We start from the raw sequence: 57,671 nt of genomic DNA on the forward strand, positions 1-57,671 counted from the left end.
GCATCGTTGAAATGCCCGGCACTGTCAATAACCCTTCTGTTTCAAACATAAATAAAAACGGCAACAACATCATGGCGCTCGCTGAGAAAATGACCGCCACAGATGGTATGGCCGCTACTTTTTCCACTACTTGTTTGTTAAACAATGAATAGCATGCGAATAGTAAACCCGCACAAAGCGATAACGTCACGCCGACTGGATGGACGGCCATTCCTTCTTTATTTGAAAAGAGTAAAATGCAACCCACTACCGCCATTGCTGTAGCGGTCAACCATATCCGCGTAGGACGTCTTTTGTGAATGAACCATTCAATAAGTCCTGAAAACATCGGCGCACTACCAATTGCGACAACCGTTCCAATCGCAACGCCCGTTAACCGAATGGACGTAAAAAAGCAGTATTGGAAAATCGCCATCGCCAATGCAGCTGAAAGTGTCGCTTTCCATGGCCAATTGTGAAATTGAATCTTGCGCAAGATTAGCATGACAATCAGTAGCGTAAACCCACCTACAGCGAGTCTCGACGCACCGACCGCTAAAGGGTGAACCGTTTGTGGCATGAATGTCTGAGCGGTGCCAGTCGTCCCCCATAGCATCGCGCCAAGCAGGACTGTTATGTAAGCAATGCGTTGCGACAAAGAAATCCCCTCCCCTGTTAAATTGAATATAGCATGTTTTCAGGGGAAATGAACCTGTTTTCCATATTATTCATGTCGTTCTTTACGTATTGTAGCTGAGACGATCAAGCAGTCGCTGTTATCCATTGAATACGGCGAGTTATCGATCGAATTCACAATTTATTCGATTGGATAAGGGAAGTTATCGATCAAGTTCACAAAGTTATCGCCATTTCATGACCTTTTTACTAGGACACTCCTGCCCATAAACCTCAATAATGGCAAAGGCATTTTGTGCGCATCATTCAAACGCTCCGCAACTCATCTACTCCCGCGAAAACGACACCATTAAACACTATTTTCTTGTCGCGCTACATGCACTTGACCAACTAAAGGTTTTTCCGCGCAGCGGATGCTTCTAGTCATTTGAGTTCACAATTTATTCGATTGAATACGAGAAGTTATCGATCAAGTTCACAAAGTTATCGCCAAAAAGGGACCTTTCACCTAGCGAAAGAAGGTCTAGCAACTATAAATCCTTTCAACATCCCCCATTACATTCAACGGTTATTGATAACTTAACTGCCAAGCTATGATTCGATGGAAATTTCACGCGTATGTCTAGGGCCACTTACATCATCTATACATGTTCACATACAATGTATCTGCATTTAATTCCCCCCATTGAACTCCCCAAAGTCCTTCACCTGTTCAACCCCATAAATCGTTCATGAATTGTTTACATTGTTGCTGAATCATCCCCTGCTTCCTTATGGTAAGCTGTATGAAAGGAGTTGCAGCACAATGGAACAAACTTCAACAGCTCGTACATTACTAATAGAAGCAACGCAGTTTATTACACAATGTTATGCTGAACTGGGGCAATCGGATGAAGACCGACTCGATCGTTTAGCGGAAATTAAACATGAAATCGATGTAACGGGGACCTATACGCACAAACCGTTTGAATTGGAACACGGTGCGAAAATGGCTTGGCGCAATAGTAATCGCTGCATCGGACGGTTGCTTTGGCACACATTACATATTGTTGATGCGCGTGATGTGGTTTCAGCAGAAGATGCATTTGAAAAACTAGTCGACCACATTGCATATGCAACAAATGATGGGCAAATCCGCTCCACTATTACCATTTTCCCTCCACGCAAAAACGGGACAGATCCACTTCGGATTTGGAACCATCAACTGCTTCGGTACGCCGGTTACAAAGATGGAGAGCAACTTATTGGCGATTCCGCTTCTCTTGACCTGACAGAGGTATGTGAAAATCTCGGGTGGCGCGGGGAGAAAACACCATTCGATTTACTTCCTCTTGTCATTCAAGCAGACGGAGAAAAAGCGCAATGGTTTTCCATCCCTGAGGAAATTGTAAAAGAAGTACCGATTATCCATCCTGAAATCGAAGGGTTTGCGGCGCTAAATTTGAAATGGTATGCGGTTCCGATCATCTCAAACATGCGGTTAGAAATTGGGGGCATTGATTACCCAATGGCACCGTTTAACGGTTGGTATATGGGGACAGAGATCGGGGCAAGAAACTTGGCGGATACCGACCGCTACAATATGTTGCCACGTATCGCCGACTTAATGGGACTAGATACGAAGCTGAACCGTTCACTGTGGATCGACAAAGCATTGGTGGAGTTAAATATAGCCGTATTGCACTCTTATCAACAAGCTGGTGTAACGATCATCGACCACCATACAGCTGCAAAGCAATTCAAGCGCTTTGAAGAAAACGAACGAAAAAGTGGACGGGCCGTTACCGGAAACTGGGCATGGCTCATTCCCCCTTTGTCACCGGCCGCCACCCATATTTACCATCAACCTTATTCTAATGAAAAGCAATCACCTAATTATTTTTATCAGCCGGATCCTAAGCCTTTCAGTTAGCAATCTGCCACAGGTGTACTCGTTTACTTCACGAGAAATAAAGAATTCATCCATCTATCCCCTGTTGTTTGGACGGGTATAATATGCTACACTGGCATGTAGGCTTTATGCCTCGTGGTTCGTAACCATCCCACGATAAAAAACTAAGGAGAAATGAATATGAACGTAAAAACTCTTGCGACGAGCGGCATTATTGCTGCGTTGTATGTGGCTGTGACGTTTTTGATTGCCCCTTTTGGCTTCACGAACATCCAGTTCCGTTTGTCAGAGATGTTCAACCATCTCGTCGTTTTCAATAAAAAATACATCATTGGGATTGTACTCGGTGTGTTTGTCGCGAACTTATTGTTTTCTGAACTTGGACCGATTGATTTGGTATTCGGGGTCGGACAATCTGTTATCGCGCTATCGATTACAATCTTTTCAGCGAAGTTCATCAGTGGACTTTATAAAAGGATGTTATTTAACACCTTGGTGTTCACAGTAACGATGTTTCTCATCGCCTGGGAATTAAACATTGTGTTAGAACTTCCATTTTTACTTACATGGCTTTTCGTTGCAGTTGGGGAATTTGTCGTCATGATGGTCGGCATTCCAGTAATGATTGCGTTAAATAAACGAATCAATCTCGAAAAGTTGATTTGAAGAAGAGGCGGATTTCCGTCTCTTTTTTTATGAAAGAAAGGAGCAATCTCCATGTATATGACAATTGAAGAAACGGCAGATTACTTAGGCATGCCCGTCAGCCAAGTGCAGAAGTATGTTTTGGAAGGGCGTATCAAGGGTATTCACAATGGCAATGAATTTTTAGTGAACCAAGCGCAATTTGAATTGTATTTTAAACAGCTAGAAACAGTCAAACGCCAAATCGCGGAGTATTTAAGTGAACAAATCCCTCCAGACCGAGATATTAAAGACGAAGATTAACGCGAAAAAACCTAGTACCATCGACTCAATTTTTTCATCATTTCCTTCACCTACCCTTCTTGAATAATTACTACCAATTCCGTGTATAACTATTGATGCCATGTTGTTTCATTCGCATGATAAAAAAATAAAATAAAACAATTCCATATCCATTCATACACGGAACGCTTTTGCTTTCCTTCAATAGGATTGGTATAGTTTATAGTCGTTTATAAAAACGCAATTGCATAGGGGGAAACATGAGAAAAATCTCAAATGTATTTTACATCACAATCGGTCTTATTATTTTGGCCGTCGGTTACGGGGTGCTTGCATCAGAAAGCTTTGAAACCGTTACTTCAACAATTAAGAACTTTGTAGCAGCTTCATTCGGCTGGTATTACATGATGATTATGTCTGTATTATTGGCACTTAGTCTCTTTTTGATTTTTAGTCCGTTCGGAAAAATCCGTTTGGGCAAAAACACAGATCGTCCTGAATTTTCAACCGTGACGTGGATTGCAATGCTATTTTCTGCCGGGATGGGGATTGGCCTCGTATTTTACGGAGCTGCAGAACCTTTATCACACTATGCAATCAATCCAGCGACGAAGGAACCGAACACAGATGCAGCATTCAAGGAAGCATTGCGTGAATCGTTCTTTCACTGGGGCTTACACGTATGGGCCATGTACGGTATTGTCGCATTGGCACTTGCCTATTTCCAATTTCGAAAAGGCGAACCGGGGTTAGTTTCAGCAACATTGAAGCCGATATTCGGTAAAAAGATGGAAGGCTCTTGGGGTACACTTGTGGATGTACTTGCCGTTTTTGCAACTGCTTTTGGCGTTGCGACAACGCTCGGCTTCGGTGCTGTTCAAATTAACGCAGGACTGAACTATTTGTTTGGATTCGAAATGGGGATCACTTCGCAATTCATCATTATTGCAGTCGTCACTGTATTATTCATCATGTCGGCTTGGACTGGAATTAGTAAAGGAATTAAATACTTGTCCAACACAAATCTTGTTCTAGCAATTGCATTGCTTGTATTTGTGGTCGTTTTAGGACCGACACTACTCATTTTCAACATGTTTACGGATTCCGTCGGTGGTTACTTGACCGATCTCGTGCAAATGAGTTTTCGAACCGCTCCTTTGAATGAAGGCAATCGTGAATGGCTGGATATGTGGACAATTTTCTATTGGGCATGGTGGATTTCGTGGGCTCCATTCGTCAGTATGTTCATCGCCCGGGTATCAAAAGGACGTACAATCCGTGAATTCATGATTGGTGTATTATTGGCTCCGACTTTATTATGTATGATTTGGTTCTCTTCTTTTGGTACGACAGCCATTACTGCACAAAAAGAAGGGATAGCAGACTTATCAAAGTCGTCCATTGAACTTGTTGTATTTGATATGTTTGGTACGATGCCATGGTCCTTCTTCATTTCGTTAATTGCCATCTTGCTCATTGCTTCCTTTTTCGTTACGTCCGCTGACTCAGCGACATTCGTATTAGGTATGCAATCGACATATGGCTCTTTGACACCACCGAATAGTGTAAAAATCATTTGGGGCGTCATCCAATCTTCCATTGCATTGATTTTGCTCTCTGTCAATGGATTGACCGCGTTGCAAAACACAATCATTATTGCAGCGTTGCCATTCTCTTTCATTATCTTGCTAATGGTTGTATCGCTCATTAAAGAGTTGAATGCAGAATTGAAGCTATCTAAAACAAAGAAATAATAACAAAACCGCGTGAAGCCAAGGCCTAAGCCTCTTGCTTTCACGCGGTTTTTTCACTTTATCGTTAGCTTAGAACAGGAACTGGCTTTAGCTGACGTATTATATGCACAAGATCTGCGACCATGGCGCTGCCGGTAGGATACATCCCTGCTCCTGGACCAATTAACGTCAACTTCCCTAAATAATCCGTTTCGACGATAATCGCATTATCGACGCCATCAATTGCATAAAAAGGATGTTCAGCGTCTAATAGGACTGGACCTACTTTACCTGACAACTTCCCCTCATCGTCAATTCGGATGTCCGCTACGTGACGATAGCGAAGTTCAGCTTTTGAAGCTTCTAACACGTCATCGGTTTGGATATGATCAATCCCAACGACTGACACTTCTTCCCATTCAGGCTGTTCATCAAACGCTAATGAGCTGACAACCATTAATTTATAAAACGCATCAAATCCACTTATATCATCTGACGGATCTGCTTCAGCAAACCCCTTTTTTTGAGCATGATGAAGGGCTTCTTCAAAAGTAACTCCTTCATCTCGCATCGCAGTCAAGATAAAATTAGAGGTCCCATTTAAAATGCCCTGCACCCGATGGACACGATCCCCCGCCAACAGATTTTCGATTGTCCGGATAATCGGAATACCACCAGCCGTTGTCGCTTCGAAACCGACTTGTACGTCTCTGAATTCTGCGTGTTTCAATAAAGCTGGGCCATGTTTAGCAAACATCTTTTTATTAGCCGTAATGATATGGATTCCCTTTTCAATCGCCTGCGACAAATACGTGTACGCCGGCTCTTCATCCACAATCGCCTCAAAAATGATATCAATTTCTGGATCGTTCAAGATGTCGTCAATCGAATCTGTTACAAGGACACTCGGAGCGACCGCCCTTTTCTTATTAACGTCTCTTACTAAAATAGAAGCAATTTCAATCGAATAGCCTGTATGTTGTTTCAATTGCTGCCTTTTTTCGTTTACGATCTTATAAACGCCTTCTCCGACAGTTCCGAAGCCGATTATAGCGGCTTTTATTGACGGCATGCCGCCACCTCCCTATAATCTTTCGCTGCTGTAGCCTCTTTTCCTTGTCATGTACTAAAGAAAAGGAGACCTCCCCCTTATCGCTGCGTCACAGGTACCGCTTTTGCAATTGCCTGTTCAAGATCAGCAATAATGTCTTCAGGTGATTCAAGACCAACCGATAGGCGAATCAACTCTTCAGGCACACCTGAATTTTTCAAGTCCTCTGCAGAGAGTTGCTGATGCGTCGTAGAAGCCGGATGGATAATGAGAGATTTTGCATCACCCACATTCGCCACATGAGACCAAAGGGTAATGTTGTCAATCACTTTACGACCTGCTTCACGCCCGCCTTTGATGCCGAAAACAATAATTGAGCCGAAGAATCCATTCTTCAAGTATTTCTTCGCATTCTCATGTGTCGGATGGTTTTCAAGGCCTGCATATGTCACCCATTCAACAGACGGATGAGCCTGTAAGAACGCGGCAACTTTTTGCGCATTTTCGTTATGACGCGGAATTCTTAAGTGCAAAGTTTCTAGACCTTGCAGGAAGTTGAATGCACTATCCGCATCTAAGCAAGGTCCGAAATCACGTAACAATTGCACACGAAGCTTTGTCGCAAACGCTGCAGCTGCTGCATCAATACCATAACGTAGACCATTGTAAGTACCATCCGGTTCTGTGAAACCTGGGAACTTGCCTCGTGTCCAGTCGAATTTACCTGCATCTACGACGACACCACCAATTGTTGTACCATGTCCGCCAATCCATTTTGTCGCGGAATGAATGACTACGTCTGCACCAAATTCGATTGGATTTGATCCGTATGGGGATGCAAATGTGTTATCGATGAGGAACGGAATTTCGTTTTCATGGGCAATGTTTGCGACCGCTTCAATGTCGAGCACCTGTAGGCTCGGATTTCCAATTGTTTCAGCAAAAATGGCTTTCGTTTTATCCGAGATGGCCGCGCGGAAGTTCTCAGGATCCGCAGCATCAACAAATTTCACAGTAATTCCGTAACGAGGGAGTGTCACGGCGAATAAATTATACGTACCACCATATAAATTGCTTGCTGCAACAATTTCATCTCCTGCGCCTGCAATATTTAAAATGGAAAATGCAATAGCTGCCATTCCTGAAGAGAGCGCAACTGCAGCAGTGCCTCCTTCAAGTAAAGCGACGCGTTCTTCAAAAACAGAGACCGTCGGATTTGTAATGCGCGTGTAAATATTGCCTGCTTCTTGCAAGCCAAAAAGGTTTTGGGCGTGTTCAGTATCGCGGAAAACAAAAGCGGTTGTACGGTGAATCGGCACTGCGCGTGAACCTGTGTGAGGATCCGGCTTTTGGCCACCGTGTAAAAGAAGAGTTTCAGGTTGAAGTGAGTTGTTCGTCATTGTCATTACCTCCAAAAGTTTTTTTAAGATGAATGAGTTCGATGCGGAGGCGATGGGGTTTTAGGAATAAAAAAATAACCCCTTTCGCTAAGAAGAGGGTTACGCTTACGCTTATTCCTCCCCTTATCTTTCAGTCCGTTCGCACGAATCTGTAGGAAGTAGCACCTTTGCAAGTTCATCACTTGCCGGTTGCCGGGCATCGCAGGGCCTAGTCCCTCCGCCGCTCTTGATAAGAGTATGGGTATTCAGTTTTTCATCTTGTGCTACAGTATAGGCTTCTTTTTTTTCAATGTCAAGTAGTTTTATAGAATTTTTCTGAACCTTGTATTTACACTGAGTGTTATGATAGGGGTATGTTATTTTACTAACAACGACTTACCTTTCTAGTGTGTACGTCTATTTTTTATTTGGAGGAATTCCTATGACAATATGGATTATCGGCATCATAGTATTTGGATATTTGATCGGTTGCCTACATGGCTCAACGGTAGCGCAATGGTTTTCTGGGGTTAATCTAAAAGAATCCGGTGTGAAAAATGCAGGTGCCTCGAATGCTACAATCGTATTAGGCAAACGGTTTGGCGCACTTGTCGCAATTATTGATATCGGCAAAGGAATTTTGGCAATCCTTGCCGTGCGCTTTATTGCCGAGCGTGTAGGTTTTTCAGTCGAGTCATTAACTGCCCTATTATTTTTGGTAGGTGTGGCAGTCGTTTTCGGCCACAATTTTCCGTTTCATATGAAGTTTAATGGCGGGAAAGGGACCGCTACCATTATCGGAGTGTTATTTGCTCTTGACTGGCGATTCGGGCTTGCAGGACTTGTTTTATTCATAATCGTCGCATTGCTCACAGATATTCTTGTGTATGGCGTCCTCATGCTATACGGAACATTTCTCGCAGCTGCCATCTGGATGGTCGGCGTCTGGCCAATTGTTATCGCCGTCCTCCTCTTTGTAATGGCTATTTGGAAACACAGTGAAAACATTCAACGGATTCGCAATGGTACCGAGCCAAGGATACGAGCCGTTTTTAAAAAGAAGTGAACAATCCATCTATAAAACCCGTATGAAGCCAAGTAACCTGAACTTGTTTTCATACGGGTTTATATTATTTTTTAATCAAATCAAACGAGAAATTCCAGTGAGCTCATCGTTTAGTATTGCACCCGTGGCTATGGGTATGAAGATCTCGAAAGCTTTGTCATGCCAATAAATTGAATACAATATACCCACCATGCAAAAGCAATCGTAAAACGCATATGATATCCCTTTTTCATATACGGATCTTTACATCGATTCCGCTATTGCAATGAGCTCAGCTTCTTCCAAATTCCCTTCGATACTGTAATAACGGCTTGGCGTCGTCCAAATTAATTGGCGGACGCCATTTTTAAACGTAATCAAATTTGCTTGCCGTTCATTAATAACTAATTCCTTTACTTTTGTATCCATACTATCGGCAGACAAACCAAACCCAAACTCCCCATCGAGCAATTTCTGATGTATGGACAATTGTTTACCCATGCCTACAAAATTTAACGTAATATCTGTACTAAGCTGATTTTCAGGACGAACGACCGTTACACTTGTCAATTCAAAAGAAGCGGGTACAATCGGCGACTTGATGTTAAAAGCTGTGAGCGATTGTGCTTCTTCCAAACTCAGCTGTTCGGTCACATATTCAATATCCATCACTTGGTAACCCATATCTTCCATCTCGGTCGAAGGTGGCGGCGCACCCTCATCAGCTATGCGCTCTGTATTGCCACCGAAAATTTGAACAACCGATCCTTGAATCTTTTGATAGAATACTAACCAATTGTTGAATGCTGCTCCTTGTTGAGGTGTGCCAACGGCGAAAAAGAGAAGACAAGCTGCCGCCATAATGAGTAAGGTGCTGCCATATATCTTTTTCCGTCCAGGCTTACGTTCTTTTTTCGAATTTTTTCTTCTCGCTTCGAATTGATTCCATGCTTCTTCAACAGGAATGTTCGGACCTGGATTTTGATCCATCTGCTTTTGCAATACTTCACGGATGATGTGATCCAATTCACGCTTTTCAGCTTTTGACATTTAACACCACCTCCATCAGTTCCGTTTGCTGTTCCAATGTCTCTTTCAACTTCAACTTCGCTCGGTGTACACGTGTTTTGACAGTTGCCAACTTCACGCCCAACATCTCCGAAATCTCTTCATACGTCAAATCTTCATAGTAATAAAGATACAAAACCTCTTTGTGAGCAGGCGTCAATCGTTCAATCTCTCTCCACACAACCTCCTTCACCAACTTCTTTTCAGCTGCTATCTCCACAATGGATGACTCATTGACTTCTGCACTAGACAGCTCCTTACTAAGTAAGACGTCATCTGCAGCGAAATCATTCCATCTTTTCATTTTTCTTAAATGATCAATTGCAGTTCTCGTCGTAATCGTCGCCAGCCAAGCGCCAATCTTCTCAATTTCGTGCACCCTATCCATATGCCTGAACGCCTTTAAAAAACTTTCCTGTACAATATCTTGCGCCAAATCCGGATCTTTTACAATGAAATAAGCTGTATGATAAACACGTTTATAATATTTCTCAAAAATAATTTTCTCCACTTCGGGTGTCGTCGGTCGTTCTCTCTGAAACATCTTTTTCAACAAATGATTCACCCCTCTATCTCTACCCAAAATTCCTCATTTTCCACTATACCGCAAAAAAGTGATGAGGAATAGCAGAAATATTGAATGGTCATTCATTTAATTCCAGACATTTCACACTTATTTTTCATACTAAAATGATCTACTCCAACTCGTCTTTTTCCGTTATCACCGCTCAATAGACATTTATCGCCGCTTAACCTCAAGTTATCACCACTCACCCAGTTAATGGAAATAAGTGCATGGTTTACGCCACGTTTCCATGTCCGTTTCCTGCTTTAGCGACTATTCGTCTTCGCGGATACATCAAAGTAGATAGCCTTACATGTCGCGCAGAATGCCTTTGACAAATTAACGGTTTGATTTGAGGTGTGCAACAAGTTCTGCAGTGTTATCACCGATTCGAATGGGCTTATCACCGATTCTGAGGGCGTTATCACCGATTCGGGACACTTTATCACCGATTCGGAGGGTGTTATCACCGATTCTAACCATTTTATCACCGATTCTCCATTTTCCACATGATTTTCATCATAAAACGCCCTACTCTAACTTGCCATTTTCCGTTATCAACGCTTAAACAGTGTTTATCACCGCTTATCGCATGTTATCACCGCTTAACCTCAAGTTATGACCACTCGTCCAGTTATTGGAAATAAAAATCCACTAACACCTCATTCCCTTTCTCCAACACAAAAAATCCAAGCAACCGTCACTACGAACGGCACTTGGATTTTTCAACAAAAGCTCACACCCACCTACACACTTCCTACCGGCGCCTTTTTCAATCTCATCGTGGAAATGAAAGCAAGCATGTACACAACTGACATGATCACCGAAAAAACACCATAATCAGCATTCATGATGACATTCAATCCAAATAACGGTGTAATGAAAAGCACATACAAAGGGTATTGAACGGATAGCATAATGTCCAGCACAGCATTGTTCACCCCGCTGCTTTCAAGTATGTGAATTCCATAAACAGCTAGACCTGATAGAACGCCCACTGCGAACAACACTTTCATCCTCTTCATTGACGTACCCGAGTGATTAGCTAATTTTACGAGAACGAACAGCAAAGCCCCTAGAAACAAAACAGTGGCCGCTACATGTAATACACCAATCGTTCCATCCGGATACTTTATGGATGGCATAAAGTTTACGAATAGCGCAAGTACATAGGTTACGAATAGCAATAAAAATCCTTTTTTCAATCCTCTTCCCTACCTTCTTAAAGCTCCCTTACAAGCCTAATATTCTTAAAATCATTCTGCTTTCACTACAAAATTCGTCAACGGTTCCCCATCAATTTCCACTTCAATATTCCAAAGTCCCGCTTCATCTAACGCAAATTTGGCACCACTCTGTTTGTTTACAATGTCCCATTCATACAATTTAACAGTCTCGCCGCTCTCTTTATGCGTGGCGACCATCTTGTATTTTTCTCCATCATAAGATTTGTCACTATCTAAAAAGTGTACCTCGTAGAACCTACCCTTACCTGCTGGGAATGCAGATTCATCCACCTCACCATTTGCCTTAATCATCCCAAACTTTCCTTCCGTCCCGTAAAAAGTTTTATCATCAACCGTAAATGTTGGGCTGACTTCCCACTTGGCAGCATCGTCATTCGTACAACCTACAAGCACCAACCAAGTAACGATGAACAAACCGACAAGCTTTTTCAACAACTCTCCTCCTCAAAAAGATTTTTTCATTTTACTAATAAATCACTGTGTCTTACCAAATTGTTTTCGGCACAAATAAGCCACCGCGATCACTTCATTCAGACACCCTAGCAACGTCTGTTCTTCAGAAACCACATCCTTGCACTACTCTATTCAAATTACATATTGATATTGTATGAGTTGGCTGTCCTTCCCCATATAATGTTCTAATCCGTATCTACTCGCTTCTACAAACCCGAGTTTTTGAAGCATGTTTCTAGCCCGCGCATTTTCCTCGTTCGTTTCCGCTTTAAACACGGTGATTCCTAACGTTTCACGGGCATACTTCATCAGACAACGAACGGCTTCGCCGCCAATTCCTTGCCCCCATAAAGTACGTTCACCTATCGCAATGCCGATTTCAGCACAATCATTGTGAATACCAGCCAAGTCTACGTAACCAACTAACCGTTCCCCGAGATCAATTCCCAAGCGGATAAAATCTACAGCATTATTGTTTACACAATGGAACCACCAGTTATATAATTCCTCTTCACTTCTATTTTGCACCCACCCATTAGCTGCACAAAATGTGGCATCCTTGCTCCAATTCAAAACGTGCACAAAATCATCCATGCACAATTTACGTATCGACATCGTTTCTTGCTTAATGATAGGCTCCTCCCGTAATTAAAGTAGTTTACTCGCAAACGTTCCGTCCTGCATGCACCTCGGAAGGTTTTTTCCAGAAGAATTTGTTAGATATGTCCCTTCTTCATTGTGTGACAAGGCGGCAATTAGGCTGCAGCTAATCAATTCCTTTACATTTCCCATAACAAGTTCAACGAGTGTTGCAAGGCTACCAGAAACTCTTCAACTTCTACAATCAATCATACCCCCAACGAATCTCCCAATTATTGAACCATACTTCCTTTTAATACATCTGAATATTTCTATTATAATAGCAACTCTAAAGTAAAGCGACTAATTATCATTTATTCCCAAGAAATAATTGGATACACTGTTTTACCCACACAAAAAAACCCCAGCACTCTCACTACAGAGCACCGGGACAGCAATCATTTATTCTCATTAAACACTTTCTTCAAAACAGCGACGATAAACTCAAAATCCTCATTCGTACACGATAACGGCGGGCTCAACGCCATGATGTTGTTATAGCCTGCTACCGTGTCACCATTCTTGCCAACGATCAGGCCATTTGCTTTGCAATCACCCATGATTTTAGCCATGCGGGCATTCGTTGCGGGCTCTTTCGTTTCTTTATTCTCAACAATTTCAATGCCGAGTAGGAATCCTAAACCTCGGATATCCCCAACGTGCGGATGGTCACTCAACTCCGCCAGTTCTTTGAGTAGTCTTTCCCCTAACTCTGCTGAACGGTCAACGAGGTGCTCACGCTCGATAATTTCAATGTTCTTCAGCGCAAGCGCACAGGCAGCAGGGTTTCCACCAAATGTATTGACGTGGCGGAAATGGCTGTTGTCTTCCCCTGTATCGAACTTTTCATAAATGTCTTTGCGAATGGCAGTAATCGAAAGCGGCAAATAAGCGCTCGTTAATCCCTTCGCCATTGTTACAATATCCGGTTTGCAGTTAAAATGCTGATGCCCGAACATTTTCCCTGTGCGTCCGAATCCACAAATGACTTCGTCGATAATGAGTAGCACACCATGTCGGTTGCAAATCTCCTGGACTTTCTCAACATAGACCGGATGGGGAATTAAGATCCCGCCACCTGTAATAAGTGGCTCCATAATAATCCCGGCAATCGTCTCTTTTTGCTCCCAAATGATTTTCTCTTCAAATTCTTGTGCACGTTGGATATTGTATTCCTCTACCGACTGGCCCGCTGGACGGCGATAGTTATCGGGCGGAGCGATATGCAGGAACCCTGGTGCCAATGGTTCGTACTTATATTTTCGCAACGCTTGACCTGTCGCAGCTAACGCACCCATCGAACCTCCATGATACGCACGGTAGCGAGAGATGAATTTATAGCGAGAAGCTTCTCCATTTTGTTGATGGTATTGGCGAGCCAATTTAAATGCCACTTCATTCGCATCAGACCCTGAGTTGGAATAAAAGATTTTATAATCCCCGCCAAGTAATTCATTTACCTTTTCAGCTAGCTCAATGGCAGGCCCATGGCTTTGCGTCATCGGAACATATGCGAGCTTTTTCATCTGTTCATAGGCTGCTTGCGCCATTTCTTCACGGCCATAGCCGACATTTACTGCCCAAAGGCCCGCCATTCCATCTAAATAACGATCCCCTTTATGATCCGTAATCCAAGCACCTTCACCCTTTTCTACAACCATCGGAGGATTCTTTTCATTATAAGCTGAAATATGATGCCATACATTCTCCCGATCCTTTTCCACTAACGACTTCGTTTGCTCGTGTACTGTTGTCATATGCTCCACAAACCCTTCCCTTAATATGAATGACGTGCTGTCAACATTTTCTTGCGTGTATAAAATTCGACACCATCGCGTCCATTCGCATGCAAATCCCCATAAAACGATTTTTTATAGCCCGAGAATGGGAAGAACGCCATTGGAGCTGGTACACCTAAATTAACACCTAGCATGCCTGCATCAATTTCTTCACGGAATTGACGAATCGCTTTTGCGCTATCTGTGAATAAACACGCACCATTTGCGAACTCAGACTCATTTGCGTAGGCAATCGCATCCTCTAAAGAATCCACACGGACAATGGAGAGGACAGGCGCGAAAATTTCATCTTTCCAGATTTTCATTTCCTTCGTGACATTGTCGAAAATTGTCGGGCCGACGAAATAACCGCCTTCTGAAGTAGATTGATCCTTTCTACCATCACGTAACAACTTCGCACCTTCCTCTACACCACATTCGATATAAGAAAGTGTCCGGTCTTTATGGGAATCCCGGATAACCGGTCCAAGGAAGACGCCCTCTTCCATCCCGTTCCCGATTGTCAGTTTGTCAGCTTCCTCAACAAGTCGTTCTACGAGTGTGTCTGCAACGTCACCTACCGCAACGACGACTGAACAAGCCATGCAACGTTCACCAGCCGAACCGAATGCTGCGTTAATGATATCTTTTACAGCTAAGTCCATATTTGCATCTGGCATGACGATAGAATGATTTTTTGCGCCAGCTAGTGCTTGCACACGTTTACCATTTGCTGTTCCTGTTTTGTAAACATACTCGGCAACTGGTTGGGAGCCAACAAATGAAATTGCGGGAATGTCCGGGTGACTTAAGATTCCGTTGACGATGTCATGTGCCCCATGCACAATATTGAACACGCCGTCTGGTAAACCTGCTTCGGTTAACAGCTCTGCAAGGCGGTTTGCGAGCAACGGCGTACGTTCTGACGGCTTCAAGATGAACGTATTTCCTGTCGCAATTGCCATTGGGAACATCCAGCAAGGTACCATCATCGGGAAGTTAAACGGCGTTATGCCACCGATTACTCCGATTGGATAGCGATAAGCGCCCGATTCAATATTGGAAGCGATATCCGGGAGTTGATACCCCATCATGAGTGTTGGCGCGCCAGCAGCAAACTCCACACATTCAATCCCGCGTTGTACTTCACCATATGCTTCGTTGTAGTTCTTACCATTTTCTAGAGTTATTAATTTCGCCAACTCATCCCAATGCTTCACAAGCAATTGTTGGTAGTTAAATAAAATACGAGCACGTTGTGGTACAGGCGTCTTCTTCCATTTTCCAAATGCCTCTTTTGCCACTGCAACGGCTTCTTCTAAATCCTCTGCTGTTGAAATTGGCACTTCAGCGAGAATTTCACCTGTCGCTGGATTTGGTACTTCCTCATATCGGTCCGTCCGTGATTTTACCCATTGTCCATTCACAAAATTTGAAAGCGTTTTCTTTTCAACTGATACTGTTTGCATACAATCTCCTCCTTTTATTCTCTACTTGCGGTTTCAAAAGGTTTTCTGTTACACTTCTCCATATACTTTACAAACAATTCATTCTCTTTTCACTTTACACTATGTCAAATGATTGCGAGTCTTTTTTTACGTTTTGGAGGGATATTCATTGGAAAAACACCAAATTACGGTCGGGACTATCCTCAAACGACCATTGTTCAAGGATGCCAAAGTTGTCGCCGGCAAGAATGGTCTACATCGCCAAGTGAAATGGGCGCACGTATTGGAAGTACGAGATTTTGAGTCTCTCATCAATGGCGGCGAATTAATTTTAACGACAGGGGTTGGGTTGCAACTCGATTTACCAACACAATTGCAATATGTCAAAAGACTGCTAGAAAAAAATGTAGCTTGCATTTGTATCGAGCTCGGAGCATACTTCAATGAAATTCCTCAAGATATCATTGAATTTGCAGACACGCATGATTTCCCGATCCTCGTATTCGAAAAAACAGTGAAATTTGTTGATATTACTCAAGACTTGCATACGATGATCATTAATCAGCACCACCAAGCGCTTTCTCAATTAGATACTCTATCAAGAACATTTATTGACTTATCCCTTTCACCAAATGGCATTTTAAAGATTTTACAAGAACTCCACAAAGTGTTTCGCCAAGGAGTTCTTTTTATTGGTGAACAACAAAAAACAATCCATTACCCTTCTGAAATGAAGGAAGTCGGAAAAGTACTGCAACAGGAATTAGAGTTGGTCAATACACCTTCTTCAAATGAGCTGACGGTTGTAGCAGAGGGACAAACTTTTGCTTGTGTACCAGTGCGTGGACTCGGGCAGCGATTAGGGTTCATTTGCCTTGAAGCATCGCAGCCACCGATGAGCGATATGACATTTTTATTATTGGACAGGGCTGCTCTTGCAATTGCTCAAGTGGCGCTTCGCAGTCGGACAATTGCAGAACGCAAGCAGAAGAGTGAAGGAGAATTTGTTCGGAATCTGCTTAATGGTCGTTCAGTCGACCGAGACGATCTCAACACGTTCCTTCCGACACCTAGCCGAAACATGTATTATCGTGTTGTCACGATCGAATTAGATGACCTTTATGTAGAGTTGGACGATGATGACTGGGAGGAAATCCGCATTCAACGTTCGATGATGATTCGATCCCTTTGTCACAAAAACGGGTTTTTCCCTGCCGTCTCAAGTACTAAAAACGAAATTGTGCTCATCGCTTCATTCTTGTCGGCTGCAGAATCCAAACGAAGTGTCGATCGTTTCCTTCAATTATTTTCACACATCGCCCAATTGGACCAAGCAGATTCTTTAGTCGGTGCGACGTGCCGATTCGGCTGCAGTGCCGTTTATCAAGACGTGAAAGATTTGAAGAAAAGCTACGAAGAATCTCGAAAAGTACTTGCTTTACAAAAAGCTTCCCTGGCAACGTCATCCTTTTATGAGAAACTCGGCATCTACCGCCTTTTGGCAGAATTAATCGCAACTGACCACTTATCCGCTTACGTCAAAGATCATTTAGAGCCTGTCATCGCCTATGATCAAGAGATGGCTAGTGAGTTACTCGAAACCTTGCGTGTATTTTTGGAATGCGGCGGTGCAAAAAAAGAAACAGCCGACCGTTTATTCATCGTGCGCCAAACACTGTATCACCGATTAGAGAAGTTGGAAGCCATTTTAGGCGAAGACTTTATGGAACCTGCAAATCGTTTAGCCCTTGAAGTAGCTATCCATGCCCAGCGCTACATTGCATCACAATCTGCGAAAAAGGATGTAGATCGAATTCATTCATAATCCGCTCCTAGTAACCTTACAGAACAATGTAAACCGAACGAGGGAACAAGTTGGATACTAGCGATTTTAACAGTTTGTTTAGTCAACCTCGTAATCACCTTACAGTTTGTCCAATTCACAACAGAGCCATTTCCTGTAGACTTAACATATTAATCAGAAAGTTTCATTTAATTAATTTGTAATCGCTTACAGGTGCAGGTCATTTTAAAAGGAGATGAGCATATGTCTGATGAACAGCAGAAGCAACAATTGAATCCTGATTTAAAGATCCGACACATTAGCATGATTTCAATTGCAGGCGTCATTGGAGCAGGTCTATTTGTAGGAAGTGGTGCAGTCATTAACGCGACTGGTCCGGGGGCAATTTTATCCTATGCGTTTGCAGGATTTTTAGTCGTCTTAGTCATGCGCATGCTAGGAGAAATGGCAGCGGCCCACCCGACGAGCGGATCGTTTTCTACATACGCAACTGAAGCAATCGGTCCATGGGCTGGTTACACGATCGGTTGGTTGTACTGGTTTTTTTGGGTCGTCGTCATCGCCATCGAAGCCATTGCCGGCGCTGCAATTATCCAATATTGGATTCCTGGCATGCCCCTTTGGTTGATGGCTTTGATCCTAACTGTATTACTGACAATGACAAACCTTTTTTCTGTTAAGTCTTTCGGTGAATTCGAATATTGGTTTTCTTTAATAAAAGTCGTCAGTATTGGGTTGTTCCTCGTACTCGGTTTGGCTGTCATTTTCGGTTGGTTCCCTAGTATTGATTCACCTGGAACGGTTAACTTATTAGGCGAAGGCGGCTTTATGCCATCCGGTTTTGGCGCTGTATTATTAGGTATTACGGTTGTAATCTTTTCCTTCATGGGAACGGAAATTGTCGCCATTGCAGCTGGTGAGTCCGATCATCCGACAAAAGCCGTTCGTATTGCCACAAACAGTGTCATTTGGCGAATTCTCGTCTTCTATATCGGTTCCATCGCGATTGTTGTTACGTTGTTGCCATGGAATTCAGCAAACATTCTTGTCAGCCCGTTCGTGGCCGTGCTCGACTATATCGGCATCCCAGCGGCTGCACAAATTATGAACTTCATCGTTTTAACTGCCGTATTATCTTGCTTAAATTCTGCATTGTACGCCAATTCAAGGATGTTGTTCGGGATGGCGAAAAAAGGCGACGCACCAAAAGCCTTTATGAAACTAAGCAAAAAAGGAGTACCTGTCCGTGCAATACTCTTTAGTACCGTATTTTCCTACATCGCGGTCATTTTCAGTTATACATCACCCGATGTCATTTTCCTGTTTTTAATCAATTCATCCGGCGCGGTCGCACTACTCGTCTACTTAGTAATCGCCTTCTCCCAATTGCGCATGCGCAAAAAAATGGAGAAAGAAAACCCGGAAGCACTTGAAATCAAAATGTGGCTCTATCCGTATCTTACGTACTTCTCGATAGTTTGCATTATCGGCATTTACATTGCAATGCTTGCCATCGACTCACTACGTACACAAGCGCTACTAACGCTCTTAATCGCCGGCTTAACCGTCGCTTCATACTTCATTTTCGCAAGGAAAAAGCAAATGGCTCAACAAGTCCAAGAAGGCATTCTCCAAGCCACATCAAGAACACTTAAATAATTTGTAAATTGCTGATGCAGAAGGATTGATCCTTCTGCATCTTTTTTAATGGCATGCCTGCTGTTTCCCGATTCTAACCATTATTATCATCAAACGAATGTGTCTACAGGGCATTTTCCCAGTTATCACCGCTTAAGAAGGTTTTATCACCGCTCGACGTCTTGTTATCACCGCTCGCGCGCACTTTATCACCGCTTATGAACACTTTATCACCGTTCAATCCGCTTTTATCACCACTCGCCCATTTTATGGGAATTAATCACACTTAGTATGCCATGCCTTCAAGGCATCTTCCCTAACCCGCTGCGAATCGATTTCGCGGGTGGATCAAAGTAGATGGCGTTAAACATCGCGCAGAAATGCTTTTGACAATTTAACGGTTTGATTAGAGGCACGTGGCGGTTATGCAGCGTTATCACCGATTCGGGGGACGTTATCACCGATTCAGAGCACTTTATCACCGATTCGGGACACTTTATCACCGATTCTCCACTATTACGTTTTTTCATCTTCAATCTGACTCGTTCACCGGATACTTTTCCAGTTATCAAAGCTCAAGCCCCCATCCAAAAAAGCGATACGAAAAAGGACATCATCCTCTTTCGCATCGCTTCTATCAAAAACCTTCAAGTCACTCACTGACTCAAAAATCCAACCAAATTTTAATCGCTGTCCCTAAAATCAACACTGCCAAAATCGTTTGCAGTACTTTCGTATTCATCTTCTGCCCAGCCTTTGCCCCTAATGGAGCGGCAAGAATACTGGCTACAATCATAATAGCTGCCGGGCCGTATAATATTTGGTCTGTCACAACCTTACCGACAGTTGAACCAATGGAAGAGATAAACGTAATCGCAAGAGACGTTGCAATCGTCATGCGTGTTGGGATTTTTAGCACGACAAGCATAATTGGTACTAAGATGAACGCACCCGCTGCACCGACAATTCCAGCTCCGATTCCTACGATGAATGAAAGGCCAGCCGCGAGCCATTTGTTGAAGACAACTTGATCTGCCGGGATATCGTCAAGTCCCTTTTTAGGAACGAACATCATCACCGCTGCAATGGTTGCTAAAATCCCATATACGAGATTAATCGTTCCCTCGGAAATTAAGTTCGACCCATATCCACCGATGAAACTCCCTAACAATATTGCACTTCCCATATAGATAATGAGTGTTTTATTCAAATAGCCACTTTTCCGATATGCCCACACACCTGAAATCGTGGCGAAAAACACTTGAATTGCACTAATTCCGGACACTTCGTGTGCAGAAAATGCAACGAGTCCAAGCATTGGCGGAATGTACAGCAACATCGGGTATTTAATAATCGAGCCTCCGATTCCAACCATTCCTGAAACATAAGACCCCACAAAACCTATGAGGAATATAGTAATGATAAACGCCAAATCCATCTCGTAATTCCTCCTTTTCATTAGGAAAAGGGTACCTGGTTAGATACCCCCTCCACGCCAATTAACCTTTTTGAATGTAAAACGTGAAGACGCCTGCATCTTCTTTTTGGTCAAGCATTTCATGACCACTAGACTTTGCCCATGCTGTCAAATCAGCAACGGAGCCTTTGTCCGTTGTCAGGACTTCAAGGATTTCTCCAGTTTCCATTTCCTTCATCGTCTTTCTTGCACGTACGACCGGCATAGGGCACGCCAACGCCTTTGCATCTAATACTTTTGCGATATTCATTCAAAATCTCTCCTTTTAGTGTGTATAATTTATCTTACTGCACAACGGTTTGGACCAATTTCCATCTCCCGTTGTGTGTCTTCGTCCGGCACAACTTTACCCATATTCGTTTGTCGAATTTCTTGATAAGCATTGGGTTGTGGCGGTAAATTGCCCGTTACCAATTCGCGGAACTCCGCTTCATCCTCAATGTTCAACCCATGATTTTTTGCGAATAAAGTGCCTAACTTCTCAGCAACACTGCCATCCGCATTCAATTCTTCAATAATCATGAAGTGGGCTGGAAGAACAACTAAATCTTCCGCAAGTCCACGGTAACGGCGATACAAGGTTTCACGTAAATCGCCAACCCAATCCTCTGCTAACCCTGCAAGATCCGGTCGTCCGATCGAGTCAATGAATAAAATATCCCCTGAAAGCAGGTATGCATCATCGACAATAAACGACGTCGAACCGATTGTGTGGCCAGGAGAATACAATGCTTGAATATCAATTTTCGTATTCCCGACTGTAATTGTCCGACCGTCTTCTAACGGCGCATACTCGAATACCACTTCCGTTGCGTCTTTTGGCGGAAGCCAATAAACACCATTGACCGCCTCTGCAATTTTACGTCCACCCGAAATATGATCCGCATGCAAATGGGTGTCGAGGACATTCGTAATCGTTACCCCTAGTTCATTTGCATAGTTAATAAACACATCTGTCATTCTCGTTGCATCGATAATTGCCGCTTCTCCGTCAGAGACGATCATATACGAAAGACAACCTTTACCGATACGAACGAATTGATAAATGGCTCCCCCGTCTTTCAGGTCACCAACTTTAACCGGCTCTAAATGTTCACTCCAAGCTTTCATACCACCTTGTAAATAGTGAACGTTTCTCCCTTCTTCAGAAAGCATTTCTGCGACAAAGATTGAAGAACCTTCCTTCGCACAAATGACCACAACATCTTTATCCGTTGGAATTTGGTCAAGAACGTCTTCGACTCCATCCAACAAATCGAAATAAGGAACGTTCAAGTATTGAATATTTTCGCCTTCCACTTTCCAATCTTCAAATGCATCTTCATTACGCACATCCAAGATGAAAAATGATTCTTTTGCAATTACCTTTTTAGCAAGTTCTCCTGCTGTCATAGCTGTAACCGTCATACTTATAGCCTCCTCTTACATTTCGTTTAATTTGTAAAATCAACACAAATCACATGGACTTTTCCAATGCTCCATTCCAACCACTCATACCAGGAACAACATTTTTCACATTGACAAACCCTGCTTCACTCAGCTTTTGTGCTGCCAAATCGCTTCTACTTCCACTGCGGCAAATCACATAGATCAGGGAATCTTTATCAATCGATAACGCATCATCAAGTTCTCCGAGAGGTACGGATTTCGCACCGGGAATATGTCCGAAAGCATATTCCGCCTCTTCACGAACGTCTAACAGAACAATTTCCGCCCGATTCGCCAGCAACGTCTCCAATTCTTCATTTGAAACAACATGGGGGTACGTTTTTTCCTGGATTTCATCAGAATTAGACTTTCTTACATAGTGTGTGAGTGTCCCATCCTGTTCAGTCGTACCTAAGTATTGATGACCGGCACTCGTCGCCCACGCTTTCAAATCTGCTGTCGATCCTTTATCCGTCGCTTGAACTTCCATAACATTGCCCGGCGCCAATTCTTTCATTGCTTTTCGCGTCTTCACGATTGGCATTGGGCACGCCAAACCTTTCGCATCCACAATCATATCTGTCTGTATCATTTCAGCACTCCTTTATGCCCATAGGGGTATATTGGTGAATAAAAAAATTTGTTACTCCACGTCGCCTTCCCAGGCAAGCATACCACCTGTCATATTAACCACTTTATAGCCATGACTCTCAAGTAGTTGTGTCGCCATTCCACTACGGCCACCGGAACGGCAAACCATTGTGTATTCAACCGATTTATCCAATTCATGCATACGGAACTCTAACAAACCAAGTGGAATATTGACCGCCCCTGGAATTTTCCCTTGAGCTACCTCATCGACTTCACGCACATCGATTAGATGCACTGGTTGCTTTGCAGCCAACTTCTTCGCCACTTCACTTGTCGTAATGTCTTTCACGTCCAAAACCTCCTATTTTTGTTGCATGAAGTGACCATTCAACCAAGAATCGATCACTTTACGCTGTTTCGATTCTCTTGAGTTAAATAAACAAATTCACATTGCCGTCTTCTGCATCAGCTAAGTAAGCAGCTACGCCAGCGTACTCAATGCCTTCCATTAGCTCTTCTTGCTGAAGGCCTAACAGATCCATCGTCATTGTACATGCGACTAACTTTATATCTTGTTCTTGCGCTAATTCAATTAGTTGTGGGAGTGTCATTGCATTATGCTTTTGGATGACGTGCTTGATCATTTTTGGACCAAACCCTGCAAAGTTCATCTTTGAAATGCCCATCTTATCCGCACCACGCGGCATCATTTTCCCGAACATTTTTTCAAGGAATCCTTTACTCACAGGAATTTGTTCTTCTTTTCGAAGCGCATTCAATCCCCAAAATGTGTGGAAAATCGTCACTTCATGATCGTATGCAGCGGCTCCATTCGCAATAATGTAGGCGGCCATAGCCTTATCGTACTCTCCACTGAATAAAACAATGGTCGTCTTTTTTGTTTCCGTCAATTCAATCTCCCTTTCTTTTTGTTAATTACCATACCCCGTAAGGTATATTACCGTAGAAAAAGAAAAGAGTCAATGATTTTTTATCGACTCTTTACTAACAAGTCTACAGCTTCTTTCACAATGGCTTCTTGGGTCATCGGATTATTTTCATCTGCATTTTGAATACAGGAAATGATATTGGAACTGACAATGACGCCAATCGTCCTGTCAATTGCTGAACGAGATGCAGATAATTGTGTGACAACTTCTTTGCAATCTTTGCCTTCTTCGATCATTCGTAGCACGCCTTTTATCTGACCTTCTATTCGTTTAAGTCGATTTACGACTTTATCATCATAATGCAAATCGAACAGCTCCTTTCTTAACTTTATAGTTAACATCATATACCCCTTAAGGTATTCTGTCAACTATATTCATTTTAATGCGTTTACGTTTCAGCAAAGTTCGACAATTTATGTTATACTAGTGCTAGACAACTTGATGCACATCGTTTTCAATCAGCTAGTTGTTTTCATCTTGCATTCTACTTGCTTAGGACAAGCCTAAGCTTTTTTCTTTCGGAATGCATGATGAAAAAAGACAATAGGAGGGATTCGATTGGCTTTTCCACGTAAGGAGAAAGACGTTTCTGATTTTGTCTCAGCTCGTCATATCGATGAAGAAATCACATTTGTTCGGAATGATTATGAAGTGAACGGGACGATTCAAAAGATTCTCGAGAACTCAGTCATTGTAAAGATTTCAGACGATGATGCTGACCGGATTGGAGCTGCATCCAATCTCACTGTCGTTGCACACAAGAATTATTCTGTCCATTAATTTATATGAAAAAGGGCTCTTCCACTAGCGAAGAGTCCTTTTTTTGTTCAAATAATAAAATAGGCTAACACAGAAACGCAAATTGACACAATCGTCATGGCCAACAACGGTTTCATGGCACGATTCCGTAAATCCTTCAAGCTGACGTTCAATCCGAGACCAACCATCGCAGCAGTCAATAACCAAGTTGTGAGTGTACTGACGCCTTCCATAAAACCAGCAGATACAGGGATGGAATGCCCTAACACATAACTACCGAAAATACTTAGTAAGATGAACCCAACAAGGAACCATGGGAATTCAATTTTATTCTGCTCTTCGTCTTGCCCTTTGCTTTTACGTTTCATGAGATATATGAAAATAAAGCAGAGCGGGACGAGAAGAAATACTCTACCTAACTTCGCAAGTAACGCAATCGCTAACGCATCTTCTCCAGCTGGTGCAGCCGCAATCGCTACGTGGGCAAGCTCGTGCAAACTCATGCCCGACCAAATGCCGTAATCTGTCGGAATAAGCGGAACGATTGGTCGCAATATTGTATAGCCGATTGCAAATACTGTCCCCATCAGTGCGATGATGCCGACACCGATTGCCGTATCCTCATCCTTCGCTTTTACGATTGGCGCAACCGCTGCAATGGCGGCCGCTCCACATACCCCCGTCCCTACACCTAAGAGGAGGGAGATGTTTTTATCCGCCTTCATCCACTTTGCGAGTAACACCATTGCCCCGATTGCAAACGCAATAATGACCGCATCCCTCACTAAGAGCCCTAATCCATCTTTGAAGACAACGTCGATATTTAACTTCAATCCGTACAAAATTATTGCTAATCGAAGTAGCTTTTTAGACGAAAACGTAATCCCTGCACGAAGCATTTCGGGATAGCCAAATATTTGTCTGAACGCTACTGCAATAATAATGGCACTTGCCAATTGGCCAATATGGTCAAAACCAGGCACTTTTGCTAATAAAAATCCTAAGAGTGCAATGAAAAATGTAAAAGCAATCCCGGCGATCCATAAGGCATTTTTATTCCCATTCTTTTTAGTCACAGAATCTGAAGCCATTTTGCAAACACCTCCTGTTGTTAGAATAAACGTGTACATATGATAAGTAAAATAAATTATAATAATAGGTATGATAAGTAATTAGTTATTAATAGAGAGGAGTGTGTCATCATGGATCAGCAGCTACAAGTATTCATAACAGTCGCAGAGAAACAGAGCTTTTCGCGCGCGGCTGAAGAGCATCACATGACGCAACCCGCCGTCAGTCAATACATTCGACAGTTGGAGGAGCAAATCGGGTCCAGATTGTTAGAGCGGACGAATAAATACGTTCGGCTCAATCAGGCAGGAGAAATTGTCTATCATCATGCAAAAGAAATCCTCGCATTATATACGAAAATGCAAAATCTTGTCGATGATGTCGTACATAAAGCAAGTGGACCGTTGTCAATTGGCGCAAGCTACACATTTGGCGAATATGTCCTACCACGTATTATCGCCAATTTAAAAGTGAACTATCCTGACATCTTGCCTACCGTTACGATTGGAAACACAACAACAATCGCTGAGTTAGTTGCTAGCCATCAGCTGGACATTGGAATTGTAGAAGGCACATTTAATACATCGAAGTTAATCGTAGAAGATTTCGCAGAAGATCGGATGGTAATTGTTTGTTCAAAAACACATCCACTTGCTAACAGGCGGGACGCAATTGAGTTAAAAGCGTTAGAACAGGAAATGTGGATTGCCCGGGAACAAGGATCAGGAACGAGGGCTGCAATGGATAATTTATTTCACCAACATCAAATTGCCCCGAAAAAACTGATGAATTTTAGCAGTACGCAGCCGATTAAGGAATCCGTGGAGGCTGGCCTTGGCATTAGTCTTCTCTCTCACTGGTCCATTAAAAAAGAGCTGACGTGTGGTGATTTACAAATGATGCACGTAAAAGGGCTCCCTTATCCAAGAAAATTTTCCATTGTCACGAGTACACCCTTTCAAACGAAAGCCCTCGATGTCTTTATCGACATATTACGGACGAATAAATTATTAACGACACTGAATTAGCAGGAATTTCCCTGCCCTCTCTCGAACTACATGAGAGAAAGGAGATGTACATACTGTGAGAAGTTTAGTCGTAGCAGCAATCATTGTTTTTAGCGCTGTTTATATCTTTTTCATCCCACCGGAGCCGGTTAGCTTTAAAATATTCATGAAACTGATTCCGATGGCACTCATCATTCTCTTTGGCGCCCTAACTTTACCGCTCGTCTCTTCAACCTATAAAAAAAGAATCCTGTTCGGGTTATTCATCTGTATGATTGCAGACGGTGTCATTTATTGGTTCATGGCAGGATTGGTCACGTTTTTCATCGGACATGTCATCTATATTTTCGCCTTTAAACAAGCTACTCGAAAGAAAATTCCTATTTGGGTAGCGATTTTACTACTTGTCTACGGAATAGGAATGGCGGTTTGGATTGCGGGCTCCCAATTCATGGCCGATCAATTCGTCCTAGGAATCGCCATTATTGCGTACATTGCGGTCATTTTAACGATGGGCTGGATGGCAATAAAAACCGGACTAAAACTCGCCATTATCGGTGCGTTACTCTTCATGTTTTCCGATTCGGTCCTTGCAATTGACCGTTTTATCGTCGAAATTCCTTATCGCGATGCGTTTGTGATGGTAACTTATTACGCAGCACAAGTTTTGATTGCCGCTAGTATCGGAAGTCGCGTCGTTAAGTATTCCGTGAATCGAAACAATCTGATAAGATGAACATAGCTATATATCACGTCAGGTCTGTTGATTAACCACTTATTTACAAGTAGACTTCTTCGAACCCGTTGGCTTGCGTTCCGGCGCACGCTTTCCGCGGGGCACGGGTGAGCCTCCTCGTCCGCTTCGCTCCCTGTGGGGTCTCACCATTCGTGCTATCCCCCCGCTGGAGTCGGCGCCTGCACTCCAGCCAACTAGCATATGACAACTCTTTATATGTCATAAACTATAGATACTGCTTTTCAGGATTGGAGCGGAAGGCGGCTACTCCTGCGGGAACAGCGCGAGCTGAAGACCCTGGACTGAGCGAAGCGAGGGAAGCGGCTGAAGCCGTGCCCGCGGAACGCGTCCGCCTGGAGCGGAAATCCGGTGTTTATCGAGGATAATAAGGATTATTGTTTGGTCTTACATCCTATATATTGGTTAATCAACACACATGTTATCACGTATACAACGCGTCCATATAATAGATTCAATGCTTACATAGACGCTGACGATACAATAAACGAACTTTAATCTCAGGAGGTAGTTACGAATGAAAGAAAAATTGATTGAACGTCTAACACGCTATGCAAAAATTGATACACAGTCTAACGCTGACAGTACGTCGACCCCGTCTACGCCAGGACAATGGGATTTGCTGCACGTTCTTGAAAAGGAACTGCAAGAAATCGGAATGGAAGAAATTACGTTAGATGAAAACGGCTATTTATTCGCGTCACTGCCTGCGAATACGGACAAAGAAATGCCTGTTATCGGCTTCTTGGCACATGTTGATACGGCAACGGACTACACAGGGAAAAACGTCAATCCTCAACGAATCGATGCGTATGACGGACAGGATATCCAGTTGAATGCAAACACGACGATGACCGTTTCTGCGTTTCCTGAGTTAAAAAACTATGTCGGGCATACATTGATAACGACGGACGGCACGACATTACTCGGTGCTGACAATAAAGCCGGAATTGCTGAAATCATGACAGCCATGGAGTACTTGATACAACACCCAGAAATTAAACACGGAAAATTACGCATTGGGTTTACACCTGATGAGGAAATTGGACGCGGACCACATAAATTCGATGTCGAAGCATTCGGAGCAAATTATGCATATACGATGGATGGTGGACCGATTGGTGAGCTTCAATATGAAAGCTTTAATGCGGCAGGTGCAACGGTAACGTTCCACGGAACGAATGTGCACCCTGGATCCGCAAAAGATAAAATGGTGAACTCCATCTTACTTGCTAATGCATTTCAAGCAGCGATGCCCGTCGATGAAATCCCTCAGAAAACAGATGGGTATGAAGGGTTCATTCACCTAATGGATGTGAGCGGGTCTGTCGAGAAGACGGAGTTGAGTTACATCATCCGCTATTTTGACCGCGAAACGTTCGAAGCGCGCAAACAGCTGATGATTGAAACAGCCGAGCAGATGAAAAAACAGCACGGAGATCATGCAGTGGAACTGGTACTCATGGAGCAATATTTCAATATGGGTGAGAAGATTGAGCCTGTCATGGAAATCGTGGATATTATTGCGGATGCATTCAAAATGCTCGATATTGAACCGAATATTGTTCCTATCCGCGGCGGCACGGACGGTTCACAGCTTTCCTATATGGGGATGCCAACGCCAAACATCTTCACAGGCGGTGAAAACTATCACGGAAAGTATGAATATATTTCCGCAGACAATATGGTAAAAGCAACAGAAGTCATTATCCAAGCTGTTCAATTATTCGAGGAACGCGCTTAAGGAGGCTTACCCCTTATGAAAGCCATTTGGATCGGGATCATCTCTGCGTTATTTTTTGCAGTCACCTTCGTTTTAAATAGATCGATGGAAATGTCGGGAGGCAGCTGGTTATGGAGTGCTTCCCTCCGCTATTTCTTCATGGTCCCTTTCCTTATTGCCATTGTCGCTTATCGAAAGGGGCTCGGTAATATGCGAAAAGCGATGCTCGCTACGCCAGTTCCGTTTTTCATTTGGAGTGTCGTTGCATTCGTATTATTCTATGCGCCTTTGACATTTGCTGCGGGCTATAGTCCCGGTTGGTTACTGGCAGGAACGTGGCAACTGACGATTGTTGCAGGGGTCCTGCTTGCACCACTGTTCGTTATCGTCGTTCAAACGAAGCACGGTGAGCAACGAAACCGACAAAAAATTCCGCTTGCGTCGTTGGGGATTACGTTGGTCATATTTGCAGGGGTTGTCATCATTCAAATACCGAATGCAAACAGTGTGGACGCGCGGACATTCGTGCTCGGCATTCTTCCGGTACTCCTTGCTGCATTTGCCTATCCGTTAGGAAACCGAAAAATGATGGACTTATTGCAAGGTCGATTGGATACTTTTCAACGTGTCCTTGCTATGACATTGATGACGATTCCTGTTTGGATTGGATTTGCAATTTATGCACTACTCACTGTCGGTCCACCGTCTACAAATCAAGTTGTCCAATCGTTAATTGTCGCTGTTAGTTCAGGCGTCATCGCGACGACACTATTTTTCCTGGCAACGGACCTCGTTCAAAATGACCAAGGGAAACTTGCTGCCGTGGAAGCAACCCAGTCGACTGAGCTTATTTTTGCGATGATTGGTGAAATGCTCATTTTACATATCGCCTTACCTGGCACACTATCACTAATTGGCGTAGCAGTCATCATCTTTGGCATGGGCTTGCATAGTTATCAGACGGCTGTCGCGAATAAACATAAAACTGCCAACCTCCCCGAATAACGCTCGTTCCATGATGCGGATTTATCCCGTTCATGGAACGTTTTTGCTTCAAGCCGATTCAATTCGAATCTTAGACGGTCTACGAACGATTAATTTTTCTTGTAGTGTAGCGAGCAAAAATGTAGCCATCAATACGAGCACAGTTGCTAGCGCGAGCGTCATCATCCCTGTTGAAAACGAAAACGTAAAGTTCTTCATCGTTACGGCCAGTTCGTTTGTAACTACTTTTGAAACTGAAAAGTAGTGGAATGGACTGTAAGGAGCAAAGGCGGATAAGGACGATGCCTCACTCATATTCATGCCTAAAAATAGTATAGTGAGCACTAAACTTATCGCTACAGGCACTCTTTTTGTTAGGACGGAGAATAAAAACAACAGGGCATAACAAAACAAGAGTACCATTATGAATAAAATCATCGATTTGATTAAAAATGTGCTCATATTCATAAAATAAAATGAATATTTCTCCCCGTATATGAGCACTGGATAATTCCAATGGCCAAGGCGGTCGAAAATGGTCCCGAGTAATAAAGCGAAAACGCCTATACCGAAAAGGAGTAGGAGCGTAGCAATTACGACCGTTACAAATTTACTCACAAGGATGTAACCACGTCGAATGGGTTGGCTTCGAAGCAATTGAATCGGTCCGCTTGTGCCTAATCGCTCTCTTGTTACGATATCTCCAAAAAGCAATAGAAAAAAACTGGCCCCAAAAACACTAAAAATAACCGAGAACAGATGGTGCACATAATAAATACCTGTAGATGAATATTTCGTACTGAGTTTCTTAATCGATTCTTCCAATCCAGGTAAATCATAAACAACATCATATGCCGTTCGATAAGCTAACGAGTTAATCGGGTAAACGGGAATGATTTCGTGTTTCCGCATCCATTTGTACTGTTCATAATTGGTTTCGGTTGTAAAAAGCGTCTGCCATGTAGAAGTATAATAATCAAAGTTAGCAAGATCACGCTTCACAATCGGTTCCAAATAATCCAATTCCATATCTAACAAGGCCATCCAATCTTCATTTTTATATCCGTTTAGCTTTACTTTATGTTCTTCGATAATGCCTTTTAAATCAGTAATTCGCAAAACTACTTCTTCGTCATCCGCTTTAACTTCGCCCTTCTTGATAGATTCCTCTAGTTCAGCCAGTTCATTTGAAACGTTAATGATCTTTGCTTCTGACTCTGCTTGTAAGTCGTTTGCTCGAATTGTATTGGTATAGATAAAAACAAAATAAGTAAGTACAAAAATAGAAGAAATAAGAAGCATTAGTTGAAAGAATTTAGATTTCATCACTTTTGTCAATTCGAATTGTATTAAGTTCAACATAATGACAACTCCAATCATTTTACTCTGTGGGAGGTGTGCCTACCAGCATGCGTAGTACATTCTATGTATAGGATGTTTGATTAACCACTTAGTTACAATTAAGCCTCTTCGAACCCGTTGGCTTGCGTTCCGGCGCACGCTTTCCGCGGGGCACGGGTGAGCCAATCGAACAACGAAGAGTTCGATTGGCCGTATTTCTGCGTACTTTGCAGAAATTAAGGCATCCTTGCTCCCAACGCTACGCTTTTGCTCGCAAAAGCCGTTCTGCGTGACGGCTTTCCCTGTGGGGTCTCACCATTCGTGCTATCCCCCCGCAGGACTTTGAATAGGCTTCCTCGAATAAACACCGCACGATGGAAATGCGCAGCATTTTCGAGGAGTCGGCGTCTGCACTCCAGCCAACTGCTCTGTTACGACATTGTTATATGCCATATATTTTAGAATTGACTCGTTAGGATTGAAGTAGATAGTGAAGTACAAGATGTGCCCGAAAACATGACTAGAGCCATACTACATGCAACCAACAATCCAACAAGTTTCTTCAATACTCACACCTCCTAAATAGTATTTTTTCTTACACTTATTACTATTTCTACACCCACACCAATAACCCTTTAAATATTCTTAAATTTTTATTTAAATAAATTATTTTTAATGGTAATATATTGAATAAGTAACCTAGAGGGGGAGAGTATATTTGAAGAAATGGGTAATACTGTTGTTTTTTTCTGCCACCTTCATAGTAGGAGGTTGTTCTAATGAGACACCGGCACCTGATTCATTACAAAATGAAGAGGTTGAACTTGGTAGACCAGATGGACTCTTTCAAACGAGAATGGTTGCATTTAAGCCCAAGTATTCAAAGCATTGCTGGGAGGACGAAGAGCAATCTTGCGCATTTGAACCGTTTAACCCAACAAGAGCATTAGAAGATGGAATTCCTACTAAGAGCGGTCCAGGTGAAAAAATTATACTGGGGCTATCTGCTGACGCAAATTCTAATGTGCCACAACCAGATAATTATCGTGTGTTTCTATATGCAGGCGAGGATGATCCTGGAACTCCGATTGACGTAATCGACAACAAAATTACCGTTCCTGAGGAAAAGGGAAAGTATTACTATCATGTCATTGCCGAGTGGACTGAAGACGTAAAAGGCGAAGCGGTTTTCATCTTTTCAATCACCGTAAAGCCGTAATGGGGGATACCATTCAACTGTTCCTCACCATCAAGCATTACAACTTCTGGAAATATTTCTTTAGGGTATCAATGAAGCTCGGACAAGTTAAAACTCGATAGAATCAAAAATCGCGTGAAACCAAGTTTCGAGAAACTTGGTTTCACGCTGTGCAAATCATTTATTCCTCGTAAACCCCTATAACTTCTACTGCCTCTTCGGTCAATGATGTATCAATTGCTTTATCAAAATCGATATCTCCTAGAATTGCTCCATTTGCGTTGTACGTGTCGTATTGCTTTTTAATATCTTCTACGAACATTTTGCCGTTTGGATCGAGTCCCGTCACGAAGACGCGATCCCATAGCTCAGGGTCTTTCAATGCCGTGTGCTTCACCATGATGTCAACGATTTCAGCCTTGCCAATGTCTTTGAAGAAGGCGTCATTGTAATCTCTTACGCCTTTTAAATACGCTGCCATGAAGCGTAAGGAGATTTCTTCCTCCCCCATAAATTTCGGGGAAGCAAGCACCATAGCAATTTGTGATTCAGGCGCATAATCGGTCGTGTCTCCAAATCGTACGTGGAACCCCTCTGCAATTCCTTGTGCGATTAACGGTTCAATACTAAGCGCTGCATCAATTGTTCCCGAATCGATTGCTCCTAACATTGTACCAAAGTCAGCCATATGGACATACTCTACGTCTTCCTCTGTTAATCCTGCATGTTTCAACATTTCTTCGTAAATATAGCCATCAATCGAGTTTCTGGACGATACGCCAATCTTCTTGCCTTTAAAGTCCGGATAATCTTTTATTTCGTCCACCATATGATTGCCTATTACAAACGAGAAGTACGATTTTCCAGGCATATTATGTCCTTTATCAGCAATGATCCGCACGTCGATACCTTGCGCAATTGCATTGAAGAATGAAGCAGTCGAGACGCCTCCTGCAATATCCACTTCCCCAGCAGCTAGTGCTGGCAGCATATCATCACTGTTGGCGAAATCTGCAAAATCCACCTCAATGTTATAGTCTTCAAAGTAGCCTTTTTCCTTCGCGATATAGAAGCCCGCTCCTGAAGCAGCTCCATCTTCTGCGATTAACACCTTCACACGTTTATCGAGCGGCGCTAAGTCTCCGGATGGTACTTCTACTGTTGTATCTCCAGGATCCTTCCCATCCGTCGGTTCTTTTGCAGGTTCTTTCTTGGTGCATGCTCCTGCGAGTAATAGAACAAACGCAACTAACAACATCCATCCAACTCGAAATCCTTTCCTCATGTTTTCTCCCCTTTTCGACCGTTTTCTTTTCTTGACCGTTGCACTTCGTGTTGCAAATGATTCCAAATGTCGACAAACTGTCCCGCCATAACAGGGTCTTTCCGTATATCTTCAATCGTCCGGGGTCTTGGCGTATCGATATGGATTTGATTAATGATCTTGCCTGGTTGAGCACTCATTAATAAAATTCGATCTCCGAGCAGCAATGCTTCATCTATGCTATGGGTGATGAAAATTACGGTTTTCTTTGTTTCAGCCCAGATTGATAACAATTCTTCTTGGAGGATAAATTTGTTTTGTTCATCTAACGCTGCGAACGGTTCATCCATGAGCAAGATTTCCGGATCATTGGCAAATGCTCTGGCAATGCTTACCCGTTGTTTCATGCCCCCTGATAGTTCTTTTGGATACAAATGCGCGAACTTATCCAGTCCAGTTTTCTTCAAATAATAGTCCGTACGATCTCGAATTAGTGATTTCGACATTTTTCGCATCTTTAATCCGAATGCGACATTTTCCTTCACCGTTAGCCAAGGGATGATACCCCTTTCTTGGAACACCATTGATTGCAACGGGCGTCCCTCTTGTACGGAACGAATTTCGAATTCCCCTACACTCGGTTGTTCAAGGCCAGCTAATATTCGAAGTAACGTCGTTTTACCACAACCACTCGGTCCGACAATACAGACAAACTCCCCCTCACCAATCGAGAGGGAAATGTCGTCGAGCGCTGTCACACTTGCTTGTTTTTTGTAAAAGGCTTTCGTTAAATTTCTAATTTCAATTTTCGATTCTTTACGCATCCCATCACCTCCAAGGTAGCAACTTTTTCTGAACACCGCGAAGCAATAAGGAGAATAGATAGCCGAAAAATGAAATCAGAATGAGTCCGACATACATTTCCTTCAGCAGGAAGGCTTTGTAGGACGTCCATATTAAGTATCCGATTCCAGAGGTAGCCCCCATCATTTCTGCGGCAACAATTGTCAACAAGGCGATTGCCTGCCCCATTTGTATGCCTTCCAACATGACCGGGAATGCCCCGGGTAACGCAATCTTGAAAAAGAACTGCACCTTTCCGGCTCCATAATTATTCGCAACGTCCAAATAAATTCGGTCAATATTTAACACACCTGCTGCCGTATTAATAACGACAGGGAAGAAAACACTTCCAGCGATCGTAACGACTTTCGACAAATCACCAATCCCGAAAAGAATAATGATGATCGGGAGCAAAGCCAATGTCGGAATTGGCATGAGCGCCATCACAATTGGCTGTACAAAATGTCGAATTGGAGAATAAAGCCCCATCAGCAATCCAATGACAACTCCAGGAATAACGCCTGCTAGGAATCCAGCAAAAATCCGGTACAACGAAATGCCGATATGTTCAGCCATTACACCACTCGTCACCATGTCGAAAAAAGTGCCGATAATTGCGGAAGGTGGCGGAAAAAAGCGGATATCCATGATTCCCGTCCTCGACAACACTTCCCATACGAGCAATAGGAAAATCGGAGAAGCAATTGTTAACAGTTGCTTATACCGTTCCTTTGATTGTCGTTGCTTCCACTCCCGCTGTTCCACCGCAAACGGATCCTGTTCAACAAACACTCGATCTTTTTTCAACGTTCACCACCTCTTCATATCATTAATATGTATACGCCTATTCAGATGGTTGGGCAGAATGGGCTGGATTTTAGGGATTGAGAGGGATTTTTGTCGGTGTGGGTAGGCATTTGGGAGATTGAGGAGGTTTTTTGGTGGAGATGTGGAAGGGACTTGATTTCTTGAGCGTGGAACTCGATTGCTTGAGCGCGGGACAACATTATTAAATGCATGCGGGTCATTTCTTGTATCCGCTAAGGACCATTCCACCGACGCGATTAAAAAAAGCATCCCGCAGCACTAGAGGCTGTCGAGATGCTTGTTCAATTGTTAACGCCAGGCGCTCATGCCGCCTTTGACGTTCGTAACATTTGTAAAACCGGATTTTTTTAGGATGTTGGCTGCTTGTGCGCTGCGCATGCCACTTTGACAAATGACAATTGTTTCCTTGTTTTTGTCGAGTTTGTCCAATTTCGCTTTTAGCGTGTTCAACGGGATGTTTTGAAATTCACGGATGTGATTTCCTTTGTATTCTGCTGGTGTTCGTACGTCGATAAATTGTTTCGATTTGTCTTTCAGCATTCCTTTTACGTCACTCGTTGAAATTGTTTTTACACCTTTTGCTGGCATCATGCGCCATACAAAAAAGGCGACAATTGCTAGGATGAATATCCATTCCATGACCGAAATCTCCTTTATTTTTTAGAATAGGTGGCCGTATATGCGCTATACCCGCCAGCCATATGTTTTACATTGTTGAATCCTCGTGCTTTTAACACACTGGATGCAATTGCAGAACGGGCGCCACTTTGGCAATGAACAAGTAATGTCTTGTCTTCCGGTAGCTCCGTAGTACGCAATTTACCTAAAAAATTATGGTGCGCTTCCTCGAGATGTCCATCGTTCCATTCTCCGTCATTGCGGACGTCAATGACAAATGCATCTTCGTCTTTCATTTCCTTCACAAAGTTCTGTACGGACAACGTATCGTAACTTTCCGTCTCAAGCCCTTTTAACAAAGCTGGATCTGCGAACGCAACAATTGCGTCGAACCCAATGGATTGCAATGCTTTTTGTACATCTTCTTGCTCATTCTCTTCCGCTATGACGACGAGTTTTTCATCGTATCTTACTAACCATCCCGCCCAATTTGCAAAGGACTTATTGAATGGGATATTAATGGATCCTTTCAGCAAGCCTTTATCAGCGATTGTTGCCGGCCTTGTATCCAAAACGAAGACTCCATCTTCTGCAGCCATTTTTGCAAGTTCTTCACTTGACGTTAACACGCGTACTTTTTCATCGCGTAAGATAGCAGGTCCAACTTTGTTCAACTTCTTCATCTCAGCGAAATAAACAGGTGCTTCCGGCTGGTCTTTCAACAGTTCCGTGACAAACGTTTCTTCGTCCGTAATTTGAAGTGCCCAGTTAAATTTCTTTTCATATCCGACTGTCGAAATGGGTACGGCACCTAATGATTTACCGCATGCAGATCCTGCGCCGTGCCCAGGCCAAACGACAAGATGATCTGGCAGTTCCTTGAACCGTTGGACGGATTTGTACATGTCGCGAGCACCACTATCTGCAGTACCACCGATACCAGCTGCTTTTTCAAGTAGATCTGGACGACCGACATCACCGACGAACACGAAGTCCCCTGTGAAAATCCCCATTGGATCGGTTGCGCCGCCTCCACGATCCGTTAACAAAAATGAAATACTTTCAGGCGTATGTCCTGGTGTATGCCATACTTCAAAATCAATATTTCCAATTGAAAACTTGGAACCTTCCGTGACAAATTCCACCTCAATACCATCTGTGTACGTATACTTCCAGTTTTCATCGCCTTCATCAGACAAATACAGCTTCACACCGTGCTGAACCGCGAGTTGATGGGCACCTGAAACATAATCAGCGTGGATATGTGTATCAGCTGCCGCTGTAACGCGCAGTCCTTCTTTTTCAGCCGCTCGTAAAATATGATCAAATTCACGTGGCGCATCAATAATAATCGATTCACCCGTCCGTTGACATCCGATTAAATATGCATTTTGTGCTAAATTTTCATCTGTGAATGACTTAAAAAACATATATACCCCTCCTGGTATTATTTTTATTTAATATACCATGAGGGGTATTAGATTGCAATGCATTTGTTTGAAAAGATGAGGCTGGGACATAACATAAAAAAACTGCATAATAGGCTAATTCGCCGTGATGCAGTTTTTTTATATTTTTCCAATGTTTCTTTTCGAATTCATGAGTGAATCGGAGCGGAAAAAGGCCGACTCCTGCGGGATTGTAGCGCGAATGTTGAGACCCCGCAGGAAGCGCAGCGGACGAGGAGGCTCAAGCGCGCCCCGCGGAAAGCGTGCCTTTTGGAGCGCAGAGGAACGGTCTATTTAGAGTTTTGTCCCAGCCTCTCAGTCAATTAACCCAAATTCTTTTGCATCAAACCACAATTGTTCTCTGAATTTCGGATGCGCAATGTCAATCAAAGCTTTTGCGCGTTCAGAAATCGATTTGCCATGTAAACGTGCAATTCCATACTCGGTTACAATATTATCGACATCATTTTTTGAAGTCGTCACGATCGATCCTGGACTTAGATGCAGATTAATGCGTGAAATCGTATCGTTTTTTACTGTCGAATGCATGCATACATATCCTTTTCCGTGTTTGGAGAGCCGAACCCCTCTTGCAAAATCACCTTGCCCACCACTCGATGAGTAATAACGTCCACCGACCGTTTCGGACGCACATTGTCCATAAAGGTCGACTTCTGTCGTTGCATTAATCGACACCATATGTTCTTCTTTTCCAATTTCATAAGCATTATTGACAACACTTACCGGCAGAAATTCCACAGATGGATTATTGTCTAGAAAATCGTATAAACGTTGTGTTCCAAAGGCAAACGCTGCGACAACTTTCCCTTTATGGGTTGACTTTCGCATTCCATCAACAGCTCCAGCTTCAACAAGGTCAACAATTCCATCGGTAAGCATTTCCGTATGAATACCTAGATGGCGGCGACCCTTCAACATACTCATGACTGCATTCGGAATGGCCCCAATGCCAATTTGCAACGTATCTCCATCTTGAATCTCTTCAGTAATATATTCGGCAATCTTGCGGTCTTTATCAGAAATGACTGGACGAATCTCTTCTGTTAACGGCTGATCATTTTCTATGTATCCTAAAATTTGACTACGATGAATGACGTTTTTCCCGAATGTCCGCGGCATATGGCGATTCACTTCAAGGATAAAAGGAACTTCACCGATGAAGTCCGCGACATAATCTGCTTGTGTCCCAAGTGAAAAATAGCCGTGCTCGTCCATCGGTGATGCAACAGCTAGGACGATCGGATTTGTAGTTGTCTTTTTTAAGAGCGGATACAGTTCATGGAACGAATTAGGTATGAGTTCTACGTTCCCGTCCCAATATGCTTTTCGTGTCGCTCCGCTGAGAAAATAAGAGATATGTGAAAGATGACCTTTCATTTTACCGTTTATATAATCTCTTTCTCGTAATGCTAACATTTGATGCACGTTAACGTTTTGCAACTGCGTATAATTTTCTTCCAACATATCAAGTAGCTTGTGCGGCTCTCCATTGGATAGTGGAATAATAAGATCCATCTCATTTTTTACGAAGTCAATTACTTCAGCGGTGTCAAGACGTTTTGTCACCCACAACACTTCCCTCGTTTTTGTATTCAGTATAGCCCAGACTGAGCGCTCGCTCAACTTGTTGAATCATGCAAAACTATTTATACTGGAACTATGAAAAATTTAACAAGCGAACAAATTAGACAGCTGAATAGTTATAGTGTGTACCTAACTGAACCCGTACATCCTTTATTTACACTTCAAGACCTCTTACATGAACAGAAAACACTCGATTGCTTGAACGCTGTGCAAATAGTGAGTGGAAGTCCAAATTTGACGGTAGCAGCTTCCTTTATGATGCGTCGAGTTGGTATGTTTGTTGCCATGCAGTTTTATAACCTCGCAGCCTACGGAGATATTTGGGAAGGAGATGCAAGCAAACTTTCATTTGGGGCAATTGAGGAGTACGGCAATCGAACGGTTAGTCTCTATGCCGATGCAACTGACTGGCAACCTATAGAGGATGATGCACATGAAGAAGCGATTCGAAAGATTTTACAACAGGCACATGCAGTCATCAAGCAGTTGCGAACGGTCACTTCGGTTTCACCGTTGACGCTTTGGGAAAATATCTTTGGTTTCCTTCTTTGGCAATATCACGTGCTTCTTGGCAATCCAGCGACTTCAATGGAAGCTCGGATAGACTTGGATATCCTAAAAAACGATCAAACGTGGACCGGCATCGCCTCACGCTCTTTGTTCGCAAATTATTTACAAGGGTGTGAGCCATCTGATTTGCTGAATACGACTGTGCGGACGACTTGTTGTTTTTCAAAAGATGTACCCGGCCTTATTCAGTGCGGATTTTGTCCGTTAAAGTAAAAATCACACCTTACAGGACTCGCACCTTATGAACAGGAATTTATGCAAACAGGAGCGTGGTTGAATGCTGTGCCATGGACATGATGTACTAGGAAGTCTCGTCGATCGCGAAACGCGTTGTGTACATTACCATTCAAACCTGGATATTATCGCAATTAAGTTTTATTGCTGTGGCTTGTACTTTCCCTGTTTTTCATGCCATGAAGAATCTGGTTGTGGGCATCCCGCCGTTTGGCCGAAGGAACGGTTCAATGAAAAAGCAATACTTTGTGGGGCGTGCGGATGGGAAATGACTGTCGAACAATATATGAGCTGTCATTCCGAATGCCCGTCTTGTCGAGCCAAGTTTAATCCCGGTTGCAACTTGCATAAGGCGTACTATTTTGAAGTGTAGATTGCTTTGCATCCAAGCTTATAATTGGTGCAAAACGGGTATGTATGGATAGCGATTAGAAGATACTCGAAACAATAAGTAAATGTGATAGGGGACATCAAACACATGGCATATGTTTTATTAGTCGTTGGATTTATTTTATTAATAAAAGGAGCTGGCTACTTTGTCGATGGCTCTTCAAACATCGCAAGATTACTCCAAGTTCCACCAATCTTAATTGGGTTGACCATTGTCGCTTTTGGGACAAGTTCTCCAGAAGCGACTGTCAGTATTATCGCAGCACTGGAAGGAAGTGCGGACGTTGCAGTCGGAAATGTTGTTGGGAGTAACATCTTTAACATTACGCTCGTCGTAGGATTGGCCGCTTTCCTTTATCCTTTAAAGGTCGAAAGTGAAACGATTCGAAAAGAAATCCCGTTTACGTTACTTGCAAGTGTGGCATTGCTCATCCTGATGAGCGACATTTTCTTGCAAGGGTTCAGTAGCAATATGATTACACGCAGCGATGGTTTCATCTTCCTCTTATTTCTTTCCATTTTTATGTATTACGTCATTGAAATTGGCCTAAAGAGCAGGAAAAATGCGGTGAATGAACCTACCCCTAAAAATATCACTTGGGGTAAAAACATTGTTATGACTGTACTCGGGCTTGCCGCAATTATTTTCGGGGGAGATTTGGTCGTCGATAATGGAACGAAAATTGCCTACTCTCTAGGCATGAGTGAAACATTGGTCGGTCTAACGATTATCGCTATTGGGACTTCTCTTCCTGAACTCGTCACATCAATTTCAGCAGCATTGAAAAAACAAAGCGAAATTGCGCTAGGGAATATTGTAGGAAGCAATATCTTCAACATTCTATTTGTACTTGGTGCTTCGTCTGTCATTTCGCCATTAGCGGTGAGCGATAAAGTGTTCACAGATGTCGTGCTCATGATTATTCTCACTGTAGTCTTATTGGTATTCTCACGTACAGGTTTCAGAGTCGGAAAACGTGAAGGTTTCGTACTTGCCGCGGTTTACGTTATTTATTTGGTTTATATTATCGTACGGAATTAAGAGCGGCTGATTAGGATTAAGACACTGATTCTGTACTACCCTATAAGAATCCAAAATGACAATGCCGTAACGATGAACAGCTGTAGCAAGTAAAAGATAAGCGTTAGAGCAAGTTGTTTAAACACTGATACCGACATTTTAACGTAACGATAATATTTAGGTAAATCAAGATTATACTTGTTACATCAAAACCTAATTACACCTTAAGCCGTAGTGTGCAATATAACTCAGGTCCATTTCCAAATATTCTTATGCACTATAGAATAGAGTTATTCTGCTAAGATAAGGAGTGAGATTATGCGCAAGCTATGGCTTTATTGGTGGATAGCTAACATTTTTTGGGCTGTTATTTTTTCAGTAGGTACTGCCTTCGTCTGGCTTAGAGATATTGATGGTGCAGGCGTTACACAAACACCTGAGGCAAAATTAATTGCATTTTCATTACTATTGATCGTATTTATTTTCCCAGTAATCCTTCAAGTTGTATGGTTAATCGTTAACATAGTAATTATCAGCAAAAACAAAAATAACAGATATCATGCATAAATCTGGGCGCAGTTATCAAGTAGCAACTGCGCTCAGTTTATTAAATTAAGGAGAAAATACATATGAAAAAGTTCTATGTTGCATCCAGCTTTCAGAACAAAGAAATCGTTCGCCATGTAAGTATGCGATTAGTAGATAAGGGATTCATTCATACATATGATTGGACAAAGAACGGCCGTGCTTCCACGATTGAAGAGTTAATGGAAATCGGACTACAAGAAAAAAATGCTGTTTTAGAGGCAGATTTCATTATCGTTTTATTGCCAGGTGGAAAAGGCAGCCATATTGAACTGGGCATTGCACTCGGCCAAGGGAAAACAATATATTTGTACTCACCAAATGATGATATCAATAATTTTGAAACAACTAGTACCTTTTATCATCTATCCAATATTGAAAAATGTACGGGAACTATCGATGAGTTAATCGATATCGTTACAACTAGACAGATCACATGACGTTCCTTGAATGAACGTATTCAGCTGATAGTGCTTGAAGTTTAGTGGTCGGATTCACATGGAATTATTATCTTGTTCAGAAGAAGATTTCACATTGATCTGGGGGGGATTAGTTTGTCAAAAATAGCCATCATTTCAGATATTCATGGGAATTTAACTGCTTTAGAAGCCGTGCTGGAGGATATTGAAAAACGTGGTGTAGAACGAATTTTTTGTTTGGGAGATTTGGTAGGGAAAGGTCCGCGGGGTTCTGCATGTATTAAACTTGTTAGAAAGCATTGCGAGAAAGTCATTTATGGCAATTGGGATGTATTTATCCGAGAAAAGACAGATAATGAAATCCTAAAATGGTTTCAAAGTTAGCTATCAGATGAAGATTTTAATTACCTAGCTTCCTTACCATTTTTTATTGAGTTTGAATTAAACGAGAAGCTAATTCGTTGTTTCCATGCCTCACCAAGGAGCGTTTTTGAGCGAATTGCACCTGAGTATCATCCAAAAGAAAAGTGTTTATCTCTCTTTGAAAATAGTGAAGAAACACAGTCTCTACATAACAAACGGACGCCAGATATTGTGTTTTATGGAGATATTCACATAACATTATTAAGAAGCTATGAGATCGGCACCCTTTGCAATGTAGGAAGTGTGGGTTTAGATTTAATCGATGCTACATATGTCATTGTGGATGGTTCTCATGGAACAAACTCCATAAACTTTGTGCGCGTTCCTTATGATAGAGATGCAGAGCTTAAGGCGGCAAGGGAATTAGGAATGGTAGGTTATGAGCACTATTATAAAGAGATTATGTATGATCAATTTATGGAATCAAAGAAATAATATCATCTATTGAAAGATTGTACACCATATAGACCCGGGAAAGCCGTCACAAAGACGGCTTTTGCACGGAAAAAGCAAAGCATTACAAGTAAGGTGTTTAAAACGGACACTTTCTTCTCTAAGAGATCGATAAAAAAGGAAGGACAATCATTCAGGGCTTATTCGCAGGTGATCCTTCCGTTTGCGGTCTTTTCCACTTTTCAATAAACAAATAAATGAACATCGGCAATACAGACAAAACGATAAACAGAATTGCCAATTCCAAAAATAGCGTGTTTATGCGATAGACAGGAATTTTCATGTCCATTAAATCTTTAATAGGATCTGCACCTATGGAGAGAAGGAGTAAAGCAAAGACAAGTTCAAATCCCCAAGTTCGTAAACGAATGATTTTTTCCGGCAACTCTATCTTCAGCAACTTCTCAAATGGAAGCTTTTTATTCGAATAGGAAGAAGCCCATTTATGTAGCGCGTAACCGGTAATACAGATTACACTAAAAAACAACAATTTGCCGATTGGATAACTTAGAATTTGTGATAATAAGTACACTAGGAGTAGAATTGTCACAGTACCTACAAGTACAATCCCCGCTTTTCGTTTCACATCCACTGTCACATGCCACTTCATCGGTGGTAATTTTACTTGTCGTTTCGTCATACTTTCTGATCCAACTTTACACTGAATTCCGGATGTGTCACATATTCCATATAGGCAACGACACCACTACCTTCCAAATATTTCTGAAAACGCGTGCGATACGCAGGTGCAGAAATGTAGTCGAGGACAAGCTCTTTTTGAACCCAACGGCTATCGGACGTTTCTTCAGATGTGCATAGCTCCCCGCCTATCGGGACACACGCGAAATCCATCATCACCTTTGTCGGCACATCAGTTACTCCGTCATACGATTTATGGATACCCGTATTGGAATAAATACCGATCAGTCTCGTTACCTCAATATCAATGCCACTCTCTTCCTTTACTTCCCGGCAAACGGCATCCATTAGATTCTCACCCACTTCGACTTGCCCACCTGGAAATACCCATCCTCCATGTTTCGTTTTGACGAGGAGAATATTGCCAGCTTCGTCCTCTACAATTCCACCTGCAGCTACAATATGTGTTGGCATAGCCATTTCCCTATCCCCTTCCATGCTCTTTTTACTCAATACACTCTTTTGGAATCCAACCTACGCTCCCATCACTCTTCTTAACGAGCGTGAATCCTTCACATGTAGCATTTACGATTGAAACGGTTTCTTCTTTCTTCACACTGAGGAAAGTCGTACTTACATCGCCCTTGCACATGCCATTATCTATGTATTCATTCTTCACCCATTGCTGGATATTCAATTTCACGTTTTTGCAAAGTGTAAAATAGGATTCTTTTTTAATCTCAATAAGCTCATAGTTCGGATACGTCACCGTCCCAACTCGATTCGTTAAGTCCATATGGTCCTGTACAATTTCCTTTTCTTCTAATTCATCCACATAAGTACAAGTTATTTCTCCGTTTTTAATAATAAGGGCATTTAATTGTCCGTCTTTTTTAATGCCATTGCCACCATCCAATGAGATAATTCTCTTAGTAGTATCTATCACAGGGGAATTTGAACTAACGGTTTCAGAACGGTAATTGACGACTGGCCAATGCCCGACGATGACCATATTGTCCAACTGATGACCTTGTTCATAAAATGAAGGCATATACAAAGCAGACTCGAGACTTGTATTTCTCCAATCTTCCCGATTTTCCACACCTGCATGGATAACAATGAATTCATCTGTCTCATAACCAACTGGTAAGTGATCCAGCCAATCGAGTGTTTCACCAAAATGTTCGCGATAGAACTCCCCTAACTCCCGCAACGACGGAAAGTGTTCCAGTTTTCGATTATGCTGTTCCAACATTTCATTCAAAATCGAATACGGTTGCTTCGCCATATAGTTTTTGATGCCCTCTACGTTGTTGAAAACATATTGGTGCACAACATCGCAATTCCCTTTCGTAATAAAAACCCGATCTGCACAACTAGCAAGTTCTCTTGCAAAGGCAACCGTCGCAAGGCTGTCTGGCCCCTTCTCGCAAAGGTCTCCATTGATGAACAAGTAATCTTCCGTTGTATATTTGACCTTTTCAAGTAATCTTTTAAACAATGGCAAGTTTGCATGTATATCTGAAGTGATAATAATTCGTCTGTTTTTATCCAAATCCAATGGCTGAATGTCGATCAAATGCCCCGTCTCCTTCGTTTTACATAGCATGTAACTACTTCTACACAAGTTTACCACATTCGATTGAATTTTCGATGATTTTATTGATAGAAGTATATTGAGTAGCTTCTCCTACTTGAAAAACTGTATTTTAGAATGAAAAAACCCCCATAATAATGGAGGTTCCCTACCTTAACCCGCTACATCCTTCGTAGCGGCTCTTTTTATTTTCATTCGTTGTTCATACACATTGCGCACGATCACTTTCGCTACTGCATAGACCGGGATGGCAACGATGATGCCTACAAATCCTGCAATATTTCCCGCAGCTAAAATAATTGTGATGACCGTGAGTGGATGGATGTCGAGCGATTTCCCCATGACGTTTGGTGTGATGAGGTTGCTGTCAATCTGTTGTGCTACCAACGTGACGATCGCGACAAGAATGACCATTTTTGGTTCATCCAAAAATGCAATGACGACAGCTGGCGTGACCGCAATCCATGGACCAATGAATGGAATGAGGTTCATGAATAAAGCGAATAGCGCCAACAACAGTGCATACTCCAATCCAATGATCTTGTAGCCGATAAAGATCAACATTGCGAGAATCGCGCTGATTAAAAATTGACCTTGAATATAAGAGCGAAGAACATTGTCAATGTCACTCAGCGTTTTCTTGACCCATTCTCTACGTTCTCCGGTAAATAAATTGTAAATAACCGGCGCAAATTTTTCGTGGTCTTTCAACATGAAGATGAAGAAAAACGGCACTAAAATGAGCAAAAATACTGCTTGGAATAGCGATTGTAAAAACTGAACAATCCACTTCCCGAAGTTTACCGCAATCGTTTGTAACGAGTCCGCAGCAGCATCAAGCGATTCTTCCAGTTTCTCCGGCAATTCGCCCTTTTGGTCAAGGAACACATCTTTCATCTTATCTAATTCTTTTCCAATTGCCGGTGCGTTTTCAACGAGTTTATTCACCTGTTGCGTGACAGGTGGACCAACAATTGCAAAGAAGCCCCAAGCAACGAGCGCAAGCGCTACAAGGATGGACACGATACTTGCCCAACGAGGAAACTTCCTCTTTTCTAAAAATCGTTGAATCGGTTCGGTCATGTAGTACAGCACGCCACCGAGCAAAAGCGGTAAAATGATCGCTTTAATAATGATGATAATCGGAGCGAACAAGAAACTGATCTCCAGGAAATACTTAATGACCAATATTGCTAACAGGATTCCTACTCCGACTTGGAACCATAATTTCTTCGTCAATCTTCCACTTCCTTTACCAATTATGTACATTACTTCTTAGTATACGGTTTATTACGGTCGGTGTCGAAAATAGTTTCACGATCACGTAGAAATTAGGAAGATTTTCTTTCTAGCATGTCCATAAATCTTCTTCTATAGAATTTTATCCATTTTTTGAGGTGACGATACTTTCACGTCAATACAAGCAATCATTCATCACATGCTAAAAACCGCGTGTAACCAAGACTCAACAGTTTGGTTTCACACGGTTTTCTGACAACTTCTCATCGATATAATCAGTCTTTCATAAAGTTTTCAATTTCTTCTTCAGTCATCGAAGAATCACATCTAACTTTAACGTCGCTGCCTTTTGTATAAATGAAACCAGGAACAGTCGGAATATCGTACTCTTTCCGAAAAGCAGTAATCCCGTCCATGTCCGATGGATCCACACTATCTACATAGTAGACAAGTGTATCTGTTTTATCCGCAACTTTTTTCAGCTTTGGAATGAACAATTGACAATACGGACAAACCGCCTTGCCAATGTAAATGACCGCCTCTCCGTCACCTTTGACCAATTCTTGTGCTTTTTCTGCAGTAATCTTCTCAAAACTTGCTACTGTTTCATTGTAAGTCGTATTCATCCAACATGCTCCTTTCATGATTGTTTTTGCGACTAAAACCTTGTTAAACGAAAGATTATCCTACTTCAGGAAAAAGTAAGCGTAAAATGTGTTGCGTTACGCGTCTAGATTCTCCTTTATACGGATAAATATGCATATACATCGATGGATTAAAGTTTGCTTCAATGATTCCGTATGCATTTTCATCCGTTGCAGGCACTTCCGTATTTTCAATAAGTAAATCAATGCCACAAATTCGTGCACCGATTGCAGTCACCGCTTCCGCTGCGATCTTTTTGTAATCATCCGGAATTTGATCCGTAACGTCAATCGAATCTCCACCTGTACTAATGTTCGAGTTTTCGCGTAAATAAACGATCTCTCCACTTTTAGGAACAGAACTGATTTCAAAACCTTGACCTTTTAGCATCAGCTTTTCCAGTTCTCCTAATTGGATAATCTCTAACGGCGTACGGTGGTCTCTCCCTCTTAGTGGATCATGATTTTTCTGGGCGACTAATTCTTCAATTGTCTGTTTGCCGTCTCCTTCGACATTCGCAGGTACTCTTAATAGAACCGCAAGCACTTTACCGTCTACAACGAAAAAACGGTACTCTGTTCCGTGTATGAATTCCTCAAGCAATACCGATGAATCTTCTTTAAAAGCAAGCGAAATGGCTTTCTCGTAGTCTTCGTATGCTGCACCTTCTTTAAAGATGGAAATGCCTAAACCATAATTTGTTGACTTTGGTTTCACAACAAAAGGTTTCGTTGAAAATTGTTGATAGGCACGCATTGCTTGTTCTTCACTTTGAAATTCTTCACCTTGTGGCACGCGGTAACCATGTGCATGAAGAATCTTTTTAGTAACTGTTTTATTCTCCATTATGAGTGACGAAATATACGTATCTTTACTCGTCATATTGCCGTTTTTCACATATTCCACATGTTCATTGACTTGGAGTTTAATGAACTGCTCTTGACGATCTATAATGTCGACTTTAATACCTTGTTGCATTGCATCAAAAAGCAAAATTTGCGTTGAGAGCTCCATATCCGTGAAACCTGCTAACTGATAAGGATGCTTCCAAGCAGTATCGTAATTATCCTTCGCAAAAGTTGTTGCGACTTGACGTTGCTCGCCAGTACCGATTTGTTCCACTAGTCTACCTGCTAACGTCAACGTTGGTTCTTCGATCATGTTTTTGACGTTTTCAAACAATGATTCAGGAACTTCTAGCTTAAACTTCTGGACAAACCGCTCCATCTCTTCAACGATTGTACGTGCTTCCTTATGAAATGCCGTTTTTTCCAGAGGATGTTCTAACGCAACGGTATTATTGTTTAAATCCCCTTCTTGCACCCACTCATCGGAACATGCCCCTTCTTCTTTCCAAAGTAGATACACTAAGAAAACATGTAAAAACTTGGCCTGCTCGTAGCTAATGCCGTTCAGTTCAAAAGGATTCAAATCGATATTTCGTAATTCGATGTACTGAATTCCATGGTTCTGTAAATCCGCGACCCGCTGCCCACCTCGCAATCGAACAGGTGAATAAAACTCTTTTTCCTCCACCAACTGCCCATTTTTCACTAAAGTTGTAAGGTCTGAAACATAGTCGTGAATACTTTTAAAGGATACTTTAACATCCTCACGATTTGTATAACCGAATTTGCTGTTTCGTAAGCTTCTTACCGGCTCATTCGTCGTATTTTCCTCAAAAAAGTTTTGTTCACTAAGTGGAGATGCACCGAACAAATAAGTATAGAGCCAACGATAATGCAAATAATTTCTTGTCACTTTTAAATAGACTGCAGTTTTAAATTGATCATAATCTGCAATTTCTGTTTGTGCAGAAAACAGCGCTTTCAGCAGTTCCTCGCTAAACTCAAAATTAAAATGAATCCCACTAATCATTTGCTTTCTACGGCCGTATGATTTCGCTAACGCTTGGCGATATTCCACACTGGCCAGATTATTCAGTTTGGCAATTACGATCTCTTCTTCATTTTGAGGAAGCGCAGGAGGCATGCTTAATGGCCAAAGCATTTCATCTTCACTGATCGATCGATACGTGACATCATGAATGGCAGATAAGAAATTAAGTAGCTCTTCCAAAGACTCGGTTACAGGCGTGATTAACTCCATTTGAGTTTCAGAAAAATCACGCTGTATATAAGGATGATGATCTTGCACCGATAAGCTGCTTGGATGATCCGTTTTGGCTAAGTTTCCTGAAAGGTCTACACGGTGACTCTCCTTCTCTACTCCAAAACGTGCTTTCCCCAAAAATGGCATCACGCGACGATCATCCAGTAATTGTTTGAAATCCATTTAATAGCCTCCTTCATACTGGCTTGTAGCAACTTCCCGTTCATAACGAAAAGCACCAAGCGAAAATATCCACATTGACGAATCATGTGGATATTTTCATACGTGCACTATACGCAACTGTGGATTGTTTTATTGAAAGTGGTTCATATGGAAAGCGAAATGCTCCTCTAAGAACGTTGCAATAAAATAATAACTATGATCATAACCTTCTAGTTTTTTATATTGCACTTCCTGGTTTGCTTGGCGGGCATTCGCAAGAAAATCCGTCTCTTCCAATTGAAGTGGATAAAAATTATCCGCACTCCCTTGCATGATTAGTATAGGAGGAACATTTCCATCCTTTATCAACTCTGTAGCGTCCCATGATTTCCAGTCAGATTGATTTTCACCTAAGTACGCTGTAAACGCCTTAATGCCCCAAGGTGATTTACTTGGATGCAAAATCGGTGAAAATGCGGAAATCGCTTTATATCTGCTTGGATTTTTCATGCCGATTACGAGCGCTCCATGTCCGCCCATAGAATGCCCCATTATGCTCTCTTCACCTGAAAAGTTCGGAATTAGCGTCTTCGCAATTGCTGGTAATTCTTCAACGATGTACGTATACATTTGATAGTTCTTTGCCCACGGTTCCTGCGTTGCATTCACATAGAATCCTGCACCTTGCCCTAAATCATAGCCCTCATCATTTGCTACCTGTTCTCCACGAGGAGATGTATCCGGCATGATGACAGCTGTTTGATAGTGATCTGCGAGGCGTTGGAACCCACTTTTGTGGCTAAAGTTATCATCCGTACATGTTAAGCCTGAAAGCCACCAAATAAGAGGAATGGGTTTTTGACTTTCATTTGAAGGCAAATAGAGACTAAATGTCATATCGCACTGCAACACTTCTGAAAAGTGACGATACTTATTATGCTGACCACCGAATGAACGATGCTGTTCAATAAGCTCTACACTCATTTAAATCACTCTCCATATGTCAATATTGTACGGATCGACTCACCTTTGTGAAGTAATTCAAACGCTTCGTTGATCTCTGTAAAATCCAAGTGGTGCGTAATGAAAGAATCTAAGTCAATTTCACCATTCATATAGTCATTTACCATACCCGGTAATTCAGTTCTTCCTTTTACGCCTCCAAAAGCAGAACCTCTCCACACGCGTCCTGTCACTAATTGGAATGGACGTGTATGAATTTCTTTCCCGGCACCTGCAACACCAATAATTGTACTTTCACCCCAGCCTTTATGGCAACATTCAAGGGCTGCTCTCATCACTTCTACATTTCCAATACATTCAAAGCTATAGTCAACGCCACCGTCTGTCATTTCGACGATGACTTCTTGGATTGGTTTATCGAATTTAGCAGGGTTTACAAAATCCGTTGCACCCATTTTCTTCGCTAATTCAAACTTGTCTTCATTCAAATCAATAGCAATAATTCTTCCTGCTTTCGCTTGCACCAACCCTTGAATAACTGCTAATCCGATAGCACCTAATCCGAATACAGCTGTCACTGAACCTTCTTCTACTTTCGCCGTGTTGTGTACTGCTCCAATTCCAGTCGTCACACCACATCCAAACAAGCAGACTTTATCAAGCGGGGCTTCAGGATCAATTTTGGCTAATGAAATCTCGGGTACAACTGTATATTCACTAAACGTACTTGTTCCCATGTAGTGATAAATAGGCTCTCCATTGTAAGAGAAGCGCGTTGTACCATCCGGCATCAGACCTTTACCTTGTGTTTCACGAACTGCGCTACATAAGTTTGTTTTCCCCGAACGACAGAATTTACACTCTCCACATTCAGCTGTATATAACGGAATGACATGGTCGCCCGGTTGGACAGTTGTAACTCCCTCCCCAACTGCTACAACAACGCCAGCACCTTCATGGCCTAACACTGCTGGAAATACACCTTCAGGATCATCGCCTGATAATGTAAAAGCATCTGTATGACAAACGGAAGTATAAAGGATTTTCACTAACACTTCATTTGCTTTCGGTTCTGCTACGTCAATCTCCACGATTTGTAGTGGTTCACCCGGTTTAAACGCTACGGCCGCTTTACTTTTCATTAAACATCCCTCTTTCTAATTATTGTATTTACTGTATCCATCATGGCATGCGGACATACAATATTTCAATACTGACATTTTTGTCACTATGAACATAAAGCATAATAAGTTATGATGTATCACATAATGCACTTTACTCTTCTTATATTTGCATAGTAAAATTCTAATGGCAATACTGACATTTTTGTCAGTGAGGAGATTATTTAAAGGATAAAGGAATGAAAAAATTGGAGATTACGTATAAAGAAAAAGAGTTTTATACAAGTAAAGATTTGGCTCTATCTGTTATCGGTGGCCGTTGGAAAATCGCAATTATTTGGTGCTTACTACAGCAATCCCCTTTAAGACTAAGTGAAATACAAGAAAAACTTCCAGATGTTAACCAACGAATGTTGATCCGGCAGTTAAGAGAACTGGAAGACGATCATATTGTTACGCGATTTGTCTATCCTGTCGTTCCCCCAAAGGTTGAATACGAGTTAAGCGAAATTGGACGTCGTTTAGAACCCGTTGTTACGTCCATATGCAATTGGGGTGATCAATTCCTGAACCATGTCGAAAAGAATGAAAACGAAAGTCACTCATAGTCTTCATTGAAAAGTTTATAAACATTGTGGAGAGAAAGCGGATTGTAAAACCGCGTGAATCGACGTTTACAGAACTCCGATTCACGCGGTATTTTTATACAATCCAAGAAGTGCTAACTCCCCACAAGTTGACTGAATAAAGCAATAGAGACATCTATTTACTAGTGAATAGATGTCTTATTGCTTAAATTAGTTACTATCCAATTCAATAATAATGTCTTCTAGTGTAAATTCTTCTCTACCCTTTCCTTCCTTTGTAGGATTGGTAATTTTTTTCACCGTTTGATTCGCACCGTTTCCGGTAATTTCGACACCACCATGATTTTCTGCTGTATACTCAATCATTGTCACATAAGGTGTAATAATTAGCTTTGTCGCATTCGGATCCAACTTTTGAAATGTCTTACTCCAGTTCATTTGCGTATCATTTACATTACCATACCCACCATTTCCAAAACCTTCATAGCGATTTCCTAAATCATCTCTAACTTCAATTTCAACATCGACATTGTGCCATTTATCGCTTATCGCTTTAGAAACTAGTTGATTATAGTACACAATGAAAGACATTGGGGTTACTGAAATTTTATCAACCGTTACTTTCACCCCATCCTGTTCAGCACTTTGGCCAAATAGTTGAACATCATTAGCAGATGCTTTTAATGAAAGAGAGAAATTCCATTTCCCTTTAATTTCTTCTTGTGTTTCCTCAATTGTAATATGGTCAACTTTCCATTGTACCTTTACACTTTCTGGATCCTTTTCATCTAATCTACTTCCCGTAATTAAGCCTACATATTGATTTGTTCCAACTTGTGAAATTTGATTACTTCCTGTGCCACCATTTGTCCCTTTAATATCCAAATAACCACCTGCAAACGGCTTTTCCCCCAAATCTTTTTCGCTTTCCATGGAGTAGGTCAGTAGAACCGTTTTCCCATCGTAAATCGCATCATTAATGGTAATTCTTACGCCATCACTTTCCTCCGTCAAATTGACTGCGCTGGAATACTCTTGATAATTGTCGTAGATGCCCGTTCTTCCATTGTCTAAAAACCTAAAAACATCACCGATAATCGGTATGTCTCCAGCATGAGCAGGAAAAGCAAGGCTTAATGTAGAAACTCCTAATCCACATACAACTACAGCTGCTACTACTTTCATTTTCCATCCCTGTTTCTTCCTCTTTCGACGTATTGATGCTTTTAATTTCTTTTTCGCTTTGGCTCTATCAAATTCACTAATTTCCATTTCTTCCATTTCACTATCATTAAAATCCATTTCATTTAATAACTGATATATATCTTTTTTATCTTTCATAACACAAAACCTCCTGCTTTAAGATCAATCGCTTCCTTCAACAATCTTTTCTTGCCACGAAACACCCGATTATCTATTGCGGTTATACTTAGACCTGTTTGTCTGGAGATGTCTGCCGTCTTGTAGCCTAAGAAGAATTTCATCAAAAATATATCTCGATCTATGGGCTCTAGTTGATTGATGAGCGTAATCAATTCTGTTCGATCTTCCATTTTGATTAATTCCTCTTCAATGGACATTTCGGCATTCAAATTCATATGTTCCGAAGTAATCTCCACCTGTTTCACTGCTTTTCTGTAGTAATCGATGGATTTGAATTTAGCGATTGCACAAATCCATTTTCTGAAATCCGTTGCGTCTCCGCGGAACTTATCTGCGTTGTCCCAAATGGATAGAAATACATCATTGACACATTCATCCACAATCCCTTCGTTATGAAGAGGGGAGAGCACCTTGTACGTAATTCCTTTTATTAATTGTAAGTATGCGTCCACGATGAATTCTAGTGCGTCCTCTTTTTGTTTCTGTAATCTTCGGATAAAATTTTTACTAGTTGACTTCATTTACAAATCCCCTTATTTTTTGTAAAAGCTTTTACACCTTATACAACGTACGGAAAAATTTAATCTCTCACATTTTATTGTTATGTATACTAACATCTAGTTTTCCAAAGTAAAAAGCGATTCCCTGAGTGATAAATCGCATAAAAAACTGAAGTCATCAACAAAAAAACACTGATACGAAATCAGCGTTTTTAAACTACGGTTTCCCTATTCATCTAAAATTTATAATACCAAAAAGTCGCGATTTCATTAGCTGTTGGGGAGTTTGAATAAAGCATCGTAACAACTAAACTCTATGCCATCATTACAAATTAATCTTAATCAAATAGTGTTTCTTTTTCAGGAGTCCGCAAAAATTCAAAGAGTGTCTTAATTTGACACTCTGTATTTCTATTCGTAGAAAGCTGCGGTAAATTGTGTTCCGAAAAAAATTGAATTTTATTCGTTTCAATACCTGTAGTAGCTTCTCCTCCAACAATCTCACATAAGATAAATATCTTATAGTAGTGATATGGTTCTGGAGGGTGTGGATGTTTATTCTTATCCAATACCGCAAGTAATCTGATTGGAACTACATCATATCCGGATTCTTCTTTTATTTCCTTTACTACATTCTCTGAAGGGGATAATTCAATGTCACAAAACCCTCCTGGCAAAGCCCATTTATCATCAATATTTTCTTTCACCAGTAAAATCTGTTGGTTTTTAAACACTACACCTCGAACATCAACTTTAGGCGTTTGGTATCCTTTTTCATTCGCAAACAAGTCCTTTATTTTGCTCATCTCAAGTTCAGTGTAAGCTGACATTATTTCTGCACTAATCGTACGTAATTCCTCATAACGCTCAATGTCATAAATATCTTTCGAAAAAGTTAATCCAGCTTGAGACAAAGCTTGGATTCTTTTTGCCCACTCCAACCATTGATGTTTCATAAGGCACCTACTTTAAGAAACCTTCTAAATTCCTTTACACTTTTGATGACCAAATCAGGTTGTTCGCTAAATGCAGGTGTTTGATATTCAGGTAACCACTGTACGCCGATTGTATAGACATTAGCTTGTACACCGGCAACTATATCGGCATCACTATCTCCAATATAAATCGCCTCAGAATTTGCTACTTGTAGAAGAGATAAGGCTTTCAGTAAACCCTCTGGATGAGGTTTAGGTTTTATGACATCATCACCCGTTATTATGACATCAAATAAAACTTCCATATTTAGTGCTTTTAGAGAAATATCTAAACTTCTTTTAGCCTTTCCTGTAAAAATCCCTGTTTTTTTGCTTCTTTCAAGCCCTTCAATAATTCAAGAATTTCAGGAGCAATATCTACCAAACATTTATGTGATTCCGAATATTTTTCATAGAAATATTCAATTGCTTCTTCCTTATTAGGATGTAAAAGGTTATTTCGAATAATTCCTGTTTCAGAAGGGCCAAACATTTCTTTAATGGTATCCGAAGAAAGTTCCCTCTTATCAAATTCTTTAAATACAGATTGAAAAGCATAAAAACAAATCGGTAAAGTATTTGCTAATGTTCCATCAAAATCAAATACTACAGTATTCATAATTAGCTCCTTTTGATTTAGCATGAGGACAGCAATCTTCACGCATTTAGTAATAGTCTAATTAAGTATTCTATATTTTTGTATAGAACCCTTCTTTTTTTACAAATGGGTCGTTTTTGAATACTGTAGTAGCTATTTTCACTGTTTTTGACTTGATGAAGATTAACAAAACTAAGATTTCAATTCATCACGAATGTTTTAGTGCATATTCTTATACTTCCAACCTCAAAATAACACGATTGCCTGAAGGGTCTTCCACAACAAACGTTGCATCAATTCGCTCAACGATATACTCGAGCTCTTGAACGTTTTTTATCGCTCCTTGCAAAGTTTTTTCATCCGGATAAACGAGCGTAAATGCGTCCATTCCAGCACTTCCTTCAGTAGGACGAGGGGCATTCATACCATTCCACGTATTTAATCCGATGTGATGATGGTAATTCCCGTTCGCCATGAATAATGCTTGCGGGTAATGGCTGACAACTTTGAATCCTAACGCTTCATAGAACGTTTTCGTATCTCCTAAGTTGGCTACATGTAGGTGAACATGCCCCATGACTGTGTCTGCCGGGAGGCCATTCCATTCCTCATTCCCACTTTCAGCTACGACGCCATTCGCGTCTAATGGGTCCGTGCTCATTGCCACGAGCTCATTTTGCCACTTCCAGGAATCAGGTTCACGATCGCGGTAGATTTCAATTCCATTTCCATCAGGATCATTTAAATACAGCGCTTCACTCACAAGATGGTCCGACGCCCCTAATGGCACTTGGTTCTGTGAAAAGTGCTTAATCGCTTTTCCAAGATCCGCGCGTGTCGGTAGTAAAAGAGCCAAATGATAGAGCCCCGTCCGTCTCGGTTCTTTGGGCAGTATCGCTTCCGGTTGCTCCAATACGAGTAAAGGTGTCTTCCCATCTGCTGTTAATACTACTTGGCCACTTCCTTTTTCCAAGACACTGAACCCAATAATTTCTGTATAAAAGTCTGTTAATTTGTTAAGATCTGTTACCTTTAAACGGACTTCTCCGGTATAAATATACGGTCGTTGATGAAATTTCATTTTCATTCCTCCTGGTAAGTTACTTACTTTATGTAACTAACTTTATATGCTACAATGGATATTGTCAACAACAAACGATTAGAAGCGAAAGGACCTTTGCCATGAATAACTTTGAACTATGCCCACGATTTGAAAAGGCCATTGCCATATTGAGTCAACGTTGGACAGCCTTAATTTTGTATCAATTGATGTCTGGACCACAGCGATTTTGCACGATGACCGAGAAATTAGGCGTGAGCGGAAAAACGTTAACGGAACGCTTAAAGGATTTGGAGCAACAAGGTTTTGTCGTTCGCGAAGTCTATCCTGAGACACCAATACGGATTGAGTATTCATTGACCGACAAGGGGATGTCTTTGACACCGATTATGCAAGAAATTGAGAAGTGGTCGAGTGAGTGGATAGAATCGAGTTCTACTCAATAGTCCGAAACCCATTAAAAAACCACTCCCCTACAGCATTAAGGGTGAGTGGTTTAGTAGTTAGTCATTATAAATAAGACAGCGACACTTTTAAGTTCGCATTACGTTCGCGAATTGCATCTAGGAGAACTTGATCCTTCGTGTTTACCTTACTACGAATGGCAAATGTATATAAAATCATCGTTCCTAAATTTGTCGTTTCCACTTGGCGCAATTGGTGGAAATCTGTCATCTCCCCAAGAATATCCTCGAACAAATCTTCATGATTCAAGTTTTCAGGTACAGTCACTTTTAAGATTTGCGTGTCTTTTCCTTTGCCATAGTCGAATTTAAATAACAAATAGAAGATCAGACTAGCAAATACAGTTAGGACAATTGCCAAC

Annotated in this window: 59 protein-coding genes, 3 pseudogenes and 2 riboswitches (2 of these 64 cut by a window edge); of the genes and pseudogenes, 21 read left to right on the forward strand and 41 right to left on the reverse strand. The window is 41.8% G+C overall.

The window, feature by feature from the left end:
- On the reverse strand, nt 1-637 hold the 5' portion of the coding sequence (locus tag ACVHUV_RS02125) for a DMT family transporter (protein ID WP_462085976.1). The gene continues 242 nt to the left of window position 1, outside the view; 637 of the gene's 879 nt are visible here — the first part of the coding sequence; the start codon lies at nt 635-637; the stop codon falls past the left edge of the window.
- Between the two features lie 783 nt (nt 638-1,420).
- Here ACVHUV_RS02125 and ACVHUV_RS02130 point away from each other — a divergent pair.
- The 4 genes from ACVHUV_RS02130 (at nt 1,421) to ACVHUV_RS02145 (ending at nt 5,187) form a co-directional block, all read left to right on the forward strand.
- Nucleotides 1,421-2,527: a nitric oxide synthase oxygenase gene (locus ACVHUV_RS02130; protein ID WP_462085977.1), complete on the forward strand. Its 1,107-nt coding sequence runs from the start codon at nt 1,421-1,423 to the stop codon at nt 2,525-2,527.
- Nucleotides 2,528-2,635: 108 nt separating this feature from the next.
- Nucleotides 2,636-2,680, forward strand: a riboswitch (PreQ1 riboswitch).
- A 6-nt stretch (nt 2,681-2,686) separates the two neighbouring features.
- Entirely contained in the window at nt 2,687-3,172 is a 486-nt protein-coding gene (locus ACVHUV_RS02135) for a QueT transporter family protein (protein WP_462085978.1), read from the forward strand.
- Between the two features lie 51 nt (nt 3,173-3,223).
- The gene (locus ACVHUV_RS02140; protein WP_317944948.1) at nt 3,224-3,454 is read left to right on the forward strand and encodes a helix-turn-helix domain-containing protein; all 231 of its coding nucleotides are present in this window, start codon (nt 3,224-3,226) and stop codon (nt 3,452-3,454) included.
- A gap of 239 nt (nt 3,455-3,693) precedes the next feature.
- Complete coding sequence (locus ACVHUV_RS02145; RefSeq protein WP_462085979.1) at nt 3,694-5,187, forward strand: glycine betaine uptake BCCT transporter; 1,494 nt, start codon at nt 3,694-3,696, stop codon at nt 5,185-5,187.
- Nucleotides 5,188-5,251: 64 nt separating this feature from the next.
- Here the strand turns inward: ACVHUV_RS02145 and ACVHUV_RS02150 are convergent, their stop codons facing one another.
- Together ACVHUV_RS02150 and ACVHUV_RS02155 are read right to left on the reverse strand one after the other, a co-directional pair.
- The gene (locus tag ACVHUV_RS02150; protein WP_462085980.1) at nt 5,252-6,238 is read right to left on the reverse strand and encodes a homoserine dehydrogenase family protein; all 987 of its coding nucleotides are present in this window, start codon (nt 6,236-6,238) and stop codon (nt 5,252-5,254) included.
- 77 nt (nt 6,239-6,315) lie between these two features.
- A complete protein-coding gene (locus ACVHUV_RS02155; RefSeq protein WP_317944943.1) occupies nt 6,316-7,617 on the reverse strand; it encodes an O-acetylhomoserine aminocarboxypropyltransferase/cysteine synthase family protein in 1,302 nt (433 codons plus the stop codon).
- Nucleotides 7,618-7,737: 120 nt separating this feature from the next.
- A riboswitch (SAM riboswitch) is annotated at nt 7,738-7,853 on the reverse strand.
- A 185-nt stretch (nt 7,854-8,038) separates the two neighbouring features.
- Between ACVHUV_RS02155 and ACVHUV_RS02160 the strand changes: the two genes are divergently transcribed.
- On the forward strand, nt 8,039-8,662 hold the full coding sequence (locus ACVHUV_RS02160) for a glycerol-3-phosphate acyltransferase (protein WP_462085981.1): 624 nt from the start codon (nt 8,039-8,041) through the stop codon (nt 8,660-8,662).
- Between the two features lie 243 nt (nt 8,663-8,905).
- On the opposite strand, the gene ACVHUV_RS02165 is transcribed toward ACVHUV_RS02160, so the two are convergent.
- The 8 genes from ACVHUV_RS02165 to ACVHUV_RS02200 form a co-directional block, all read right to left on the reverse strand.
- Entirely contained in the window at nt 8,906-9,691 is a 786-nt protein-coding gene (locus ACVHUV_RS02165; protein WP_462085982.1) for a DUF4367 domain-containing protein, read from the reverse strand.
- A complete protein-coding gene (locus tag ACVHUV_RS02170) occupies nt 9,678-10,265 on the reverse strand; it encodes an RNA polymerase sigma factor (protein WP_462085983.1) in 588 nt (195 codons plus the stop codon). Before ACVHUV_RS02170 ends, ACVHUV_RS02165 begins: the two co-directional genes overlap by 14 nt.
- Before the next feature lie 348 nt (nt 10,266-10,613).
- Nucleotides 10,614-10,757 (reverse strand): hypothetical protein, encoded by a 144-nt coding sequence (locus tag ACVHUV_RS02175; protein WP_462085984.1) that lies wholly within the window; start codon nt 10,755-10,757, stop codon nt 10,614-10,616.
- Between the two features lie 263 nt (nt 10,758-11,020).
- Nucleotides 11,021-11,479: a hypothetical protein gene (locus ACVHUV_RS02180; protein WP_462085985.1), complete on the reverse strand. Its 459-nt coding sequence runs from the start codon at nt 11,477-11,479 to the stop codon at nt 11,021-11,023.
- 51 nt (nt 11,480-11,530) lie between these two features.
- Nucleotides 11,531-11,953 (reverse strand): hypothetical protein, encoded by a 423-nt coding sequence (locus ACVHUV_RS02185; protein ID WP_462085986.1) that lies wholly within the window; start codon nt 11,951-11,953, stop codon nt 11,531-11,533.
- Between the two features lie 153 nt (nt 11,954-12,106).
- Nucleotides 12,107-12,589: a GNAT family N-acetyltransferase gene (locus tag ACVHUV_RS02190; RefSeq protein ID WP_462085987.1), complete on the reverse strand. Its 483-nt coding sequence runs from the start codon at nt 12,587-12,589 to the stop codon at nt 12,107-12,109.
- 422 nt (nt 12,590-13,011) lie between these two features.
- Entirely contained in the window at nt 13,012-14,370 is a 1,359-nt protein-coding gene (locus ACVHUV_RS02195) for an aspartate aminotransferase family protein (protein WP_462085988.1), read from the reverse strand.
- 20 nt (nt 14,371-14,390) lie between these two features.
- On the reverse strand, nt 14,391-15,860 hold the full coding sequence (locus ACVHUV_RS02200; RefSeq protein WP_462085989.1) for a CoA-acylating methylmalonate-semialdehyde dehydrogenase: 1,470 nt from the start codon (nt 15,858-15,860) through the stop codon (nt 14,391-14,393).
- 148 nt (nt 15,861-16,008) lie between these two features.
- Here ACVHUV_RS02200 and ACVHUV_RS02205 point away from each other — a divergent pair, with 148 nt between their 5' ends.
- Together ACVHUV_RS02205 and gabP are read left to right on the forward strand one after the other, a co-directional pair.
- Entirely contained in the window at nt 16,009-17,664 is a 1,656-nt protein-coding gene (locus tag ACVHUV_RS02205; protein ID WP_462085990.1) for a PucR family transcriptional regulator, read from the forward strand.
- A 222-nt stretch (nt 17,665-17,886) separates the two neighbouring features.
- Nucleotides 17,887-19,302 (forward strand): GABA permease, encoded by a 1,416-nt coding sequence (gene gabP / locus ACVHUV_RS02210; protein ID WP_462085991.1) that lies wholly within the window; start codon nt 17,887-17,889, stop codon nt 19,300-19,302.
- 643 nt (nt 19,303-19,945) lie between these two features.
- On the opposite strand, the gene ACVHUV_RS02215 is transcribed toward gabP, so the two are convergent.
- From ACVHUV_RS02215 to ACVHUV_RS02245, 7 genes are all read right to left on the reverse strand, one after another.
- Entirely contained in the window at nt 19,946-20,719 is a 774-nt protein-coding gene (locus tag ACVHUV_RS02215) for a sulfite exporter TauE/SafE family protein (protein ID WP_462085992.1), read from the reverse strand.
- 61 nt (nt 20,720-20,780) lie between these two features.
- Nucleotides 20,781-21,008, reverse strand: a complete 228-nt coding sequence (locus tag ACVHUV_RS02220; protein ID WP_317944925.1) for a sulfurtransferase TusA family protein — start codon at nt 21,006-21,008, stop codon at nt 20,781-20,783.
- 29 nt (nt 21,009-21,037) lie between these two features.
- Entirely contained in the window at nt 21,038-22,165 is a 1,128-nt protein-coding gene (locus ACVHUV_RS02225) for an MBL fold metallo-hydrolase (protein WP_462085993.1), read from the reverse strand.
- Between the two features lie 49 nt (nt 22,166-22,214).
- A complete protein-coding gene (locus tag ACVHUV_RS02230; protein ID WP_462085994.1) occupies nt 22,215-22,778 on the reverse strand; it encodes a sulfurtransferase TusA family protein in 564 nt (187 codons plus the stop codon).
- Nucleotides 22,779-22,829: 51 nt separating this feature from the next.
- Nucleotides 22,830-23,126, reverse strand: a complete 297-nt coding sequence (locus ACVHUV_RS02235) for a rhodanese-like domain-containing protein (protein ID WP_317944921.1) — start codon at nt 23,124-23,126, stop codon at nt 22,830-22,832.
- An 82-nt stretch (nt 23,127-23,208) separates the two neighbouring features.
- Nucleotides 23,209-23,688, reverse strand: coding sequence for a DsrE/DsrF/DrsH-like family protein (locus ACVHUV_RS02240; RefSeq protein ID WP_462085995.1), 480 nt, complete (start codon nt 23,686-23,688; stop codon nt 23,209-23,211).
- Nucleotides 23,689-23,768: 80 nt separating this feature from the next.
- Nucleotides 23,769-24,032: a metal-sensitive transcriptional regulator gene (locus ACVHUV_RS02245; RefSeq protein ID WP_371391361.1), complete on the reverse strand. Its 264-nt coding sequence runs from the start codon at nt 24,030-24,032 to the stop codon at nt 23,769-23,771.
- A 253-nt stretch (nt 24,033-24,285) separates the two neighbouring features.
- Here ACVHUV_RS02245 and ACVHUV_RS02250 point away from each other — a divergent pair, with 253 nt between their 5' ends.
- Nucleotides 24,286-24,507 carry a DUF2187 family protein gene (locus ACVHUV_RS02250; protein WP_462085996.1) on the forward strand — a complete coding sequence of 74 codons (222 nt, stop codon included), beginning with the start codon at nt 24,286-24,288 and terminating at the stop codon, nt 24,505-24,507.
- Between the two features lie 47 nt (nt 24,508-24,554).
- On the opposite strand, the gene ACVHUV_RS02255 is transcribed toward ACVHUV_RS02250, so the two are convergent.
- A complete protein-coding gene (locus ACVHUV_RS02255; RefSeq protein ID WP_462085997.1) occupies nt 24,555-25,577 on the reverse strand; it encodes a YeiH family protein in 1,023 nt (340 codons plus the stop codon).
- A 111-nt stretch (nt 25,578-25,688) separates the two neighbouring features.
- Here ACVHUV_RS02255 and ACVHUV_RS02260 point away from each other — a divergent pair, with 111 nt between their 5' ends.
- The 4 genes from ACVHUV_RS02260 (at nt 25,689) to ACVHUV_RS02275 (ending at nt 30,046) form a co-directional block, all read left to right on the forward strand.
- Nucleotides 25,689-26,585: a LysR family transcriptional regulator gene (locus tag ACVHUV_RS02260; RefSeq protein WP_462085998.1), complete on the forward strand. Its 897-nt coding sequence runs from the start codon at nt 25,689-25,691 to the stop codon at nt 26,583-26,585.
- 55 nt (nt 26,586-26,640) lie between these two features.
- Nucleotides 26,641-27,300: a lysoplasmalogenase gene (locus tag ACVHUV_RS02265; protein WP_462085999.1), complete on the forward strand. Its 660-nt coding sequence runs from the start codon at nt 26,641-26,643 to the stop codon at nt 27,298-27,300.
- Between the two features lie 535 nt (nt 27,301-27,835).
- Entirely contained in the window at nt 27,836-29,062 is a 1,227-nt protein-coding gene (pepT, locus tag ACVHUV_RS02270) for a peptidase T (protein ID WP_462086000.1), read from the forward strand.
- A gap of 15 nt (nt 29,063-29,077) precedes the next feature.
- Nucleotides 29,078-30,046: a DMT family transporter gene (locus ACVHUV_RS02275; protein ID WP_462086001.1), complete on the forward strand. Its 969-nt coding sequence runs from the start codon at nt 29,078-29,080 to the stop codon at nt 30,044-30,046.
- A gap of 48 nt (nt 30,047-30,094) precedes the next feature.
- On the opposite strand, the gene ACVHUV_RS02280 is transcribed toward ACVHUV_RS02275, so the two are convergent.
- Nucleotides 30,095-31,387, reverse strand: coding sequence for an ABC transporter permease (locus tag ACVHUV_RS02280; RefSeq protein WP_462086002.1), 1,293 nt, complete (start codon nt 31,385-31,387; stop codon nt 30,095-30,097).
- Between the two features lie 697 nt (nt 31,388-32,084).
- On the opposite strand from ACVHUV_RS02280, the gene ACVHUV_RS02285 reads away from it, so the two are divergent.
- Entirely contained in the window at nt 32,085-32,585 is a 501-nt protein-coding gene (locus ACVHUV_RS02285; RefSeq protein WP_462086003.1) for a hypothetical protein, read from the forward strand.
- 160 nt (nt 32,586-32,745) lie between these two features.
- Here the strand turns inward: ACVHUV_RS02285 and ACVHUV_RS02290 are convergent, their stop codons facing one another.
- The 6 genes from ACVHUV_RS02290 to ACVHUV_RS02315 form a co-directional block, all read right to left on the reverse strand.
- On the reverse strand, nt 32,746-33,849 hold the full coding sequence (locus ACVHUV_RS02290) for an ABC transporter substrate-binding protein (RefSeq protein ID WP_462086004.1): 1,104 nt from the start codon (nt 33,847-33,849) through the stop codon (nt 32,746-32,748).
- On the reverse strand, nt 33,846-34,652 hold the full coding sequence (locus tag ACVHUV_RS02295) for an ABC transporter ATP-binding protein (RefSeq protein ID WP_462086005.1): 807 nt from the start codon (nt 34,650-34,652) through the stop codon (nt 33,846-33,848). Before ACVHUV_RS02295 ends, ACVHUV_RS02290 begins: the two co-directional genes overlap by 4 nt.
- A gap of 4 nt (nt 34,653-34,656) precedes the next feature.
- A complete protein-coding gene (locus tag ACVHUV_RS02300; RefSeq protein ID WP_371391339.1) occupies nt 34,657-35,478 on the reverse strand; it encodes an ABC transporter permease in 822 nt (273 codons plus the stop codon).
- 309 nt (nt 35,479-35,787) lie between these two features.
- Complete coding sequence (locus tag ACVHUV_RS02305) at nt 35,788-36,138, reverse strand: rhodanese-like domain-containing protein (RefSeq protein ID WP_462086006.1); 351 nt, start codon at nt 36,136-36,138, stop codon at nt 35,788-35,790.
- A 14-nt stretch (nt 36,139-36,152) separates the two neighbouring features.
- A complete protein-coding gene (locus tag ACVHUV_RS02310) occupies nt 36,153-37,547 on the reverse strand; it encodes an MBL fold metallo-hydrolase (RefSeq protein WP_462086007.1) in 1,395 nt (464 codons plus the stop codon).
- Nucleotides 37,548-37,880: 333 nt separating this feature from the next.
- Nucleotides 37,881-39,182, reverse strand: coding sequence for an acetyl-CoA hydrolase/transferase family protein (locus tag ACVHUV_RS02315; RefSeq protein ID WP_514132985.1), 1,302 nt, complete (start codon nt 39,180-39,182; stop codon nt 37,881-37,883).
- Between the two features lie 63 nt (nt 39,183-39,245).
- On the opposite strand from ACVHUV_RS02315, the gene ACVHUV_RS02320 reads away from it, so the two are divergent.
- From ACVHUV_RS02320 to ACVHUV_RS02345, 6 genes and pseudogenes are all read left to right on the forward strand, one after another.
- Nucleotides 39,246-39,953, forward strand: coding sequence for a hypothetical protein (locus ACVHUV_RS02320; protein ID WP_462086009.1), 708 nt, complete (start codon nt 39,246-39,248; stop codon nt 39,951-39,953).
- A gap of 64 nt (nt 39,954-40,017) precedes the next feature.
- Nucleotides 40,018-40,347, forward strand: coding sequence for a CHY zinc finger protein (locus tag ACVHUV_RS02325; RefSeq protein ID WP_317945621.1), 330 nt, complete (start codon nt 40,018-40,020; stop codon nt 40,345-40,347).
- A 105-nt stretch (nt 40,348-40,452) separates the two neighbouring features.
- Nucleotides 40,453-41,406: a calcium/sodium antiporter gene (locus tag ACVHUV_RS02330; RefSeq protein ID WP_462086010.1), complete on the forward strand. Its 954-nt coding sequence runs from the start codon at nt 40,453-40,455 to the stop codon at nt 41,404-41,406.
- Nucleotides 41,407-41,703: 297 nt separating this feature from the next.
- Nucleotides 41,704-41,952, forward strand: coding sequence for a DUF3923 family protein (locus tag ACVHUV_RS02335; RefSeq protein ID WP_371391332.1), 249 nt, complete (start codon nt 41,704-41,706; stop codon nt 41,950-41,952).
- 62 nt (nt 41,953-42,014) lie between these two features.
- A complete protein-coding gene (locus ACVHUV_RS02340; RefSeq protein WP_462086011.1) occupies nt 42,015-42,410 on the forward strand; it encodes a group-specific protein in 396 nt (131 codons plus the stop codon).
- Between the two features lie 114 nt (nt 42,411-42,524).
- A pseudogene (locus ACVHUV_RS02345) lies at nt 42,525-43,247 on the forward strand (metallophosphoesterase family protein).
- 151 nt (nt 43,248-43,398) lie between these two features.
- Here ACVHUV_RS02345 and ACVHUV_RS02350 read toward each other — a convergent pair.
- From ACVHUV_RS02350 to ACVHUV_RS02385, 8 genes are all read right to left on the reverse strand, one after another.
- Nucleotides 43,399-43,905, reverse strand: a complete 507-nt coding sequence (locus ACVHUV_RS02350) for a hypothetical protein (protein ID WP_317945629.1) — start codon at nt 43,903-43,905, stop codon at nt 43,399-43,401.
- Nucleotides 43,902-44,384: an NUDIX hydrolase gene (locus ACVHUV_RS02355; protein ID WP_462086012.1), complete on the reverse strand. Its 483-nt coding sequence runs from the start codon at nt 44,382-44,384 to the stop codon at nt 43,902-43,904. The genes ACVHUV_RS02350 and ACVHUV_RS02355 overlap by 4 nt, the downstream gene beginning before the upstream one ends.
- Nucleotides 44,385-44,409: 25 nt before the next feature.
- On the reverse strand, nt 44,410-45,483 hold the full coding sequence (locus tag ACVHUV_RS02360) for a metallophosphoesterase (protein ID WP_462086013.1): 1,074 nt from the start codon (nt 45,481-45,483) through the stop codon (nt 44,410-44,412).
- 171 nt (nt 45,484-45,654) lie between these two features.
- Complete coding sequence (locus ACVHUV_RS02365; protein ID WP_317945634.1) at nt 45,655-46,740, reverse strand: AI-2E family transporter; 1,086 nt, start codon at nt 46,738-46,740, stop codon at nt 45,655-45,657.
- A 275-nt stretch (nt 46,741-47,015) separates the two neighbouring features.
- On the reverse strand, nt 47,016-47,366 hold the full coding sequence (locus ACVHUV_RS02370; RefSeq protein WP_317945636.1) for a DUF6568 family protein: 351 nt from the start codon (nt 47,364-47,366) through the stop codon (nt 47,016-47,018).
- A gap of 55 nt (nt 47,367-47,421) precedes the next feature.
- Nucleotides 47,422-49,680, reverse strand: coding sequence for a bifunctional glutamate--cysteine ligase GshA/glutathione synthetase GshB (gshAB, locus tag ACVHUV_RS02375; protein ID WP_462086014.1), 2,259 nt, complete (start codon nt 49,678-49,680; stop codon nt 47,422-47,424).
- A gap of 129 nt (nt 49,681-49,809) precedes the next feature.
- Nucleotides 49,810-50,643: an S-formylglutathione hydrolase gene (gene fghA, locus ACVHUV_RS02380; protein ID WP_462086015.1), complete on the reverse strand. Its 834-nt coding sequence runs from the start codon at nt 50,641-50,643 to the stop codon at nt 49,810-49,812.
- Nucleotides 50,644-50,648: 5 nt separating this feature from the next.
- Complete coding sequence (locus ACVHUV_RS02385; RefSeq protein ID WP_462086016.1) at nt 50,649-51,764, reverse strand: S-(hydroxymethyl)glutathione dehydrogenase/class III alcohol dehydrogenase; 1,116 nt, start codon at nt 51,762-51,764, stop codon at nt 50,649-50,651.
- 218 nt (nt 51,765-51,982) lie between these two features.
- Here ACVHUV_RS02385 and ACVHUV_RS02390 point away from each other — a divergent pair, with 218 nt between their 5' ends.
- Nucleotides 51,983-52,351: a winged helix-turn-helix transcriptional regulator gene (locus tag ACVHUV_RS02390; protein ID WP_371391323.1), complete on the forward strand. Its 369-nt coding sequence runs from the start codon at nt 51,983-51,985 to the stop codon at nt 52,349-52,351.
- 189 nt (nt 52,352-52,540) lie between these two features.
- Here the strand turns inward: ACVHUV_RS02390 and ACVHUV_RS02395 are convergent, their stop codons facing one another.
- From ACVHUV_RS02395 to ACVHUV_RS02420, 6 genes and pseudogenes are all read right to left on the reverse strand, one after another.
- A complete protein-coding gene (locus tag ACVHUV_RS02395) occupies nt 52,541-53,671 on the reverse strand; it encodes a DUF4179 domain-containing protein (protein ID WP_462086017.1) in 1,131 nt (376 codons plus the stop codon).
- Nucleotides 53,668-54,234 carry a sigma-70 family RNA polymerase sigma factor gene (locus tag ACVHUV_RS02400; protein ID WP_462086018.1) on the reverse strand — a complete coding sequence of 189 codons (567 nt, stop codon included), beginning with the start codon at nt 54,232-54,234 and terminating at the stop codon, nt 53,668-53,670. The genes ACVHUV_RS02395 and ACVHUV_RS02400 overlap by 4 nt, the downstream gene beginning before the upstream one ends.
- A 215-nt stretch (nt 54,235-54,449) precedes the next feature.
- Nucleotides 54,450-54,521: pseudogene (locus ACVHUV_RS02405) on the reverse strand (GNAT family N-acetyltransferase); the annotation flags it as partial.
- Nucleotides 54,522-54,551: 30 nt separating this feature from the next.
- Nucleotides 54,552-55,169, reverse strand: coding sequence for an NUDIX hydrolase (locus tag ACVHUV_RS02410; RefSeq protein WP_462086019.1), 618 nt, complete (start codon nt 55,167-55,169; stop codon nt 54,552-54,554).
- A pseudogene (locus ACVHUV_RS02415) lies at nt 55,166-55,809 on the reverse strand (HAD family hydrolase). Before ACVHUV_RS02415 ends, ACVHUV_RS02410 begins: the two are co-directional and overlap by 4 nt.
- Before the next feature lie 208 nt (nt 55,810-56,017).
- Nucleotides 56,018-56,866 (reverse strand): VOC family protein, encoded by an 849-nt coding sequence (locus ACVHUV_RS02420; protein ID WP_462086020.1) that lies wholly within the window; start codon nt 56,864-56,866, stop codon nt 56,018-56,020.
- Nucleotides 56,867-56,967: 101 nt separating this feature from the next.
- On the opposite strand from ACVHUV_RS02420, the gene ACVHUV_RS02425 reads away from it, so the two are divergent.
- Complete coding sequence (locus ACVHUV_RS02425) at nt 56,968-57,291, forward strand: winged helix-turn-helix transcriptional regulator (protein WP_462086021.1); 324 nt, start codon at nt 56,968-56,970, stop codon at nt 57,289-57,291.
- 64 nt (nt 57,292-57,355) lie between these two features.
- On the opposite strand, the gene ACVHUV_RS02430 is transcribed toward ACVHUV_RS02425, so the two are convergent.
- Nucleotides 57,356-57,671, reverse strand: the end of a protein-coding gene (locus tag ACVHUV_RS02430) for a DUF4956 domain-containing protein (protein WP_462086022.1). Its footprint extends 356 nt past the window's final position; only the last 316 of its 672 coding nucleotides appear in the window; the start codon falls outside the window, past its right edge; its stop codon occupies nt 57,356-57,358.

It is taken from the genome of Sporosarcina saromensis (genome assembly GCF_054901285.1).

Excerpts from the sequence above, each read along its gene's own strand:
- ACVHUV_RS02425 (WP_462086021.1), top strand. The coding sequence starts at position 56,968 with ATGAATAACTTTGAACTATGCCCACGATTTGAAAAGGCCATTGCCATA.
- ACVHUV_RS02310 (WP_462086007.1), bottom strand. The coding sequence starts at position 37,547 with ATGTTTTTTAAGTCATTCACAGATGAAAATTTAGCACAAAATGCATAT.
- ACVHUV_RS02280 (WP_462086002.1), bottom strand. The coding sequence starts at position 31,387 with ATGTTGAACTTAATACAATTCGAATTGACAAAAGTGATGAAATCTAAA.
- ACVHUV_RS02140 (WP_317944948.1), top strand. The coding sequence starts at position 3,224 with ATGTATATGACAATTGAAGAAACGGCAGATTACTTAGGCATGCCCGTC.
- ACVHUV_RS02155 (WP_317944943.1), bottom strand. The coding sequence starts at position 7,617 with ATGACGAACAACTCACTTCAACCTGAAACTCTTCTTTTACACGGTGGC.
- ACVHUV_RS02135 (WP_462085978.1), top strand. The coding sequence starts at position 2,687 with ATGAACGTAAAAACTCTTGCGACGAGCGGCATTATTGCTGCGTTGTAT.
- ACVHUV_RS02305 (WP_462086006.1), bottom strand. The coding sequence starts at position 36,138 with ATGGAATGGATATTCATCCTAGCAATTGTCGCCTTTTTTGTATGGCGC.
- ACVHUV_RS02195 (WP_462085988.1), bottom strand. The coding sequence starts at position 14,370 with ATGACAACAGTACACGAGCAAACGAAGTCGTTAGTGGAAAAGGATCGG.
- ACVHUV_RS02200 (WP_462085989.1), bottom strand. The coding sequence starts at position 15,860 with ATGCAAACAGTATCAGTTGAAAAGAAAACGCTTTCAAATTTTGTGAAT.
- ACVHUV_RS02325 (WP_317945621.1), top strand. The coding sequence starts at position 40,018 with ATGCTGTGCCATGGACATGATGTACTAGGAAGTCTCGTCGATCGCGAA.
- ACVHUV_RS02225 (WP_462085993.1), bottom strand. The coding sequence starts at position 22,165 with ATGACGGTTACAGCTATGACAGCAGGAGAACTTGCTAAAAAGGTAATT.
- ACVHUV_RS02255 (WP_462085997.1), bottom strand. The coding sequence starts at position 25,577 with ATGGCTTCAGATTCTGTGACTAAAAAGAATGGGAATAAAAATGCCTTA.
- ACVHUV_RS02350 (WP_317945629.1), bottom strand. The coding sequence starts at position 43,905 with ATGACGAAACGACAAGTAAAATTACCACCGATGAAGTGGCATGTGACA.
- ACVHUV_RS02355 (WP_462086012.1), bottom strand. The coding sequence starts at position 44,384 with ATGGCTATGCCAACACATATTGTAGCTGCAGGTGGAATTGTAGAGGAC.
- gshAB (WP_462086014.1), bottom strand. The coding sequence starts at position 49,680 with ATGGATTTCAAACAATTACTGGATGATCGTCGCGTGATGCCATTTTTG.
- ACVHUV_RS02230 (WP_462085994.1), bottom strand. The coding sequence starts at position 22,778 with ATGATACAGACAGATATGATTGTGGATGCGAAAGGTTTGGCGTGCCCA.
- ACVHUV_RS02215 (WP_462085992.1), bottom strand. The coding sequence starts at position 20,719 with ATGGATTTGGCGTTTATCATTACTATATTCCTCATAGGTTTTGTGGGG.
- ACVHUV_RS02190 (WP_462085987.1), bottom strand. The coding sequence starts at position 12,589 with ATGTCGATACGTAAATTGTGCATGGATGATTTTGTGCACGTTTTGAAT.
- ACVHUV_RS02370 (WP_317945636.1), bottom strand. The coding sequence starts at position 47,366 with ATGAATACGACTTACAATGAAACAGTAGCAAGTTTTGAGAAGATTACT.
- ACVHUV_RS02175 (WP_462085984.1), bottom strand. The coding sequence starts at position 10,757 with ATGGTTAGAATCGGTGATAACACCCTCCGAATCGGTGATAAAGTGTCC.
- ACVHUV_RS02395 (WP_462086017.1), bottom strand. The coding sequence starts at position 53,671 with ATGAAAGATAAAAAAGATATATATCAGTTATTAAATGAAATGGATTTT.
- ACVHUV_RS02420 (WP_462086020.1), bottom strand. The coding sequence starts at position 56,866 with ATGAAATTTCATCAACGACCGTATATTTATACCGGAGAAGTCCGTTTA.
- ACVHUV_RS02320 (WP_462086009.1), top strand. The coding sequence starts at position 39,246 with ATGAAAAATTTAACAAGCGAACAAATTAGACAGCTGAATAGTTATAGT.
- ACVHUV_RS02130 (WP_462085977.1), top strand. The coding sequence starts at position 1,421 with ATGGAACAAACTTCAACAGCTCGTACATTACTAATAGAAGCAACGCAG.
- ACVHUV_RS02220 (WP_317944925.1), bottom strand. The coding sequence starts at position 21,008 with ATGAATATCGCAAAAGTATTAGATGCAAAGGCGTTGGCGTGCCCTATG.
- ACVHUV_RS02290 (WP_462086004.1), bottom strand. The coding sequence starts at position 33,849 with ATGAGGAAAGGATTTCGAGTTGGATGGATGTTGTTAGTTGCGTTTGTT.
- ACVHUV_RS02340 (WP_462086011.1), top strand. The coding sequence starts at position 42,015 with ATGAAAAAGTTCTATGTTGCATCCAGCTTTCAGAACAAAGAAATCGTT.
- ACVHUV_RS02385 (WP_462086016.1), bottom strand. The coding sequence starts at position 51,764 with ATGAAAAGTAAAGCGGCCGTAGCGTTTAAACCGGGTGAACCACTACAA.
- ACVHUV_RS02150 (WP_462085980.1), bottom strand. The coding sequence starts at position 6,238 with ATGCCGTCAATAAAAGCCGCTATAATCGGCTTCGGAACTGTCGGAGAA.
- ACVHUV_RS02335 (WP_371391332.1), top strand. The coding sequence starts at position 41,704 with ATGCGCAAGCTATGGCTTTATTGGTGGATAGCTAACATTTTTTGGGCT.
- ACVHUV_RS02295 (WP_462086005.1), bottom strand. The coding sequence starts at position 34,652 with ATGCGTAAAGAATCGAAAATTGAAATTAGAAATTTAACGAAAGCCTTT.
- ACVHUV_RS02165 (WP_462085982.1), bottom strand. The coding sequence starts at position 9,691 with ATGTCAAAAGCTGAAAAGCGTGAATTGGATCACATCATCCGTGAAGTA.
- ACVHUV_RS02330 (WP_462086010.1), top strand. The coding sequence starts at position 40,453 with ATGGCATATGTTTTATTAGTCGTTGGATTTATTTTATTAATAAAAGGA.
- ACVHUV_RS02160 (WP_462085981.1), top strand. The coding sequence starts at position 8,039 with ATGACAATATGGATTATCGGCATCATAGTATTTGGATATTTGATCGGT.
- pepT (WP_462086000.1), top strand. The coding sequence starts at position 27,836 with ATGAAAGAAAAATTGATTGAACGTCTAACACGCTATGCAAAAATTGAT.
- ACVHUV_RS02145 (WP_462085979.1), top strand. The coding sequence starts at position 3,694 with ATGAGAAAAATCTCAAATGTATTTTACATCACAATCGGTCTTATTATT.
- fghA (WP_462086015.1), bottom strand. The coding sequence starts at position 50,643 with ATGAGTGTAGAGCTTATTGAACAGCATCGTTCATTCGGTGGTCAGCAT.
- ACVHUV_RS02390 (WP_371391323.1), top strand. The coding sequence starts at position 51,983 with ATGAAAAAATTGGAGATTACGTATAAAGAAAAAGAGTTTTATACAAGT.
- ACVHUV_RS02260 (WP_462085998.1), top strand. The coding sequence starts at position 25,689 with ATGGATCAGCAGCTACAAGTATTCATAACAGTCGCAGAGAAACAGAGC.
- ACVHUV_RS02275 (WP_462086001.1), top strand. The coding sequence starts at position 29,078 with ATGAAAGCCATTTGGATCGGGATCATCTCTGCGTTATTTTTTGCAGTC.
- ACVHUV_RS02400 (WP_462086018.1), bottom strand. The coding sequence starts at position 54,234 with ATGAAGTCAACTAGTAAAAATTTTATCCGAAGATTACAGAAACAAAAA.
- gabP (WP_462085991.1), top strand. The coding sequence starts at position 17,887 with ATGTCTGATGAACAGCAGAAGCAACAATTGAATCCTGATTTAAAGATC.
- ACVHUV_RS02410 (WP_462086019.1), bottom strand. The coding sequence starts at position 55,169 with ATGAAACATCAATGGTTGGAGTGGGCAAAAAGAATCCAAGCTTTGTCT.